We start from the raw sequence: 56023 nt of genomic DNA, 5'->3' as shown, positions 1-56023 counted from the left end.
GAATGCGGCGATCGCCCGCGCCGCGTCGGGATGGTCCACCAGCAGCTTGAGGTCGCAACCGGCCCGGCGTAATGCCAGCGCTCTAGGTAGCTTCGATGGAGCAATGCCGACCGCGTACAGGATGTCGGTGAAGCCGGCGGCGAAGAATTGCTCGGCTTCCTTGAGCGTCGACACGGTGATGCCGCGCGCACCCGCTTCGCGTTGCGCCCGGGCGACCTCGATGCATTTCGCTGTCTTCACGTGCGGCCGAAAGCGCACGCCGAGCGCATCCATACGCTGCTGCATGCGTGCGATATTGCGCAGCATGCGCGAGCGATCGATCAGCGCGGCCGGTGTGTCCAGGGTATCGAGGGAGTCGGTGGTCATAAGGCGTGTGGTACTTGTGAGGAAGTCGAGGTCGAAGCCGCGCCAAAGTTGCGCAGCCATGGAATAAGCGCATCGAGGTCCGGCGCTTCGATTTCCGCTGCCGGCGCGCCGTCGACCGCTCGCAATCCCACACGGTTATGCCAATAGGTGCGCAAGCCGAGCGCGCCCGTGCCGAACATGTCGTAGCTCGAACCAGCAACGAAAGCCGCCTCACTCGCCTGCAGACCCAACTGCTCGAGCGCAAGACGATAAGGCTGCGGATCCGGCTTATAGAAGCCTGCGTCTTGCGCGGTGACAATCACGTCCCAGTCGATCTCGAGGCGCGCCGCGGCAGCACGTCCTAACCGGGTCGAACAGTTGGTGACAACCGCCAAACGACAATGCGGCGCCAGTTCGCGCAAGGCCTCGCGTGCCCCGCTCCACGGCTGCAGATCGAGCCAGTTCGCTTCAAGCGCAAGCGGCGCGGACTCGGACAAACCGACATTCAGCGCCGCGCGCCGCACCAGCGTCTCGTAGTCGACGTACTCGCCGCAACCGTAGGTGAGCCGCAGATATTCGGCGCGCCAGGAGCGTCCGGCCGCCTCGGAGCCCGCAGCGGCATTCCACAGCGACCATGAATCCAGCAGCGCGGTCAGCAGATCGAACAGCACCGCTTTCGGCCAGCCGCCGCGCGCATGAAAAGTTTGGGGTGAAGGGTTCTCGTTCATGCCGCTGACTATAGAGCCACATCGATCGATGAAGGTTAAATCTCACCACACCCATCGTTAAACGGAATTGAATGATCGATCTTGCAACGCTACAAGGGGGAATGAAAAGTCAGGCAGTGCGAATGCGCAGCGGCGCAAGCCATGAAAGCAACGAAAGCGCGCCACCAAGTAAAACGCTCCGTGGCAAGGGCATGCTGCACCTCGTCACGGAGCGTAATAGCTGTAAGAGCTTATGAAACCCATTGTGCTGCATGCGCGGCTACACTGGATTCACCTCATCCCCCGTGAGGTATGTTGTGTGAATCTCCTCAGCTTGGCCCGCCCCGACCGGCGGGCTTTTTTCTGGTGCCGCGCCAACGAGCCCCGACGCTTACACGACCACCAGTGTCTGTTTCTCGCGCGCATCCGCGCAGCGGCAATTCAGATCGCGGTGTATGGCCTGGCTATCGAGCAAGGCCGATACGTCCGACAACCCCTGGTCAAAACGCAACACGTATTCGATATCGGTGTAGTCGTGATACGCGCCGCTGTCCGCCAGCTTGCGTGCTTCGGCGATGGCGGCACGCAGCCGCTCGCTTTGGGTCAAATCTCTGATCGCCATGTTTGCCGCTCCCGAGGAACAGTGACTCCATCATAGCAACGCCGCATGCGTTGCAAGGTAGCGCGCGCGCAACACCTGGGACTTTCCACAAGGACACCGTCGAACGAGCATGCGCTTTCGGCGCGACGCTGCATTCGTCAGACCACTAGAACGTAAGCATCTGTAAATAGGGCGCGCTCGCCTTGTCGCGGCGCACACAGCGTAGCCGCCCCACCGGCGGGATTCACGGCATCCGGTCCGTAATGCGCCGTCACACGACAACCCGGCCAGGCCAGAACGAACGCCACGGCGCGGGGCTCCAATCTACAAATAATGGAGGGATCATCATGCTCAGGGTAATCGCACTTATGGCGCTCGCGGCCAGTCTCGGTGGTTGCGTGGTCGCCCCCGCACCGTACGGCTATGGTTACGGCTACGCTCCGGCATACGGCTACTATGCGCCGCCGGCGGTCAACGTTGGGATCGGCGTAGGCGGTGGGTGGGGCGGCGGCTGGCATCGGTAAGCACGCGCAGTGTCGCCCTGTGGCGATGCGCCATGCCGTTTGATGCACCCCGCTTGATGCACTCCCGGTAGAAGGTAAAAAGAATGCCCGCACGAAGCGGGCAAAGAAAGACCTTCCACCGATGCCTCCTTGGGAGAGGCAACTGCAGTGTAGAAGGATTTAAGCGTTGCCGTGTTGCAGCCATGTTTCGGTCGATTACACCGGTGCGATCCGATCCGCATGCAGCTTCGGAACAATTTGCATACGGCGTGTGAAGCGTCGCGCAGCAATACCCAGGTTTTCATTACCGCGCGTGATCGACGCGGCACGCGGCGCTGATTTCGCGGGCTCGAAGCTGACAAATATTTCCCGGCTATTACCCCGTAACGGGGCGAAAAAGGCCGGTAACGCCCGAACGAGGTTGCTCCTCTAGCATCGACAGACGCTGCTCCGCCAGCCCCCTCCACCTGTCGATGAATCTCTCACGTCCCTTTATCGAACGCCCCGTTGCGACCACGCTGCTTTCGTTGGGCGTAGCGCTCGCCGGTGTCTTCGCGTTTATCAAGCTCCCTGTCGCGCCGCTGCCGCAGGTCGACTTCCCGACTATTTCCGTGCAGGCGAGCCTGCCGGGCGCGAGTCCCGATACGGTGGCCAACAGCGTCGCGAGTCCGCTTGAACGGCACCTCGGACAGATTGCCGACGTGACGGAGATGACGTCGCAAAGCACGGTGGGTTCCGCGCGCGTAACGCTGCAGTTCGGTCTGGATCGCGACATCAACGGCGCGGCGCGCGACGTGCAGGCGGCCATCAATGCCGCGCGCGCCGATCTGCCATCCAGCCTGCGCAGCAATCCGACCTATCACAAGGTCAATCCCGCCGACGCGCCGATCCTGATTCTCGCGCTCACCTCGCACACGCTGCCGCGCGCGAAGCTCTACGATCTGGCCTCGACGATCCTCGCGCAATCGTTGTCGCAATTGCCGGGCATCGGCGAGGTCGACGTCAACGGTTCGGCCAATCCGGCGGTGCGCGTCGAGCTGAATCCGACAGCGCTCTATCACTACGGCATCGGCCTCGAAGACGTACGGGCCGCGCTCGCCTCGGCGAACGCCAACAGCCCCAAAGGCACCATCGAAAGTTACGGTCAGCGCTATCAGCTCTACGCCAACGATCAGGCGCGCATCGCGGACCAGTACAAGGATCTGATCGTCGCGTATCGTAACGGCGCGGGGGTCAAGCTCTCCGACGTCGGCGAGATCGTCGATTCGGTCGAGGACCTGCGCAACCTCGGCCTCGCGCGCAACAACCAGCCGGCCGTGCTGGTGATGCTGTACCGTCAGCCGGGCGCCAATATCATCAGCACCGTGGACAGCGTGCGCAAGCAGATCGAGCAACTGAAGCCCGCGCTGCCCGCCGACGTCGACGTGATCGAAGCATCCGACCGCTCCACGACGATCCGCGCCTCGCTGCGCGACACGGAGGCGACGCTGATTATCGCGGTGGGCCTCGTGATCCTCGTCGTGTTCGTCTTCCTCGGCAGCGCACGCGCGGCGCTGATTCCGAGCGCGGCCGTGCCGGTGTCGATCGTCGGCACCTTCGGTTTCATGTACCTGTTCGGCTATTCGATCGACAACCTCTCGCTGATGGCGTTGACCATCGCCACCGGCTTCGTGGTCGACGACGCGATCGTCGTGCTGGAAAACATCGCCCGCCACATGGAGGCCGGCATGCCGCGCATGCAGGCGGCGCTGCTCGGCGCACGCGAGGTGGGCTTTACGGTGCTGTCGATTTCGATCTCGCTCGTCGCGGTGTTCATCCCGATCCTGCTGATGAGCGGCATCATCGGACGCCTGTTCCGCGAATTCGCGGTGACGCTGTCGCTCGCCATCGCGGTGTCGCTGGTCGTCTCGCTGACCACCACGCCCGTGATGTGCTCGCGCCTTTTGCGGACCGCCGGACCGAAGACGTCCACCCGCCTCGGCCGCGTCTTCGCCGTGCCGTTGCAGCGTCTGAACGACGGCTATGCCCGCTCGCTCGAATGGTCGCTGCGCCATCCGTTTCTGCTGCTCATGACGCTGCTCGTCACGATGGCGCTGAACGTATTCCTGTACGTGACGATTCCCAAAGGGTTTTTCCCGCAGGAAGACACGGGGCGCCTGACCGGCGGCATCCAGGCCGACCAGAGCACCTCGTTCCAGGCGATGGAACCGAAGCTCAGACAGGTCATGAAAATCATCGGCGACGATCCGGCCGTGGAAAACGTGGTCGGCTTCACCGGCGGCAGGCAGACCAATACCGGTTCCGTTTACGTGGCGCTCAAGCCGCTGTCACAACGCAGCGAAACCGCCGACGAGGTGATCGCCCGGCTGCGCCCGAAGCTCAATGCCGTGCCGGGCGGCCGGCTGTTTTTGCAATCGGTGCAGGACATCCGGGTCGGCGGCCGGCAAAGCAACGCGCAGTATCAGTTCACGCTGCTCGGCGATTCGACCGCCGAGCTCTACACATGGGCACCGCGCCTCACGCAGGCGCTGCAAAACGTGCCCGAACTGGAGGACGTCAACTCGGATCAGCAGCAAGGCGGTCTGGAAGCGGATGTGGATATCGATCGCGGCACCGCCGCGCGTCTGGGCATCACGCCGGCGCAGATCGATAACACGCTCTACGACGCGTACGGCCAGCGGCTCGTGTCGACGATCTATAACCCGCTGAACCAGTACTACGTCGTGATGGAAGTCGCGCCGCGCTATTGGCAATATCCGCAGACGCTCGACGAGCTGTACGTCAGCACCTCGGGCGGCACGCCGAGCGGCACGCAGTCGACCAATGCCGTGGCGGGCACGGTCTCGACGCCGACGAGCCCGGCCAGTTCCAGCACCTCCAGCACCGCGAGCACGGCAACCACCGCGGCTGCGATCGCCACCGACTCGGCGCGCAATCTCGCGATCAATTCGCTGGCGGCCAGCGGCCATTCCAGCGCCTCGGCAGGCGCCTCGGTCAGCACCGCGCTGGAGACCATGATTCCGTTCAGCGCCTTCGCCCGCTGGAACCCGGGCCATACGCCGCTCGGCGTCAATCACCAGGGCAACTTCGTCGCCACCACGATCTCGTTCAATCTGCCGCCCAACGAACCGCTCTCCACGGCAGTCGCCGCGATCGATCGAACCATGGCCGAGATTCGCATGCCGGGTTCGATTCACGGCGGCTTTCAGGGCACGGCGCGCACCTTCCAGCAATCGCTATCGGACGAGCCGCTGCTGATTCTGGCGGCGCTCGCAGCCGTGTATATCGTGCTCGGCATCCTCTACGAAAGCTACGCCCACCCGCTGACGATTCTCTCGACGTTGCCCTCGGCAGGCGTCGGTGCACTGCTCGCGCTGATGGCGTTCCATGTCGAATTCACGGTGATGTCGCTGATCGGCGTGATCCTGCTGATCGGCATCGTCAAGAAGAACGCCATCATGATGGTGGACTTCGCCATCGACGCCGAGCGTGACGGCATGACGCCGCGCGATGCGATCTATCGCGCCAGCCTGATGCGCTTCCGGCCGATCATGATGACGACCTGCGCCGCGCTGCTCGGCGCGCTACCGCTCGCCTTCGGCCACGGCGAAGGTGCGGACCTGCGCAGGCCGCTGGGTATTTCGATTGTCGGCGGCCTGATTGTCAGCCAGTTGCTCACGCTCTACACGACGCCGGTGGTGTATCTGTACATCGACCGCCTGCAGTCCTGGATGCGCTCGCGGGGTCGGCACCGCGCGCCGGCCTGAAACCCCGGCCCCAATGACAACGCGGCTGCCGTTGGAAGCGGCAGCCGCGTGCGGGTCAAACACCTACGCCAAGCTCGATCCGGTCAATACGAGCCGGGCGGAGGCGGCGGCGGCGAACCCGGCGGCGGGGGCGGCGGCGCGGTCACGTAACCGCCACCATCCGAGGGCTGAATGGTGCGCATGCGGCCCTGCACCGGGATCCGGTCGCCGTTCGCATACATGCATTGCAGGTACGCATAGTCGTAGCGGCGCTGGACGTCGTAAGCCGACCCTTGCGCAGCGCCTGCGCCGAACAGGGTACCCGCCAGCAGGCCGGCACCGGCGCCAACCGCCGCGCCGCTACCGCCGTTGAAGGCAGCACCCGCTGCCGCACCGAGCGCCGTGCCGACCACCGCGCTACCCACTGCGCTGTTGGTCGCCGCCTGATTGGTCGTGGCCCCACCCACCTGCTGGAAGGCGAATTGCCGGCACGAGTTATCGTCCGCGCGGAACTGGTCGAAAGTCTTGCCGGTACCCGGCAGCGCCATGACGCTAGGGCCGGGAGGCATGACCGAACACGCCCCGAGAACACTCAGCGAGGCGATCAAAGCTAACCTTGAATATTTCATTTGCTTCTCTTTGCGGTAATGCGTTTTTAATTTGCAGGGCCCTGCGACTGCTGCGCAGGCACCGGACGCCAACCCGACGAGCAGGACTTCACATACGGGTAGTAAGTTTTAGAGTCGTCGCAGTAATACCAGGTGCCGCTCTGCTGCCCAGGCGCCGCCTGCGCCGGAGCCGCGCCATACTGGCCCTGCTCCACGTACTCCTGCGGTTCGGCCGGAACCGGCACCGGCACGGCGACCGCCGGCGGATACGGGTAGTAGGCCGGCCCCCAAGGGTAGTAATACCCGCCCCCGCCGATGTAGACCCCCACATGCGCTGCATGTGCCACGCCGCTCGCACAGACCATCACGGCGGCTGCCACTCCGAGCAAGATATTCAACCTTTTCACAACACTCTCCACGACAGAAACCGGCACCGAACTGGTGTCCCAAAGTACTACTGAACGCTATTCCACTCTGATCCGCAATACAATTACTTAAGACCTTGCGTATTTTTCAACTCATTACATCGCAAGGTGTTTGTCATCAAGAGGAAAGCAGGATTTGTTCCGCAACGCCCCATGGGCGGCCATCTTACGGGCAAGCCGGCACTGCGGGGATGGCAGACGTGCGATGCGGCGCCGAAGCGTCCCTATTGCAAGCGGCCGCCGTCCAGATGCAAGCGCTGCAACAACTCGCGGCCACGCCGGGTCAACTGCAGCGTCGAGCCGTCACGGTCCTGCGTGCGTACTTCGACCAGCTCATAGTGGCGCAACGCAAGCACATCAGGATCGAATTCTTCCATATGCCGTCCGGTATCCCGGAGCAACATGAGCGTCGCGAGTTCGTGATGGCTCAGCATCCGACACCTCCGTTGGTAAATGCATGGGCGATGTCGACATCCTAGTGAGCCAGAACGACACTTTGGCTACCGCGTTGTTTCGCGCGTTTACGCGGTTACATCTCCAAGGCGTACGCGCTCGCTGCGGCACGCCTAACCGGCGCGATCGAGCGTACGGCTGCCGGCGATCACCCACGCCCGTGCGATACGCTCCGCCTCCACCTCGTAGATCATCAGCATGTCGATCTGGCCGGGTCCTTCCGGGAAGGTGCGGGTCACCCGTTCGTGGTCCACGATCCGATTGCCCATTACCATGCGGTTAAGTAGCGCGGCGTGGAGATTGGGTTCCTGCAGACGCGCGGCCATGCGTTCGCGCACCGCGGCAGCGCCGCTGGCGAGCAGCGTCGCGGGATGCTCGAATAACTGGGCATCATCCGCGTAGGTGGCGATCAGCGCGTCGAGATCGCGCGCGTTGTAGGCGTCCAGTTGGCGCTGGACTACGGCTTCAGGGGAAAGCGGCATGGGAGGTTCGTGCGAAAGGCGAAAGGTGATGGTTGAAGACAACGCATAGCGGCGCGTGCGCTTTGCGTTACGGGAATGAGGCTGCGCGGCGGCCGTCTCGCCGGCATCCCGGCAAGAGGCGGCCTACTCGAACACCGGGCGGAAAAAACTCCGTTCGTAACTGACGATGCAGCGCGTTTGCTCGGCGTAAGCGAACGCGGCCTGACAGGCTGGATCGTCGAAGGACTTGTTGCGGTATTCCTCGTAGAGCGCCAGCGAAGGAAAGGTAAACATCGCCAGCGCCACGTTGCTGATGCCTTCCGACGGCAGGAAATAGCCGTGATGCCGGCCGCCGAATTTTTCGACGAGCGGAATCCACAGCTTGCCGTAATGCTCGAACTCCTTGAGCTTGTAGGGATCAATGATGTAGCGAAGGTAGCAGGTAATCATCGTTGAGGTTCCTGTGTGCTTATGAGTGGCTTTCCGGTGACGCAGGCCGTCGGGTACGCCGTGGTTTGCAGTACTGGACTGCAGCAGGCGATAGTAAGCCAGTTCGCGCGCTAGCACAGGGCCAATGCTGATTGAAACCTGGCGGGTTTTGACTACCATGAAGACACGTCCTGCTCTCGAGCTTCTCCTGCGATGCTCACCCGCACACGCCACCTCCGTCGCATGACATCGGCCCACGGCTCGTGGAGGTCGCGCGTACGCGGCACGACGCTCATGCTTGCTGTCGCGCTGGCGACGGCCGCCTGCACCTTTACGCCACCGGACCGGCCGCTGCTCATCACACCACCGGCCGCGGTGAACAGCGCAACGCTCGATCAATACCGCATCGCCGTTGCACGACGCATCCTCGACCGCAATCCGTCGTACGTGCTGCAAGGCACGCTGCAGCCGATGCTGCGTTCGCTGGTGGTGGTCTCCTTCACGGTCGACCGCGACGGCCAGGTCTTGCAATCCGCCGTGTATCGCACCAATGGCGACGACGAAGCCGAAAGCACCGCGCTCGCGACCCTGCGGCGCGCGTCGCCGCTACCGCAACCGCCCGCCAGGCTGCTCAACACGCACGGCCAGGTCGAGCTGTTCGAGGATTGGCTGTTCAACGACAACGGCAAGTTCCAGCTGCGCGAGTTCGCCTCGCCGCAAGCGCAGACCATCGACTGAAAGCAGGTCCCGCACGCGCACGCTATAATTTTCCGATCCCAAGCCGGAACCCTCCGGCACGGCTGTCGCCGCCCGCTCACCCGCCGGCGCCGCACAGCCCGCCCCTCGCGTCGCCGCGCCACCCGCGCGCCTTGCACCGCGCTGTCCGGCCGTCGAGCGCTGCGGCGCACACGAAAGCAGAAAGCAAACACAATACGATGCTGCACGAGTACGCCGCCCACCGGGCGCGTCACGCTGCATCACGAAACTGGAGACCTTGAATGTCCACTTCGCCGATTTCCGCGAGCCAGCCCGAGGCAGCCGGCCAAAACAGCAGTTCGCGGATCATCTTCGCAAGCTTCATCGGCACTGCGATCGAGTTCTACGATTTCTATGTCTATGCGACGGCCGCCGCGCTCGTCATCGGACCGGTATTCTTCCCGCATGGCTCCGCCACCGCACAGGCGCTCTCCGCATTCGTCACCTTCGGCATTGCGTTCGTCGCGCGCCCGATCGGCTCGTTCCTGTTCGGCCACTTCGGCGACCGCATCGGCCGCAAATCGACCCTCGTCGCCTCGCTGCTGGTAATGGGCGTCTCGACCACGCTGATCGGTTTCGTGCCGGGCTATAACGCGATCGGCAGCCTCGCGCCGATCCTGCTGTGCATCCTGCGCTTCGGCCAGGGGATCGGCCTGGGCGGCGAATGGGGCGGCGCGGCGCTGCTCGCCACCGAAAACGCCCCAGCCGGCAAGCGCGGCTGGTTCGGCATGTTCCCGCAACTCGGACCGTCGATCGGCTTTCTGGCCTCCAACGGCCTGTTCTTCGGCCTCGCGCTTTCGCTGTCCGACGAGCAGTTCCGTAGCTGGGGCTGGCGCGTGCCGTTCATCGTCAGCGCGGTGCTGGTCGCGCTCGGACTGTACGTGCGGCTGAAGATCGCCGAGACGCCGGCCTTCCGTGCCGCCATCGAACGCGAAGAGCGGGTGCGCGTGCCGATCGCGACGCTCTGCTCGCAATACTGGCGGCCCACGCTGCTCGGCGCACTCGCCATGGTGGTCTGCTACACGCTGTTCTACAACGCGACCACCTTCTCGCTCTCGTATGGCGTGTCGGTACTGCACATTCCGCGTCAGAGCTTCCTCGGCCTGCTGTGCGTCGCGGTGCTGTTCATGGCGCTCGCCACGCCGCTCGCCGCCTGGGCCAGCGACCGCTATGGCCGCAAGCCGGTGCTGATCGTCGGCATCCTCGCGGCGATCCTGTCGGGCTTCACCATGGCGCCGCTGCTCGGCAGCGGTTCCATGCCGCTCGTGCTGCTGTTCCTCGTGATCGAACTGTTCCTGATGGGCGTGACCTTCGCACCGATGGGCGCGCTGCTGCCGGAGCTGTTTCCCACTCACGTGCGCTATACCGGTGCAGGCGTGTCGTACAACCTGGGTGGGATTCTCGGCGCGTCGGTAGCGCCGTACATTGCCCAGGTGCTGGCCGCGCATGGCGGCCTGACGTGGGTCGGCGCCTACGTGTCGATCGCCGCGGCCGTCAGTCTGTTCGGTGTGCTGTGCATGCGCGAAACGCGCGACACCCGCTTGATGTAAACGCAAACCCGGTATGGGCTGCCCGCGGCGCAGATGCGTGGGCAGTCTCGCCTGCCCTCCTCACCTCGCCGACCTGCGCCCCCTGGTGCGTTTCCCCTCTTGCACGGCTTTTTGGCTTGCTTATACTCAAGTCACCTACCCCAATGAGCCAGGAGGTCACAGTGAGGCTATATCTCCAGAACTCAGACGTCGTGATGATCATTGCGCTGGCACTGCTGTGCTCGCTGCTACTGGCCATCCGTTTCCGCCCTTCCAGCTGGAAAGCCATCATGCTGGAAGCGCTCGCCGCCAACGCGGCGGCCATCGTCGCGGTGGTGGCGTTCGAATTGATGCTGAGCTAAGCCTCCTGCCGTCTTCGGACTGGCTCGAAGGCAAGCCCGTTGCTTGTGTGAGCTGCGCAGGCAAGCGTCGCACATCCGGCTCGCGCGGACTGTGCGACGGATTGCCTTCTGCCCCATCTGAAGCCCTTGCCTCCCGCGCTGCGCAAGGCTAGCGCATGCTACGACTCCCCGTGTTGATCAGTAGTAGTACCCATGATGGTAATAGCCCCCGCCGTAGTAACCCGGCGCCGGTGCGATCACACAACCACCCAGCGCGGCAGCCAGCAGCGCGCCTGCAATCAAAGTTAGCGTCAAGCGTTTCACGTTCTTCTCCAGTCGTTTCAGTGTTATTCGAGTGCACCTCGAATGATGTTGATTGGACACGAAGCGGCCCGGCGAGGACGTTGCATTTTGTAAGCGATGATAAGCACGGCGTTACAGGTTTCGCGGCTCGCGCAGGGCTGGGCAGGCGGTAAAGTCGTCGCAGCGGCAGCGCCATAAGCCGATGCCGTGTGTAAGCCGCGCGCGGGCCGCCAACCAAAAGCGACACTTTTAACAGCCGTGTAATGCGGCGATACCGCGCTACTACCCGCCGGCCCGCGCAAGCACTCACTGGACGCGGCATGACGACGGCGATTGAACTCGCCGTGCCGCACGCAGTCTCTATCGATGCAGTTCTGTTGTGTTCATTGCAGGATCCTCTCCGCCCGTCGTTCCCCGACGCGGGCGTTTTTAGAGGCGTGCCGCGGCGGCGCCCATTAGCCTGGGCGGACTGTGCGCCACGCCTTTTTTCTTTTGCTCAGAGGTGCGAGGCCGAATGCGTCGACGCAGGGGCGGCGAGCGGGTCGCTGTGGACGTAGTCGATGGCCTGCAAGGCTTCGCTCACCGGCGGCACGGAATGACCGTCGCCAATGGAGACCGAGCGATGCGGCGCTTCAATGCCGAAGTGAGAACGCGAGGTCGCGACAAAGATCATCACCGTGCGCTTTTGCAGCGCATGCGCGACGTGGACAAAACCGGTGTCCGTCCCGATGACGAGCGAGCACGCGTCGATCATGTGGGCGATCTCGGTCACGCTCATCTGCGGCAAAACGGTGGCGCCCGGTACCTGCGCCGCGATAGCCTCCGCTTCCTCGCGCTCGCGGGGCGAGCCCCACGGCAGCACGATGCGAAAGCCGCGCCGCACCAGTTCGTTGGCAACGGCGGCCCAATGCGCGACCGGCCATTTCTTGTCTTCTTTGGAGGTGGCGTGAAACAGCGCCGCTACGGGTGCATCACCCGCCTCGAAGGTCGCGGTGGGTAACGCGGGCAGCTTCAGATCGTAGACGGCCTGTCCTTCCGGCTCAAAGCCCAGCGCCTCGCCGACGCTGATACGCATGCCTTGCCACGCGTTGCCGGGCGGACGCGGGCCGACGCGGCTCGTGTAGGCAAACGCGGCGCCACGCTCGCCGAGATCCTTGTTGCGATAGCCGAAGCGGCGCGACGAGCGGGCCAGAAAGGCGATGATCGCGCTCTTGTAGACGCCCTGGATATCGATGATGGCGTCGTAGCGGTAGGCCCGCAATTCGCCGATGGAGGCCGCAATCGCCTTGAAGTCGGCCCAGCGGCGCGCCTTTTTGAAGCGGCGCAGCGGCGCGCACAATACGCGGTCCACGGCCTGGCTCCAGTGAACCACTTCGGCAAACGCCTCGTCTGCGGCCCAGTCGACCTGCACCCCCGGAAATGCCCGCTTGATGTCGGCAATGACCGGCAGGGCCTGCACAATATCGCCTAGTGAAGTCACCTTGACGATAAGAATTCGCTTCATTAATTAGCCCGTCACAGTATCGGTCGCAGCGCTATTTTAGCTGACCGTGCTTTGATCTTATACACGCGGCGGCGGATTTGCTGCAGCGCGGCCCGCCAGGGCGGACGGCGGATTATCGCTCAGTCGGGCTACCTGTCACATTTATTTCAATCTGCTTTCGCACGGTCGGCCGCCGCGATCGATCGCTATAATCGGGTCTTTGCCTGAGCCATCCCTCTCATGCGGGCATTCCCACCTCTGTCCTCCAGCGTCGCCCGACGCACGCGCCGCCTGTGGCGCCAATACGGTGTGTTCTGGCTCGGCGCGATCGCCGTCGGCCTTGTCGCGGTGCTTTACGCCCGGCTGATCGACTTCGGCTACAGCGAATTCCGCGCCATGCAGCACCGCCATATCTGGCTGCCGCTGTTCGTGACGCCGGCTGTCGCCGCGCTCTCGGTATGGCTCACACGGACCTTCTTTCGCGGCGCGGAAGGCAGCGGCATTCCGCAAGTGATCGCCACGCTGCACGCCAAACCCGGCGAATACGGTGCGCGCCTGCTGTCGTTCCGGATCCTGTTCGGCAAGATTCTTGTGTCCTTCCTCGCCATCCTCGGCGGCTTTACGATTGGCCGCGAAGGACCGACCGTACAGGTGGGCGCCGCACTGATGTTCAACCTGCGGCGCTTCTACCCGCGCTCGAACGCGCAGATCGAGCGGCAGCTCGTGCTGGCCGGTGCCTCGGCGGGTCTGTCGGCGGCGTTCAACACGCCGCTGGCGGGGATCGTGTTCGCCATCGAGGAGCTCACCCGCAGTTTCGAGGCCCGTGCGAGCGGCGTGCTGATTACCGCGATCATCATCGCGGGGGTGATCGCGCTTGGGCTGAACGGCAACTACACGTATTTCGGCACCATCGAGATCGGCACGCACTTCCCTGATCTGCTGGCGGTGGCCATTGTCCTCACGGCCATCGTCACCGGCATTGCCGGCGGCTTCTTTTGCTGGCTGCTGCTCAACACCGCGCGCTGGATCCCGGCGCCGCTGCGCAAGCTGCATAGCGAGCGGCCGGTTGCGTTTGCCGCCCTGTGCGGGCTGGCGATTGCGCTGGTCGGCCTGATTTCCGGCGGCGTCACTTTCGGCAGCGGCTACGCCGAAGCACGCGGCCTGCTCGACGGGCGCGAGCAGCTGTCGGTGTTCTATCCGTTCCTGAAGATGATCTCGATGGTCGGCTCGTACCTGCCGGGCATTCCGGGCGGCATTTTCGCGCCGTCGCTGTCGATCGGCGCGGGCTTCGGCAATCTGCTGCACATGGTGTTCGGCAGCATGCAATTGCAGATGCTGATCGCGCTCGCCATGGTGGGTTATCTGGCCGCGGTGACGCAGGCGCCGATTACGTCGTTCGTGATCGTGATGGAAATGATCAACGGCCACGCGCTCGTGATCTCGCTGATGGCGACCGCGCTGATCGCCAGCCGGGTCTCGCGTCTCTTTGCGCCGCCGCTGTACGAGGCGCTATCGCAGCGCTATATGGCGCCCTTGCCGCAACCGGCGCCCGCGCCGGTCCCGGAAGTGCCCGAAGCGCTGATCGACGATGAACCGCAAGCAGACGAGGCCAACGCAGCGGATGAAGCCAACGCGCCGCCCCGCTGATTGGCGAAGCCGCGCGCCGCGTCGTTCACGCGCTCCGTGCGCGCGACGCTCGCATCGTCAACCGTCCGCTCAATAGATCACGACAGGCGCCGGTCGGACGTACACCGGCCGTCCCGGCACCACGACGCAGCCGGCCAGCGTGATCGCCAGCAAAACGATCGCCAATAGATTCCGTTTCATTTCTACTCTCCGCGAGCGCGCAGACAGCCGGCACACCGATGGCGCGCGGCGTGACTGTGTACTCAGTGTCTGGATGGTGGGCGGGCCGTAGCGGGCCCGCTGCGCGGCGTTTGGACACACTCGACGGTGTGCCCTCACGCAGCGCTCAGATAGCGCTGGCGCGCTGCCGACGCAACGCGCCGCCGATGAGGCTTAGGCCCAGTGCCCTTCGACCCAGTGGTAATTCGGACCGTGTGCGACCCAGTGGCCGGGCACCCAGTGATAGCCGACGCGCTCGGGCTGCCAGTGACCCGGCACCCAGACGTAGCGGCCATGGTCCCAGCGCCAGTGACCGTGATCCCACACATAGCCCACGCGCGGTGCCGGCATGGCTTCGTAGCGCACCGGCGGCGGTGCCGACGGCGCAATCACGACGACTTCTTCAGCGGATGCCGAACCGACGACCGAGGCGCCCGCGGCGATCAACACAGCCTGAGCGAGCAGCAAGCGAAAGGTTTTATTCATATTCTCCTCTTGAGTAAAGGCGCCGGTGAAGGCGTTACCCATTTAATGCGCGAGACGCCGTTTTGGCTGACGTGGCACACGTAACGCGCGGCACGCAAGTGCAACGGAATATTTCGCGCGCGCGACGGCGCGGGTCGTTAGATGGGGAGGAGCAAAGCGGAGGGAAGGACATCACAATTCGCGCACCCATCGCCATCAGGCAACGGGTGCGCGACACAACTCATGCAGACCGCCCTTGCGGGACTCAGGCCTGCGGAATTTCGATCTTGACCTCGAGTACTTCAAGGTCGTCCTGGCGCTCGAGACTGACGCGAATATCCTCATCGGAAATCTTCACGTACTTGGAAATCACAGCGACGAGTTCGCGTTGCAACGCAGGCAGATAATCGGCGGGCGCATGGCCGCCGGCGCGCTCATGCGCGATGATCAACTGCAGGCGTTCCTTCGCTATTGACGCGGACTTCTTCTTCTCGCCCAGCAAAAACGAAAGAATCGACATTACGTGCGCTCCCCTTACTTGGTGCCGAAGAGGCGCTGCAGGAGGCCTGGCTTCTGGTAATCGGTAAAGCGAAGCGATTTCTGCTCGCCGAGGAAACGCGACACGACATCCTTGTAGGCTTCGGCGACATCCGTGCCGTCCAGGTGCACGGCCGGCAAGCCCTGGTTCGACGCATGCAGCACGGCTTCCGATTCCGGAATCACGCCGATCAGGTCGATACGCAGGATTTCCTGGATGTCGGTCAGCGACAGCATCTCGCCTTCGCTGACGCGCTTCGGGTTGTAGCGCGTGATCAGCAGGTGCTCCTTGATCGGCTCCTTGCCTTCGATCGCACGCTTGGTCTTCGACGACAGAATGCCCAGAATGCGGTCCGAGTCGCGCACCGACGACACTTCCGGATTCGTCACGATCAGCGCTTCGTCGGCGAAGTGCATGGCCAGCAACGCGCCCGATTCGATACCGGCCGGCGAATCGCAAACGATAAATTCGAAGTCCATCGCGATCAGGTCGTTGATGACCTTTTCGACGCCTTCCATCGTCAGCGCGTCTTTGTCACGCGTCTGCGAGGCCGGCAGGATGAACAGGTTCTCGCACTTCTTGTCCTTGATCAGCGCCTGGTTCAGGTTGGCTTCGCCCTGGATCACGTTGATCAGGTCGTACACCACACGACGCTCGCAGCCCATGATGAGGTCGAGGTTACGCAGGCCGACGTCGAAGTCGATCACGGCCGTCTTGCTGCCGCGCAACGCGAGGGCCGATGCAAAACTCGCGCTCGTGGTCGTCTTGCCCACGCCACCCTTGCCCGATGTCACCACAATGATTTTTGCCATTACCCTTACCCTGTGTTCGTCAAATTCGTTCAAATAAGTCCCGCGGCAGCCCGTATCGGGCACGCGCCGGGCACGGCGCGCGCAACGGATAGTCAGGTGAGCCGCAGCGGTTCAATCATCAGCTTTTCTTCATCGAGCCAGATCTGCACCGGCTTGCCGAGTACGTCAGGCGGCAGCGGTGTCTCGGTCGTACGGTAGATACCGGCGATCGAGATCAGTTCCGGCTCCAGACACGTGCAGAAAATGCGCGCGTCGTGGTTGCCTTGCACGCCGGCCAATGCCCGGCCGCGCAACGGCGCGTAAATATGGATGTTGCCTTCGGCGATCACTTCGGCACCGTAGCTCACAAGGCCGAGCACCACCAGGTCGCCCTTGGCGTAGATGCGCTGGCCGGAGCGCAGCGGCTTGTCCACCACCGTGGTCTGCGACGAGGTGACGAGCTTCGCGGCGTCGCCTGCGGCTCCCGCCTGGCCGCCCGAAGCCGGCCCCGCTGCCACCACCTCGACGGCGGATGCCGGCGCGTCCATCGGCAATTCGCCCTGCACCGGCGCGGCGCCTTCGGCGCTTCCGCTACTCTCCGCGGCCGGAGCGTCCTCTTCCGCCGCCGCTTTGGCGCTTGCGCCGCGCCGGTCGCGCGCTTCGAGCAACGGCAAGGCGGACTCGGCGGCCCAGCCTTGCTGCGGATTCGCCACCACGCCCACCGGGCGCATGCGCACGCTGTCGAGCAGCGCCGCGATCTCGGCGAGCGGCACGCGCTCGTCGTCGGCGAGGCGCCGCACGTCGATGGCGACGACGTCGTTAGCGAAAAATTCGGGGGTCGCCTCGAAGCGCCGGGTCAGTTCGGCACGCATGGCGTCGAGATCGATGGTCTTGACCACGAACAGGAGCGTGTCGACACTGCCACTGCGGAGTTCGAAATATGGCGATTTCTTGGGCGACATAGCGTTCGGCAAAAAATTTTGCGTATTTTACAGGCGTCCACGCGAGGAGCCAGTATTTTCGGCGATGGGAATGAACGCCGCGCCCCAACGAGAGGCGGCAGACGCTGCAGCAGCGCGGGAAGACAGGGAGCGGCGCCCGGCGGGACCGCTCGCCGGATCACTGGGAGGAGGCTTGCGAGGCGCGCTGCACGTGGCGCACCAGCAGGCTTTCCGACTGGTCGGGCCAGCGCGCCGTGCGGGCATGCTCGCCGGTCGGGCCAAAACCGAGGCGCTCGTAGAAACGCATGGCGTTGCGATTGGCGTCGGCCACCCACGCGTAGATTTCCTCGGCGCCCGCACCGGCCAACCACTCGCTGGCGGTATTGACGAGCAACTCGCCGCCACGCAGATGACGCACCGCCGGCGCCACCCACAGCTCGCCGACAAAGGCGCGGCGCGCCGCGCTGTCTTCGAAATGGGCTTCGATCAAGCCGGCGGGGTGCCCCTCGGTGTACAGGATGAACGACGTAGCCGCCTTCGAGACCGCGTGGTCCGCCGCGGTGACATCGAAGGTTGCGGCGTCGACCGAGAGGGCGTCCTCGAGCGTCTCACCGAAGGCATAGGGCGCCTCCCGCAGCGACGCAGTACGGAGTTCGCGTAAAACTGCGCCCTGATCAGCGGCGATGCGGCGAACGGTCAATGACGGACTCATGCAGACGAAAACCCCTTGTAACACTAAGGCGTAGCTTTAACCGAACCGGCGCGCGAGTCAAATCCTTATTTTGGCGATTTGTGCGCAGACGGCCTTGACGGCGGCCGCTTATGGCCGGCCCCTCATTGGCCGCTCAGGGCGCCTCGTAACGGCCCGTACCGTCCGGCCAGGGCGTCAGCAGCTCGAAACCGTCTTCCGTGACGGTGACCATATGCTCCCACTGGGCCGACAGGGAACGGTCCTTGGTGACCACCGTCCAGCCGTCGCGCAGGACGCTCGTACCGGCGCGGCCGGCGTTGATCATCGGCTCGATGGTGAACACCATGCCCGGCCTCAGACGCACGCCCTGCCCCGGCTGGCCGTAGTGCAGCACCTGCGGATCTTCGTGGTAGACCTTGCCGATGCCGTGCCCGCAGTAGTCGCGCACGATCGAGAAACCGTCGCGCTGCGCGACCTTCTGGATGGCATGGCCGACGTCGCCGAGCGTCGCGCCAGGCTTCACTTCGCGGATGCCGGCCAGCATCGCCTCGTAGGTCGTGTCGATCAGTTGCCGCGCCACCGTGCTCGGCTGGCCGACGCAATACATGCGGCTCGTATCGCCGAAGTAGCCGTTCTTGATCACGGCCACGTCGATATTGACGATGTCGCCGTCCTTGAGGATTTCGGCCCGGCTCGGGATGCCATGGCAGACCACCTGGTTGACCGAGGTACACACCGTCTTCGGAAAGCCCAGGTAGCCGACGTTTGCCGGAATCGCTTTCTGCGTATTGACGATGTAGTCGTTGCACAGCGCGTCGAGGTCGTCCGTCGAGACGCCGGCCTGCACGTGTTCGCCGATCATCGCGAGCACGTCGGCGGCGAGCCGTCCGGCAATGCGCAGCGCGGCGATGTCCTCGGGAGTCTTGTAGGTAATGGCCATGAAATCAAGGGCGGTTCGTGAGCGCGTGGCGGGCAGGCCGCGACTTGCGCTCGTGTGCGGAAAGGCAAACTGGCTGAAATACAAGGCGGCGCAGAGCGCTCGCGCAAGCCTCCAAACCGGTCGTCGATCAGGGAATTGTACAGAGGATGGCGGCAGGACCCACACCAGGCCGGCCAACGCCCTCTTCGAGCGCGTGTGACGACGGCATCGCAAGCGCTCGCGAAACAGCGTGACGCGACGCCTCGGCACGCGGTGAATTCGCCCGTTCGCGCCTGAATTGCTGCAGGTGCACGCAAATATCTTTTGTGCGCGCTGCATCCATGCGCGGATTCGGATCGTAAAGTGCGTTGAGGACTCGCCTCTTCTGCGTTGCGACCAGATTCTTCATTGAGGAGCGATGCGTCTTCGTGTCCGCGATTTGCGCCAGTGCATCGCGTCAGTTGTCCTGTTGTGTACGCGTTTGCGTCGCGAATGGCGTGGCTTTCCTGTGATCTATCTGAGGAGCACGGTCATGTCCGAACAGTCAGAAAAGTCTCAACGTAATTCAGCAGAACTAATCGATACATTTGACCGCCGCGTCGAACGGCGCAAGCAACGTCGGCAATTTTTTCGCAACGCCGGCGGCCTCAGCCTGGGACTCGTGGGCGGCACGCTGATCAGCGCGTGCGGCGGCGGCTCCGGCGGCTCGTCGATGGCCCAGACGGCCGCGCCCACTGACGAAGAGATTCTCAACTTCGCCCTCAACCTCGAGTACCTCGAAGCCCAGTTCTATACCTATGCGACGACGGGCAGCGGCCTACCGGCCAGCATGCTGAGCGGCGTCGGCACGCAGGGCACCGTGATGGCCGGCGCTCAGGTGCCGTTCCAGGACCCGGCGGTGCAGGCCTACGCCAATGAGATCGCGAACGACGAACGCGAGCACGTGGCCTTCCTGCGCAGCGCGCTCGGGTCGGCGGCGGTCGCCATGCCGTCCATCGACGTGAGCGGCACCAATCCGAACGGCGCCTTCTCGGTAGCGGCGCGCGCCGCGGGCCTGGTCGCAGCGGGCGTGGCCTTCGACCCGTATGCGAGCGACAACAACTTTCTGCTCGGCGCGTTCATCTTCGAGGACGTCGGCGTCACCGCCTACAAGGGCGCCGCACCGCTGCTCGCGAGCAAGACCTTCCTCACCGCTGCCGCCGGCATTCTCGCGGCCGAGGCGTATCACGCCGGCATCGTGCGCACGACGCTGTATGCGAAAGGGCTCGACACGGCGAGCCTGATCACCGCGGCCAATGCGATCTCCGCGGCACGCGACAGCCTCGATCAGGTCGGCAACGACGACCAGGGCATCAGCGGCGCCACAGCGGGTACGTCGAACATCGTGCCGCTCGACAGCAACGGCCTCGCCTTCGGACGCAGCTATTCGGACGTGCTCAACATCGTGTACCTGACCAGTACGGCAGCGGTGAAGGGCGGCTTCTTCCCGAACGGCGTGAACGGCGTGCTCAACATGAGCGCGTGATGCCGGCCTGAACGCGGTATCGGGAATCCCGGCGACGGATGATCGCGACGGCGCTCGCGGTCCCGCTGGCCGGCCCTCCTCCACACCAACGCCTGACCTCGGTTGACGACACGCCGGAGATGCCATGAACGAAGCCCTGAGTCAGGCGGTCACGCCGCTGACATTGACCGAGCAGACCTGTTTCCATGCGCGCGAAGCGCTCGCCGGCCGCCGCAGCGGACCGCGTGTGATGCTGTCGTTTGCCGGGCCGGCGGTGGTCGCTTCGATCGCTTATATGGACCCCGGCAACTTCGCGACCAACATCCAGGCAGGCGCTGGTTACGGCTATACATTGCTGTGGGTGGTGGCGGTCGCGAATCTCGTCGCCATGCTGTTCCAGTCGTTGTCGGCGAAGCTCGGATTGGTCACCGGGCGCAATCTCGCCGAACTGTGCCGCGAATCGCTGCCGCACCGCTACGTGTACGCCATGTGTGGCATGAGCGAGATCGCTGCGATGGCGACGGATCTGGCCGAATTCGTCGGCGGGGCGATCGGCGTCTCGTTGCTGCTGCATCTGCCCATGATGGCGAGCATGCTGGTCACCGGCGCCGTCACCTACGGGCTGCTGCAGTTCGAGAGAAAGGGCTTCCGTCCGCTCGAACTGGTGATCGCCGCGCTCGTGGGCGTGATCGGCCTGTCGTATCTCGCGGAGTTGCTGATCGCACCGGTACACTGGCCTGCGGTGTTTCTGCATACCGTCAAGCCGAGCATTCCCGACAGCAATGCGCTGACCATTTCCGTGGGCATCATCGGTGCAACCGTGATGCCGCATGTGCTGTTCTTGCACTCGGGCCTGACGCAAAATCGTGTCACGCCGCGCAACGAACGCGAACGCACCAAGCTGCTGAAGTTTTCCAACATTGAGGTTGTCGTGGCGCTCGGTGTCGCCGGCCTGATCAACATGGCAATGGTGATCATGGCGTCCAGCGCGTTTCATCACGGCCACGCGGATATCGCCAGCATCGAGACCGCGTGGCATACCCTCACGCCCCTGCTCGGCAGCGCCGCGGCGTGTCTGTTTCTGGCTGCGCTGATTGCTTCCGGCATCTCGAGCTCGGTGGTGGGCACCATGGCCGGCCAGATGATCATGCAGGGCTTCGTCGGCTTTCGCATTCCGGTCGGCGTGCGCCGCCTCGTCACCATGGCGCCGGCCTTCGCGGTAGTGGCCTGGGGCGTCGATGCAACCCGGGCGCTGGTGTTAAGCCAGGTCGTGCTGAGCATCGCCTTGCCGGTGCCGATGATCGCGCTGGTATGGTTCACCTCGCGCCGCGATCTGATGGGGACGTACAGGAACCGCCGCCTGACGAACGCCGGCGCGGTGGCCGGCACCTTTGCCGTGCTGGCGTTGAATGTCGTGCTGTTGCTGCAGACCGCCGGGCTTTCCTTCTAACCCCGCGCCGGATCGTCGAACTCGCCGGTCTCACGCTCGCCCGAATAAAAACGCACACCCTTGCCCGGCAGAAACACCGCGCTCAGTTGATCGCTGCGCTCGACGTCGCCAAAGGCGCGCATCGTCATCGCACTCAGTCAGCCCGCGCGAGGACGAACTGCATCACGTCGGTACGGCCTTCGTCGAAGCCCGCCTCGCAATACGCGAGGTACAGACGCCAGGTGCGCACGAAGGTTTCGTCGAAGCCCTGTGCGCGGATCGCTTCGAGCTGCGTCTCGAAGGCATGGCGCCAGCGGCGCAGCGTCTCCGCATAGTCGCGGCCGAACGCCAGCGTCACCTCGCCCGCGAGTTTCGCGCGCTTCGCTACCGCGATGAAGCGTTCCGGACTCGGCAGCATGCCACCCGGGAAAATATATTCGCGGATGAAGTCGCTGGTGGCGCGATAGGCGGCGAAGTGCGAATCGTCGATCGTGATGGTCTGCACCAGCGCCCGCGCGCCGGGCGCGAGCCGCTCGCGCAGGATGCGAAAGTACGTCGGCCAGAAACGCTCGCCGACAGCTTCGAACATCTCGATCGAGACGATGCCGTCATACTGGCCGGTCAGCGTGCGGTAGTCGCGCAGTTCGAGCTTGATGCGATCGCCGAGGCGTTGCTCCTGCACGCGCTGCTGGGCGAATTCGAGCTGCGACAGCGAAATGGTCACGCCATGCACGTGAATGCCCTGACGCGCCGCATGCAGCGCGAAGCCGCCCCAACCGCAGCCGATCTCGAGGATGCGCATGCCGGCGCGCAGGCCGAGCGTATCGATGATGCGCTGGTATTTCGCGTGCTGCGCCTCTTCGAGTGAGGCCTCAAAGCGCCCATCGAACACGGCGCTCGAGTAGGTGAAACCTGGGTCCAGCCAGCGCGCGTAGAACGCGTTGCCGATGTCGTAGTGCGCGTGGATGTTGCGACGGCTGCCGGAGCGCGTATTGCGGCGCAGGCGGTGACGCAAGCCGTACCAGACTTGCGCGAGCCAGCCGCCATAGACGGTGCGTTGCAGGGCGCGTTCGTTGCGGATCGCCACGCGCAGGAGCGCGGCGAGATCCGGCGTGTCGACCCAGAAGGCGCGCCAGGCGTCGGCAAAACCGATATCGCCCTTACGCAGGATCGCACCGCACGCGCGCCAGTCGTGCAACTCCAGCCGCGCGCCCGGCGACGCGTGCGGATCGCCGAACACGCGTGGCTGGCCATCGGGCGTGATGAGTACCAGGTGCCCGACGCGAATCCGCTCGAGCAACGACAAAAACAACCGGCCCGACGCAGGGGCGGATCGAGGTCCGCTCAGGGTCCTGGAAAGCGTCATGGCTGAATCTCCTCAGTCGGCGAAGGATGACGTGTGGAACCAGGCGGACAACCCGCTCCACGATGACGGATGAGGGCCTCGGCAAGGCGGCCCGGCGCAGGATGTTTGCCGTAGAAAGGGACTTTCTTCAGGAACAGCCGCAGCGCTTGCCAGTGAATGCGGACGACCACGCCGAGCGTCAGCAACGGTTGGCGCGCCAACGCACCGAGCGCCGCCGCGCGCGTCAACGGACGCAAGCGGCCGCCGAGCACAGTGCGGATCAGCAGACCGTCGGCATCGTGATAGTCAATCGCCACGGATGACATGCTGTGCGTCTCGCGCACGCGGAAGCGATAGCCGCCTTCGACCTGGCAGAACGGCGACACCTGCAGTACCTTGCGGCAGGTCAGTTCGGTAGACGCGTCGATCGGCGCGCCGTTGGGAGCGCTCAACAGATAGCTGTGGCGTGCGCCGAACGTGTTGCGCACCTCGGCCAGCAGCGCGCGCAACGCGCCGTCGCGATCGTGGCAAAACCAGAAGCTGGCCGGATTGAAGGCGTAGCCGAACACACGAGGAAAGGCCTGCAACCAGATCTCGCCGTCAGCGGGCAAACCTGCCGCGGTTAGTTGCGTGCGCATCCATGTGTCGAGATCGCTGCCGTCGCATGGACCGTGGTCGCGCGCGAACAGACTGAGCGGTCTCCAGCGATTGATGCCGAACCATCCGCTATCGAGCGTAGCAAGGCGCGCGAGATTGCAGCGCACGTAGAACACCGGATAGGCGAAGCGGTGATGCCGTGGCCGCAGCCGCTCGTGCATCACCTGGCCGATCATCAGCCATGCGGCGCTATCGCGCGGCTCCGTCGGCGCGCGGTTCATAGCCTGGCCCACGCCGGCAGCGCGTCGAAATCGGCGGCGACGCGCAGCGCCGATTTCAGGCCGTCCTCATGGAAACCGTAGCCGGTCCAGGCCCCCGCAAACCACGTATGACGGCGCCCCTGCAGCGGCGGCAGGCGGCGCTGGGCATCGATGGCGGCCAGATCGAACAGCGGATGGTCGTAGACGAAGCGGCGCAACTCGGTGCCCGGCGACGGCTCGGCAACCGGATTCAGCGTGACGACCACCGGCGTGTCGAACGGCAGCGGCTGCAACTGGTTGACCAGATAGCTGACGCAGACCGGGCGCGCGCCGTCGCGATGACGGCCACCCAGGTAATTCCAGGCCGACCAGACCCGGCGGCGGCGCGGCAACAGAGTCGTGTCCGTATGCAGCACCGCGACGTTCGGCTGGTAGCGCACGGCGCGCAGCACGCTGCGCTCGGCATCGTCCGCGTCGTCGAGCAGAGCCAGCGTGTCGGGCGCGTGGGTGGCCAGCACCAGCGCGTCGAAGCGCTGCGGACCGCGATCGGTCAAGACGTCGACGCCATCCGCGTCGCGCCGCACGCCGCGTACCGGCGTCTCGATGCGCACGTCGTCGAGCTTGCGAACGATCTGCCGCACGTACTCGCGCCCGCCCCCCACCACCGTCTTCCATTGCGGACGGCGATTGACCTGCAGCAGCGCGTGGTTCTGGCAGAAGCGCAGAAACGTGGTGGCGGGAAAGCTCAGAACGTCGGCGGTGGCGCTCGACCAGATCGCGGCGGCCATCGGCAGCAGGTAGTGCTGCTGGAACGCGCCGCCGTAGCCGCCTGCCGTCAGCAGCTCGCCCATCGACGCGCCGCTTTGCACCGCCGCGTCCAGATTGCGCTCGGCGCTGCCGTTAAAACGCAGGATGTCGCGCAGCATGCCAATGAAGCTCGGCGAGAACATGTTGCTGCGTTGGGCGAAGACCGTGTTGAGATTCGTGCCCGCCCATTCGAGGCGGCCTTCGTCGAGCGAGACTGAGAACGTCATCTCGCTCGGGTGAGATTGCACGCCCAGTTCGGCGAACAGCGCGATCAGGTTCGGATAGGTGCGATCGTTGAAGACGAGGAAGCCGGTATCGACCGGATGCGTGTGACCTTCGAGCGTCACGTCGACCGTGTTGGTGTGGCCGCCTGGGTAAGAACCGGCCTCGAAGAGCGTCACCTGATTGTGCTTCGACAGCAGGTAGGCGCTCGCCAGTCCCGAGATGCCGGCGCCGACGACAGCGATCCGTTGACCGCGTGGCTGGGAGTTCGAAGCGGACTGACTCATGGCTAGGTCTCCGGCATGAAACGGGCGCTTATGGGAGTAGGAAACGACTGGGTGTGTGCGCCCATGATCGAAATACGCAGCAGGTGCGGGATCGGATGCAGGCGGTGTGACGATTGAGGTGGGATGGTGGCCAGGCTGGCGCCGGGGCGACACGAAGTCTGGAAGATGCAAGCAGGCCAGGCGGCTGGGCATAATTGCCCGCTGGGAGACGAAACAACGAGGCGGAGAACGTGCGCAAGCTGTGTGAAAGGAAGCAGTCCCGATGGGTAGCAGCGGGCGGGTGGACGGCGCTCAGGTTGCTGGCTGCCGCGGTGCTTGTCGTAAGTGGGGTTGGACACGCGTTCGCCGCGCCGATCGCCCCCGGCGATGCGCAACAGATAGCCTCCGTGGACGGAGTCGAGTTGCCGGTGTTTACCTACCGGCCGAGCGGCTGCGAGCCGCGGCTGTTGCTACTGGTGTTTCATGGCGTCGGACGCGACGGCGGCCCCTACCGCGATCACGCCCGGCCGCTCGCCGACCGCGTCTGCGCGATCGTGGTGGCGCCGCAGTTCGATCGCAAACGGTTTCCGCGCGACGAGTATCAGTACGGTGGCGTCACGTCTGCGGCGTCGGCTGCGGGTTCTTCGCTGGCGCGACGGACTGTGGATCTGATACCGGCGCTGGTGAGCTGGGCGCAGGATGCCGCAGGGCAAGCCGGCATGCCGTACGTCCTGCTCGGACATTCGGCCGGCGCGCAGTTTGTGGACCGCGTGGCGGCGTATGCGCCTGTGCCCGCTGTGCGTGTCGTGATTGCTAACCCGTCCACATGGGTGTTACCCGATACGGCGACGGCGGTACCGTTCGGATTCGGCGGACCTGGAACCGATGAGGTCGAACAGAAAGCGCTACGCGCTTATCTGGCGGAGCCGCTGACCGTGCTGCTCGGACAGGAGGACACCCGCAAGCGCTGGCTCGCGCAAGGACCGCAGGCGGAGGCTCAAGGGGATAACCGCTATGTCCGTGGGACAAGAGCGTTTCACGCGGCCGAGGAGCTCGCGAAACGCAACGGTTGGGTGTTCGGATGGAAGCTGATCGAGGTGCCCGGGGTTGGGCACGACGCCGCGGCGATGTTCGGGTCGCCGCAGGCGGTGGAGGCGTTGGGTCTGGGCGGTGGGCGCTAACTGGGCGCTAGTCCCACATGTTCCGGAATGCGACGGCCACGATCACCGGCACGCACAGGACCAGCGGAATGGCGAAATACGGCACTTCGAGATCGACGTAGTAGCTGTAGACCAGCCAGCCGACGCCCGCGCCAAGCGTTGCGATAGCGACCAGCCACGTCAGGATGGTCAGCGTGCGCTTTGACGGTTGCTTGCGCGGCCGCTGATCTGTAGGAGGGGTTTTCATCGCAGCACCAGAGTTTTTTGTGGTGGGTTACTGAAGCCCTAATTTTACTCCGGTGGTGGAGCGATGAGCAGATAGCGGCCGAGGGGGACGAAAAGGTGCCTGATGCGCGAATTTGACGACGTAATTAGTCATGCTTAGGGAAACTTCGGAAGTTAGGCCCGGGCAAATTCGAATTTTGTCGCCGCGGCCCGAACGCTCCCTTTTGATAGCCGGATCCTCAGTCGAAAAACAAAAAACCCCGCAGAACTTCTTCTGCGGGGTTTTTCAGAATCTTGGCGGAGAGGGTGGGATTCGAACCCACGGTACGGGGAAACCGTACGCCTGATTTCGAGTCAGGTACATTCGACCACTCTGCCACCTCTCCGGGATACTGCCTTGTCACTGCCTCTCCGGCATTGGTCGGCTACCGGAGAAGCGAAGATTATAGAACGTTTTTTGAATTTTACAAGCCCTCGTTCGAACAAATTTCGAGGCCCGGAAAACTCGCATGCCCTGGACCGGGGCGAGGCGCCGTTCAGGACGCCGCTTCGAGGCGAGCCACGCCACCCATGTAGGGACGCAGCGCTTCGGGCACCGTCACCGAGCCATCCGCATTCTGGAAATTCTCCAGCACGGCGACGAGCGTACGGCCCACGGCCAGCCCCGAACCATTCAGCGTATGCACGAGTTCAGGCTTGCCCTGCGCATTGCGATAACGGGCCTGCATCCGGCGCGCCTGGAACGTCTCGGTATTCGAGCAGCTCGAGATTTCGCGATAGGTGTTCTGCGCGGGCAACCAGACCTCGAGGTCGTACGTCTTCGTCGCGGAAAAGCCCATGTCGCCGGTGCACAGCGTGATCACGCGATACGGCAACCCGAGCTTCTGCAGAATCGCCTCGGCATGGCCGACCATCTGCTCGAGCACGTCATACGACGTTTCCGGCGCGACGATCTGCACCATCTCGACCTTGTCGAACTGATGCTGGCGAATCATCCCGCGCGTGTCGCGTCCATACGAACCCGCTTCCGAACGGAAGCACGGCGAGTGAGCGGTCAGCTTGATCGGCAGCGCGTCCCCTTCGACGATGCTCTCGCGCACCGTGTTGGTCAGCGAAATTTCCGACGTGGAGATCAGATACTGCGTCACCGTGTTCTCAGCGCCGCCCTTCTCCACGCGGAACATGTCGTCGGCGAACTTCGGCAACTGGCTCGTGCCGTACAGAATCTCCGGATTGACGATGTAGGGCGTATAGATTTCCGTGTAGCCGTGCTGCTGCGTATGCGTGTCGATCATGAACTGCGCCAGCGCGCGATGCAGCCGCGCAATCTGTCCGCGCAGCATCGTGAAGCGCGCGCCGGAGAGCTTCGCGCCGGTCTCGAAATCGAGGCCGAGCGGCGTGCCGACATCCACGTGATCCTTCACTTCGAAGTCGAACTGGCGCGGCGTGCCCCAGCGGCGCACTTCGACGTTATCTGCTTCGCTCTTGCCGGCCGGCACGCTTTCGTGCGGCAGGTTGGGCATGCCGAGCATCAGGTCGGACACACGGTTCTGGATATCTTCGAACTGCACCGCCGAGGCCTTCATCTCGTCGCCCAGACCGCCCACCTCGGCCATCACCGCCGAGGTATCTTCGCCACGCCCCTTCATTGCGCCGATCTGCTTCGACAGGCTGTTGCGGCGGGCCTGCAGCTCTTCGGTGCGGGTTTGAACGGCGCGGCGTTCCGCTTCGAGGGCGGTGAAAGCCGCCACGTCGAGGGTATAGCCGCGGTCGGCGAGGCGTTTCGCGACGCCGTCGAGGTCTTTGCGCAGCAACTGGATGTCGAGCATGGGATGGGGCGGGTATTCGTTGTATGAAGCTGGGATTTTAGCGCACCGGCGCGGGCCGCCGGTGCATCGGGGGCTTAGTTCTTTTTCGGCTTGTTCTCGCTGCGCCATTGCGCATCGAGTTCGGACAGACGCGCCAGCTTCTCGCCGATCTTGCCTTCAAGGCCGCGCGGCGTCGGTTCGTACCAGTGCGGCTCGCGCATGCCGTCGGGCAAATAGGTCTCGCCGGCCGCGTACGCGTCCGGTTCATCGTGCGCGTAGCGATACTCGTGGCCGTAGCCGAGCTCCTTCATCAGTTTGGTCGGCGCATTGCGCAGATGCACCGGCACCCCGCGCGACTGATCCTTGCTGACGAAGCGCCGCGCCTCGTTGTACGCCATGTAGCCGGCGTTCGATTTCGGTGCGACGGCCAGATAAATGATCGCCTGAGCCAGCGCGAGCTCGCCTTCGGGTGTGCCGAGCCGTTCGTAGGTTTCGGCTGCGTCGAGGGCAATGCGGGCGGCGCGCGGATCGGCGAGGCCAATGTCCTCCCACGCCATGCGCACGATGCGGCGCGCGAGATAGCGCGCGTCGGCGCCGCCGTCGAGCATCCGGCAGAACCAGTACAGGGCGCCGTCCGGATTGCTGCCGCGCACGGACTTGTGCAGCGCGCTGATCTGGTCGTAGAACGCGTCGCCGCCCTTGTCGAAGCGGCGCAGGTTTTCGGCGAGCGCACTGCCCAGCAGCGCGCCGTCGATCTCCGTGGTCTTCTGCTGCGCCGCGGCCCGCGCAACGATTTCGAGGTTATTGAGCAGCTTGCGGCCGTCGCCGTCGGCGGAGCCGATCAGCGCGTCGCGGGCTTCGTCGGTGAAAGTGAGGCCGCCGAGTTCCTGCTGCGCGCGTTCGAGCAATTCGCGCTGTTCGTCGTCGTCGAGACTCTTCAGCACGTACACCGCGGCTCGCGAGAGCAACGCGCTGTTCACCTCGAACGATGGATTCTCCGTCGTCGCACCCACAAACACGAACAGGCCCGACTCGACGTGAGGAAGGAACGCGTCCTGCTGGCTCTTGTTGAAGCGATGCACTTCGTCGACAAACACCAGCGTCTGATGGCCATGCGCGCGATGCACTTGCGCGGTCTCGACGGCTTCGCGGATATCCTTCACGCCCGAGAGCACCGCCGACAGCGCAATGAATTCGGCGTGGAAGGCGTCCGCCATCAGCCGCGCGAGCGTCGTCTTGCCGACGCCGGGCGGGCCCCAGAGGATCATCGAATGGGCCTCGCCCGATTCGAAAGCGACCCGCAACGGCTTGTTCGGACCCAGCAGATGCTTCTGGCCGATCACTTCGTCGATATTGCGGGGGCGCAGTCGCTCAGCGAGCGGGACATTGGCACGGGTTTCTTCAAACATGGTGTTTTGTGGATAATCTCGGCTTTCCGGGCATGGCTCGGCAACATGACGCGAACCGGCACGATGCGCGCCCGGCCAGCGAAAGAGCCGGCGCGCAGTCTGCGGCCCGGTCCTGCATTATGACAGTGAGCGCGCCGGGACGAGCCGGGCGCGTGTGCGGACGACAAAACAGGGACAACACCAGATGGCACAAGATCCACTCGCCGGCGACGCCGGTTCCACCTACGCGCCGCTCACGCCGGTGCCCGACGCGCGCCGCGCGTTTCGCACCGGCGACGCCTTCGCGCTGTGGTTCTCGCTCGGCATCGGCCTGCTGGTCGCCCAGGCGGGCGCGCTGCTGGTGCCGGGCCTGTCGCTGCCGCATGCGCTGGCGGCCATCGGCATCGGCAGCGTGATCGGCGTCGTGCTGCTCGCGCTGGCCGGCGTGATCGGCACGGATACGGGGCTCGCGGCCATGTCGTCGTTGCGCCCCACGCTCGGTGTACGCGGCGCCTCCGTGCCGGCGGTGCTCAATGCCGTGCAACTGGTCGGCTGGGGCTCGTTCGAAGTGATCGTGATGCGCGATTCCGCCGACGCGCTCGCCAAGCAGGCGTTCGGCCTGTCGATTCCGCTCGTCTGGACGATCGTCTTCGGCCTGCTGGCGACGCTGCTCGCGATCAGCGGCCCGCTGTCGTTCGTGCGCCGCTTCCTGCGGAGCTGGGGCATCTGGCTGCTGCTGGCAGGCGCAGCGTGGCTGTCGTGGAACCTGCTGGCGCGGCACGATCTGGCCGCGTTGATGCGCAAACCCGGCACCGGCGACATGTCGTTCGGCGGCGCGATCGATCTGGTGGTCGCGATGCCGTTGTCGTGGCTGCCGCTGATTGCCGACTACACGCGCTTCGGCCGCCGCGCCGGCGAGTCGTTCCGCGGCACGCTGCTCGGCTATGGCATCGCCAATATCTGGTTCTACGCGCTCGGCGCGATCTACGGGCTCGCCGCCGGCGGTGGCGATGCGCTCCTGACCGGCGCGCTTGCGCAAGCGGGCGGCGGCTTCGCGCTGCTGCTGATCCTGATCGACGAGGTCGACAACGCCTTCGCCGATATCCATTCCGCAGCGGTCTCGACCGGCACGTTCTGGACGCGGGCAACGGTGCCGATGCTGTCGGCGGCATTCGGTGCGCTGTGCACGGCGATCGCCCTGCTCGTGCCGATGGCGAAGTATCAAAACTTCCTGCTCCTGATCGGCTCCGTGTTCGCACCGCTGTTCGGCGTCGTGCTGGTGGATCACTTCATCCTGCGCAAGCGCCGCATCGAAGCGGCCGCGCTCGCCGACCTGCAAGGCCGTTATGGCTTTTCGGGCGGCTGGCATCTGAGCGCCTTCGTCTCATGGGCAATCGGGATCGTCGCCTATCAGGCCATCAATCAATGGCTGCCGAACCTCGGCGCGACGCTTCCCGCGCTGGCAATCGGCGCCCTCTGCTATTTCGTCATGGTGTCGGCGCGCAAGACCGCCTACGCCTGAACAAACACGCCCGGGCGGCCCGTGCAACGCGGGCCGTTTGGCCGATTCTTCCGCGCCGTATTCGCCTCATCGCGCGCCTGCATCCCTGATATTCCATTCGTCCTATGACTTCCGGTGAGGGTGCGCAACGGCTCCCAGCGTGATGTAGTTGCTATCTGGCACGCCCGTTTGCGAGATAGATTCCCTCCCATTCTCCGACTTCCAAAACCGAATCTCTGACGCATTTCGAGCGTGCCTCCATCGCATCAGGTTGTCACTTGACAACCACGATTCACCCACTTAAGATGAGGCTATTGATGACTCGAGGGACGCACTCAAAGAAGGAAGTAGAAAACGCACTGGCCTACGCCGAAGCACTCGGCTGGCGCGTCAAGAGCGGCGGCAAAGGGCACGCCTGGGGAAAAATGTACTGTCCGTACAACGACTCGGAATGCCGGTGCGGAGAGTTCTGCATCACTAGTGTCTGGAGCACGCCCAGGAATCCAGGAAATCACGCTCGGCTGCTCAGAAGGGTGGTCGACAATTGCACGACACATCGGCAAAAGCGCGCGCCTCAAGGCGCAAGCCAACATGTCGAAACGCAGGAGTAACACATGGAATACGACTTCACGCTGAAATACCAGCTTGCAGCAGAAGACTGCGACCACGACGCGATCGTGGAACGCCTGGCTGAAGCAGGATGCGACGACGCCACCATCGGCATCGGGCAACCGGGGCGCATCGCGCTCGTCTTCACCCGCGAGGGCGCCACGGCGCTTGCGGCCCTGATGAGCGCCCTCGCGGACGTGAAACGCGCCATGCCGTCAGCACGCCTCGTCGAAGCCGCGCCGGACTTCGTCGGCCTCACGGACGTGGCCGACGTCGCGGGAGTGTCGCGCCAGAACATGCGCAAGCTCATGCTCAGCCATGCTGCCGATTTCCCGATTCCGGTCCATGAGGGCAACCCATCGGTCTGGCATCTGTGGGATGTCCTTGCATGGTTGAAGACGCGCGGCGGCTATGACATCAAGCCCGACGTCCTCGATGTGGCGAAATCGGCCAAGCAGGTCAACCAGGCGAAAGAAGCGCGTGAGCTCGAACCGCAGGTCAATCGCCAGCTCGAAGACCTCATTGCATAAACCTTTGGCGCGTCTCAGGACTTCTCCTGAGCACGTCTCACCCCCTGGCAGGCCGATATTCCACGCCCGGCAGAACACACAGCAGTTCGAACGCCAGGTTCGCGCCCAGCAGAGCAGTCGTACCGAAGGGATCGTAGGGTGGTGCAACCTCCACCAGATCGCAGCCAACGATATTCAGTCCGCGTGAGCCGCGAATAATCTCCAGCGCTTGCGGCACCGTCAGCCCGGCAATCTCGGGTGTGCCGGTGCCGGGCGCAAAGGCCGGATCGATGCCGTCGATATCGAACGTGATGTACACCGGGCCATCGCCCATCCGTTCGCGCACGCGTTGCATCAGTGGCGCAAGCGACTGGTTCCAGCACGCCTCGGCCTGCACCACATCGAAGCCCTGGTCACGGCACCAGTCGAAGTCTTCGGCCTCGTAGCCCGTGCCGCGCAAACCGATCTGCACCACGCGCTCGCAATCCAGCAAGCCCTCATCCACCGCGCGGCGGAACGGCGTGCCGTGGGCGATCTTCTCGCCCATCATGGTGTCGTTGACGTCCGCGTGCGCATCGACGTGGATGAGGCCAACCTTGCCGTACTTGCGGTGAATCGCACGCAGAATCGGCAAGGCAATGGTGTGATCGCCGCCGAGCGTAATCGGCTTGGCGCCGTGCTGCAGGATCTCGTCGTAAGCGGTTTCAATGCGCGCGATCGAATCGAGCAGGTTGTACGGATTGATCGCCACATCGCCGATATCCGCCACACGCAGCGAGTCGAACGGCGCAGCACGCGTGGCCATGTTGTAGGGGCGCAGCAGCACCGATTCGCTGCGAATTTGCCGCGGCCCGAAGCGCGCGCCGGTTCGGTTCGACGTGCCGAGATCGAACGGCACACCCACGAAACAGGCGTCGAGCCCTTCGGCCGAGCCGGCATTGGGCAACCGCATCATGGTCGCAATGCCGCCGCAGCGTGGCATCACATTGCCTGATAGAGGCTGGGGACGGTCGGTGAGGTCGGGAGAAATGAAGGAGGAGGAATTCATCGTGGCTCAGCAATGAAATGGAAAGGCGGGAAAACCGGGCAGCAACTCGCCGGCTCGCAGGATTTATCCTCATTTTTGAGCACTTCGTATCAATATAAAATGCCGGCAGAATAAACTTCACATCGACTCCAAGCGATGTATCTACCGTCATGTTCTCGCAACTCACCGATCTCGACCTGCGCCTGATCCGCGTTTTCCTCGCGATCGTCGACGCCGGTGGCGTCTCACCCGCTCAGGCGACGCTGAATGTCGGGCAGTCCACCATCAGCACGCAGCTCGCCACGCTGGAGACGCGACTCGGCTACCGGCTGTGCGAACGCGGCCGCAGCGGCTTTAGCCTGACGGCACGCGGCGAGCAGTTCATCGAAGCGGCCCGCGCGCTGCTGGCTGCTGTGGATACCTTCGGCATGCAGGCGCGCAACGTCGGCCGCAAGCTGGTCGGCACGCTCGATATCGGCATGATCGGCCACACGCCGGTGTCGGCGAGCGCGCGTATCAGCAGCGCGATCGGGCGCTTTCGCACGCGCGACCAGTCGGTGCGCTTTTCGATCCTCGTGCGCTCGCCGGGCGAGCTGGAGGAGTTGCTGCTGAACGGGCGCATTCAGGTCGGCATTGGCTACTTCTGGCACCGGGTGCCGTCGCTGGAATACACGGAGGTGTTCGCGGAGGAGCAGTTCGCGTACTGCGCGAAGGGCCACCCCTTGTTCGAGCAGGCCGGCGAGGTCGCCCCTGCCGAGGCCGCGCAACACGAATGGGCGTGGCGCAGCTATCCGCTCCCCGAAGCCGAGAGCTCGACCACGCCGCAGAACGTCACCGCGGTGGCCGACAACATGGAAGCCGTCGCGATGCTGGTTTTGTCGGGCCATCATCTTGGCTACCTGCCCGGGCACTTCGCCGCGCCGTACGTCAAGGACGGTTTGCTGGCGGCGCTGAATCCCGCGCAGATGAAGTACCGCGTGGCGTTCCATATGGTCACGCGAGGGCGGCAGCATCGCAGCGATATCGTCGAAGCGTTTATCGACGACATGAAGGCAGCACATCCTCCGCCTGGCGCCGACGAAGCGGACGAATAGCGCGCAACACGGCGAAGCGGCAATAAAAAAGCCACGCAGAACCTGCGTGGCTTTTCGCACCAACCGCCGCGCGGTACGCGCTTAGCCGTTGATCACATCCGCGCCCTTCGGCACGGTGAACTTGAACGCATCCGCCGGCAGCGGCGGATTCTTCTGGATGTTCGAGAACGTCAGCAAGGTCACATTGCCGAACACGTCGTGCAATTCCATGGCCTGCAGATTGCCGTCCTTGAAGCCAATGCCCACGCTCTGGAACTGCGTGTCTTTCGCTTTCGGGATCAGTTCGAGCCAGTCGATACCGCCTTTCACACCCGCATCGTGCAGCGTGAAGTTCTTGTCCAGATCGTTGCTGCCGAACAGGATCGCCGCGGGGCTTGCGCCTAGTGCGCCGCCGAGCGCCCGCACGGTCACCTGGTTCAGGTCTTTGTCGAACACGTAGAGCTTGTCGCCGTCCGCTTGCAGGATCTGTTCATACGGCTTCTCGTACGACCAGATGAACTTGCCCGGACGTGCGAACACAAACGTACCGCTCGAGGTAGTGTTTTTCGGCATGACCTGCGCGGCGTCGCTTGCGGCTTGTGCCTTGCTGGGCGCCCGCACTTCCTGCTGCACGAAATCGCCACGCGCCGAGTGCACCTGTGCGACAAACGCCTTGAGTTGCTCGGTGCCGCTCGCAAACGCCTGTTGCGCGACCAGCAACGACGCACCGATCGCGACGCTGCCGATTCCGCGCGCCAGCGTTCGAACCAGATGACCGAGGCGGCCAGGATGGGCACTGTGCCCGGCGTATTGCTGCATATCATTCTCCGTGGATTGAATCGGACCAGGGACGGAGGCGGTTGAACCCAGGATGAGCGTCACCGCCTGTCGAGGCAAGGGGTGTGCCGCGCCTAATCGGTTTCGCGCGCGGGCGTGAGAATCTCGCGATTGCCGTTCGACGACATCGCCGATACGAGCCCGGATTGCTCCATTTGCTCGAGCAGGCGCGCGGCGCGGTTGTAGCCGATCCGCAAATGCCGCTGCACCAGCGAAATCGACGCGCGGCGATTCTTGATGACGACCTCCACCGCCTGATCGTATAGAGGGTCCGACTCGCCGCCGGCCGCTCCAGTTCCCTCGGCGCCGGCGGAACCTTCGTCGCCGTCGCCGGTGACGCCGCCCTCAAGGATGCCCTCGATATAGTTCGGCTCGCCCTGCTCCCTGAGTTTTTCGACGACGCGGTGCACTTCCTCATCGGACACGAAGGCGCCGTGCACCCGCACCGGCAAGCCGCTGCCGGGCGGCAGATAGAGCATGTCGCCCATGCCGAGCAGCGATTCCGCGCCCTGCTGGTCGAGAATCGTGCGCGAGTCGATCTTCGACGACACCTGGAAGGCCATCCGCGTCGGCACGTTGGCCTTGATCAGGCCGGTGATGACGTCGACGGAAGGCCGCTGCGTTGCCAGAATCAGGTGGATGCCGGCCGCACGGGCTTTCTGCGCGATCCGCGCAATCAGCTCTTCGACCTTCTTGCCGACCACCATCATCAGGTCGGCCAGTTCGTCGATCACCACCACGATGTTCGGCAGGCGCGACAGCGGTTCCGGATCGTCCGGCGTCAGGCTGAACGGATTCGGCAGCTTTTCTTCGCGCTTGGTGGCTTCGTCGATCTTGTTGTTGTAGCCGGCGAGGTTACGCACGCCGAGCTTGCTCATCAGCTTGTAGCGGCGCTCCATTTCGGCGACCGCCCAGTTCAGCGCGTGACCGGCCTGGCGCATGTCCGTGACCACCGGGCAAAGCAGATGCGGAATGCCTTCGTAGACGCTCATTTCGAGCATCTTCGGGTCGATCAGGATCATCCGGACCTGCTCGGCGCTCGCCTTGTAGAGCAGCGACAGGATCATCGCGTTGATCCCCACCGACTTGCCCGAGCCGGTGGTACCGGCCACCAGCAGGTGCGGCATCTTGGCGAGGTCGGCACACACCGGCTTGCCGCCGATGTCCTTGCCCAGACCCATGGTGAGCGGCGAAGCGGCGTCGGCATAGACGGCCGAGCCGAGAATCTCGGAGAGGCTCACCGTCTGACGACGCTGGTTCGGCAACTCCAGCGCCATGAAATTCTTGCCGGGGATGGTTTCAACCACGCGAATCGATACCAGCGACAGCGAACGCGCCAGATCCTTCGCCAGCCCGACAATCTGGCTGCCCTTCACACCCGTGGCGGGCTCGATTTCGTAACGCGTGACGACCGGGCCCGGATAGGCGGCAACCACGCTCACTTCGACGCCGAAATCCTTCAGCTTCTTCTCGATCAGGCGCGAGGTGAATTCGAGCGTATCGGGAGAAATGGTTTCCTGCGCGGCGGGCGCGGCATCGAGCAGCGAAATGGGCGGCAGTGTGGAATCGCCCGGCAGGTCGGTAAACAGCGGCACCTGGCGCTCTTTCTCGACGCGCTCGGATTTAGCCGGCGTGACCACAGGCGGCACGATCATGACCGGCTCGTGCTCTTCGATGCGCACGCGGCCCTGCTCCACCTTGCCTTCGCGCTTGACGGCGGCGGCCTCGCCCAGTTTGCGGTCGCGACCGGCTTCACGGCGCAGACGGGCAAAGGTGACGGCGGAAATGATCGATTCGCCGACCCGTTCGGCCACGGAAAGCCAGGAAAAGCGGAAATACAGCGACAAACCGATGGCGAGCGCCACCAGCAATGCCAAAGTGCCGCCCGTGAAGCCGAGCGCGTGCGACACGCCGCGCGCCACGGCCTCGCCAATCACGCCGCCCGGCGCGCGCGGCAGTTGAACCTTGAGCGACCACATGCGCAGCGCCTCGATGCCGTCGCTGGCGAGCAACACCAGCACGAAGGCGAAAATCTCGGCGAGCCAGGTCACATCACGCGGCTTGTCTTCGGGCAGCGCCTCGTGACGGGTGATGCGACGGTAATTGGCCGAGATGCTGCGGCCGAGCAGCACCACCCACCAGTAAGCGGACAGGCCGAACAGGAGCAGCAGGATGTCGGACGTCCACGCGCCGACGCGGCCGGCCCAGTTGGCGATGCGGTCGACCTGGGCGGCGTGCGTCCAGCTCGGGTCGTGCCGGCTGTAGCTGACGAGCGCCATCAGCAGGAAAACGCCGAGCGCAACCTGCAGGATCCAGCGGATTTCGGTGAAGAGGCGCGACATACGGTGCGGCAATGCCTGCGCGCTCGCGGAATAAGGAGCTTTTGCCATTGATCCTGTTGCGGGTGCGGCCAAAATGCGCGCCCCCAGGCCGTGCTGGGTGCCCGGTCGTGGCCGCCGGGTCGTTTGATCCGGGCTATTGTAAACGCAGTGTCGTGCGCAAGGCTGTAAATGACGGTAACTGGGGCCAGCCGGCGTGGTTTTCGGGCCAAACGGCGGCGTCAGGCTATCGGGACGATCAAGAAGCATCATGAAGCGGGCCGGCTTGGCGACCTTTATAATGCCGGTCTGATACCCATCTACAGTTTCAACTAACGTTCAACTGTAGCCGCGCGGGCTCGCATGGGCGAGCCGGGCGCTTTTTACGGATTTCGATCATGCCCGCAACCACCACGAAACACGCCAAAGTCCTGATTCTCGGTTCCGGCCCCGCAGGCTATACCGCTGCCGTCTACGCGGCGCGCGCCAACCTGAATCCGGTGCTCGTCACGGGTCTGGCCCAGGGCGGCCAGCTGATGACCACGACGGACGTCGAAAACTGGCCGGCCGACGCGAACGGCGTGCAAGGCCCGGAACTGATGGCGCGTTTCCTCGAGCACGCCGAGCGCTTCAACACCGAGATCATCTTCGACCACATCCATACGGCGAAGCTCGACGAAAAGCCGATCCGTCTGATTGGCGACTCGGGCGAATACACCTGCGACTCGCTGATCATCGCGACCGGCGCGTCGGCGCAGTACCTCGGCCTGCCGTCGGAAGAGGCGTTCATGGGCAAGGGCGTGTCCGCCTGCGCGACCTGCGACGGTTTCTTCTACAAGCAGCAGCACGTAGCGGTGATCGGCGGCGGCAACACCGCAGTCGAGGAAGCCCTCTACCTCGCCGGCATCGCGAAGAAAGTGACGGTGATCCACCGCCGCGACAAGTTCCGCGCCGAGCCGATCCTGATCGACCGCCTGCTGGCCAAGCAGAAGGAAGGCCTCGTGGACATCAAGTGGAACCATGTGCTGGACGAAGTGACCGGCGATCAATCGGGCGTGACGGGCTTGCGCATCAAGGATACGAAGAGCGGCGAAAAGACGGATATCGCGCTGCAGGGCCTGTTTGTCGCGATCGGACACAAGCCGAATACGGATATCTTCGAAGGCCAGCTGGAGATGAAGAACGGCTACATCATCACCAACGGCGGCCTGTCGGGCAACGCAACGGGTACCAGCGTGCCGGGCGTGTTTGCCGCGGGCGACGTGCAGGATCACGTGTATCGTCAGGCGATTACCAGCGCCGGCACGGGCTGTATGGCCGCACTGGATGCGCAGCGCTACCTCGAAACCATCGACGAGATGGCCGGCGAGCACGCGATGAGCGCGGAAGCCGAGCGTTAATCGGGGCATCGGGCAAGCCGGGCAAGCGGGCCTGCTTCATGACGCGGAGAAGGTAAAATAGCGCCCGGGCTTCGGCCTGAGCGCTTACCGTACACCGCACGCATCACACCCTATGAAGGGCCGCGGCTGGCAAGCTGGCGGCCCTTTTTGCATCGCGTTGTGTCTTGTTGCAGCTGCAGGTCCGTTTTGACCTGCGGATGCATGGCGAGGCCCGCGGCAGTTTCACACGACGCTCTACTTTCCACCGTGTCACCGTCATGGCAAAGAATCGGCCTCATCCTGGCGAACCCAAACGTCCCCGCGCGGCGGCTGTGCAGCCGACGCCGGTGCCGGTTGCGCCGTCTAAACCGCAGATCGAGCCGGCAGCCGGGCTCGCCGGTCTGGGTGCTCTGCGTGCCGCGCTAAAAGGCGATGCCGAGCGACGTGAGCGCGACCGCGCCGCGGCGGCTGTGGCACAGCGTGAAGCGTCGGCGGATGCCGATCTGTTCCGGCGGGAGATTGGCGCGGTTGCGCCCCTGGTGGTGCCGCCCAGGGTGCCGCCGGCGCGCACGCCGCCCTCGCCTGTGCCCACGCAAACCAAGCTCGATGAAGAGGCTGTCCTGCATGAGGCGATTTCGGATGAGTTCGATCCGGAGGTGTTGCTTGAGACCGATGAGACGCTTTCGTATTGCCGGCCTGGAGTGAGTCAGGAGGTGGTGCGCAAGCTGCGGCGCGGCGCGTGGATTGTGCAGGCCCAGTTGGATCTGCATGGGATGCGGCGTGAAGAGGCGCGTGAGGCGCTGGCGGAATTCATTCGCGAGTCGGTCAAGCGCGGGCTGCGTTGCCTGCGCGTGATTCATGGCAAGGGGCTTGGGTCGGTCGGCAAGGAGCCTGTGCTGAAGGGCAAGGTTCGGGCCTGGCTCGTGCAGAAGGAAGAGGTCATTGCGTTCTGCCAGGCAAGAGCGCATGACGGCGGCGCCGGCGCTGTGCTCGTGCTGTTGCAGCCGGGGGCGCAGGTCGCTCATCCCAAACCGTGACGGGGCTCCGTTAATGCATCCGAGGCTTACCCTCGCGCTCACCATCATGGAGGCGCTGGCGATCTTCGCCTACGCGATCTCCGGTTTTATTGAAGCGCGCACGCGGCAGCTCGATGCGGTCGGGACGTTTCTGGTGGCGATGGCGACGGCCTTCGGTGGTGGGACCGTGCGCGATGTGCTGCTGGAGCGCAGGCCGTTTTATTGGGTCGAGCATCAACCGTATGTAATCGCGATCTTTGTGATGTCGCTGTTCGCGCCGATGCTGTTGAAGATGACGTCGAAGCTGTTGTCCGAGCGGGTGTTGTTGGTGGCGGATGCGGTTGGGCTGGGGCTCTTTAGCATCTCGGGTACTTCGATGGCGCTCGACGCGCAGATGCCGTGGTTTACGTCGGTGATGATCGGGGTTCTGGCTGGGGTGTTCGGCGGCGTGATTCGCGATGTGCTTTGCAATGAAGTGCCGCTGATTTTGAAGGATTCGCGACCGTATGCGACCTGCGCGTTTGTTGGATGCTGGTTGTATCTACTGCTGGATTACTTCAATTTCGATAGCGTATATAGCGTGCTGATCGCCACTGCGTTCATCCTGCTGGCGCGACTTGCGACGTTCAAATTCAATGTCCGTTTGCCGCATTGAGCGGCGAGAGCCGTCTCGCGCGGCGTCTACAAACGGACATACGGCTGCGATAACGCTTTCGACGACCTGATGAGGTCTTCCAGCATCGTGGCGCGCTTTTCCGGATTCGTGTCGCGGCTCGTCATAAAGCAAAGCGCAGCGACGGGAAGACCAGTTCGATCGCGTATCGGCGCTGCCATGCAGTATCGAAAGGTGTGCGAAAGACCTTCGGTGCAACAGTAACCCTGTTCAGCGGCGCGTTCGACGTCGCGCAGAAAATCCTCAAATTCAACGCGCCTTCCGTTATCGAGGACAAAGTCTTCGTCCGGGATCAACGCGCGAATCTCGTCCGCGCGAAGATGTGCGAGCAACAGGCGGCCCGTCGCGGTCCACGGAATCGGCACCTTCACGCCAATGTCGGAACTGATGTTGAACGGCCGCGAACTGTTCTCGGACAAAACCACGGTGTACTTGTTGCCCTCCAGCATGCACAACTGCGCGGTCTCGTCGTGGTTTCTGACCAGCGCGAGGATGGCCTGGTGGGCGCGACTGATCAGATCGTTATGCACCGCGTAGTCGGCGCCGTAGTAATGCATTTCACGGCCGAAAAAGACACTACCGTCGACCGTTGTCTCCAGCCATCCTGCTTCCGTGAGAATGGTGACCAGTTCGTAGATGCTGGAGCGCGGCGCGCCGGTCGCTTCAATCAGTTCGCGCATCGTCATCGGACGACGCGCGATATGCAGTTGCCTGAAAATGCCGACGACGCGGTCAACGCCTCGCGCTCTTGATGACTCTGGTGCTGACATGCCTTCAACTCCGTCGGCGATAGGGTTCGCAGTTTAGCGCAAGGTCAATGGTCGAGCACGCGGTGCAGGAACTGCCGGGTACGTTCGTTCTGCGGGTTCACGAAGATATCCTCGGGCGCGCCCTGCTCCGCGATCACGCCTTTATCCATGAACACGACGCGATCGGCAGTCTTGCGCGCAAAACCCATTTCGTGGGTGACGACAACCATCGTCATGCCGTCGCGCGCCAATCCGCGCATGACCTCGGTCACTTCGCCGACCAGTTCCGGGTCGAGCGCGGAGGTGGCCTCGTCGAAGAACATGATGCCCGGCTCGACCGCCAATGCTCTGGCAATCGCCACGCGCTGCTGCTGGCCGCCTGAGAGCTGGCTAGGATAGTGATCGGCACGGTCGGCGAGACCCACGCGATCGAGCGCGTCCATCGCACGCTTGCGCGCGTCCGCCGGACTCATCTTGCGTGCCTTGATCAGCGCGAGCGTCACGTTGCCAAGTGCGGTCTTGTGCGGAAACAGGTTGAATTGCTGAAACACCATGCCCACGTGACCGCGAATCTCTTTGGCGCGGCGAGCGTCGTGCAGCGGCACCTCGTTGACCCAGACCTCACCTGTGTCGGCCGTTTCCAGACCGCTCATGATGCGCAGCACCGTGCTCTTTCCAGAACCGGATGCGCCGATCAGCACGAGCACTTCGCCCGGTCGCACATCGAGATTGATTTCCTTCAGAACCTGCGTAGCGCCGAAGGACTTGCTGACGCCGGCGAGGTTGATGATGGGCCTGGAAGTGGCGATAGAGGTAGTAGCGGTCATGACAACAGGCTCCTTCTACGATCATGGTGGCGCACCCACTGCGAAAGTGGAAAGCACACAACGAAATACAGCACGGCAACGAGGCCATATATCTCAACCGGTTTGCCGACCCGGTCGACGATAGCCTGACCCGCGTGCATCAATTCCGACATGCCGATCATGCTGACGATCGACGTATCCTTGATAAGCGACAAGTACTGGCCGACGAGAGGCGGTATGACGATCTTCCCGGTCTGTGGCAACGCCACCGAAAAGAAAGCCTGCGTCTTGCTGAGCCCGAGGATCTGCGACACCTCCCACTGTCCTTTAGGCACGGCTTCGATGCCCGAGCGGAATATCTCGGCAATGTAGGCGCCTTGATAGACGCTCAAACCCACCACACCGGCTGCAAAGACATCGATTGCATAGCCGAAGTACGACACGCCGAAATAGATGAACATCAGCGTGATCAGCACAGGTGTGCCGCGGAACAGTTCGGTATAGAGCCTGGCGATACGCGGCGTGCCCCATGGTCCGAATGACCTTAGGACGGCTGCCAGCAGCCCGATCAGCGTTCCACCGACGATCGACGCCGCGGACAGAAGCAGTGTCGCCACCAGACCCTGAATCAGGATCGCGAGGCTGGTCGTGAGCAATTCGCTTGACATGTTCGATCTCCGGTTGGGCGCTCAGGTGCGATCGGTCTGTCGCGCGAAGAAAAACGCGCGGCGCGGACGTTTCTTCAGTACGAGCGGTGGATGAAAGACACGGGCGCTCACCTGGCCCGCCGCCCACGACAGGACATTGCTGAGTACCAGATAGGCAATCAACGTGATCGTGAAGGTCTGGATGTAGAGCAGCGTACGTGCGTTGATCACCGTCGCCGTCCCGCTCAGTTCCGGTAGCGCGATCGCCGACAAAAGCGATGTGCCGAGCAGCAACTGGATCAGGTTGTTGACGATCGCCGGATAAACGGCACGCGCGGCCTGCGGCAGCACCACTTCGACGAAGATCTGCGAGCGCCCCAGGCCGAGGATCGACGCCGCCTCCAGTTGACCGCGCGGCACGGACTGGATGCCCGCACGGAACACCTCGGCCAGGTACGCACCGACATTCACCCCTAACGCAATGACACCAGCGGCATAGGCATTCAACGTGATGCCGAGCGATGGCAAGCCAAAGAACACGATGAAGATCTGCAGCAATACCGGCGTATTACGGATCGCTTCGATATAGGCACTCGCGATCGCGCGCAGCAGTCGGGCGCGCGATGCGCTGGCCAGCGCCGTCAGCAAACCGAGCAGCAGCGCAAGGATGAAGGCCAGCACCGTGATCTGAAGCGTCAGCCACGCCGCGCGAACGAAATCGTTCCAATACCCCGCAAGGGTCAGCCATTCATAGCTCATGGTTCCTCCGTCTTTCAACCGACGTTGAGCGCGCGCAGATTCAGTACTGCGGATTAAGCGGGAAGCGCGGATCTGTGCCGAACCACTTCTTGTAGAGCTGTGCGTTCAGCTTGGAAGCGTTGGTATTGAACAGGAACAGGTTCAGGTAATCGAGCCAGACCTGGTCCCCCTGCTTGACGCCGAACGCGTTGTATTCGAGCGGAACGAGCGCTTCGTTGGTCACAGTCAGGTCCGGATCGAGCGTTGCCTGATACGCGAGAAAGTTGTTGTCCTCGATCATCGCGTCGGCCTGGCCTTGTTTGACCGCAAGGATCGCAGCCTCCGAACTGTCGAATTCCTGAATCTTGACCTGCATGTTCAGCGAGCGCACTTCGTCACCGTTCGTCGAGCCCTTGACGGTTGCAATCGTGCGATTCGACATGTCGTTGATGGACTTGATGCCGCTGCTCTTTTTCACCAGCAGCGCTTCGCTCGCCACCACGTACGGGTTCGTAAAGGAGATTTCCTTCGCCCGCTCGAGGTTGCGGGTGAAGTTGCAGAACACCACGTCCACCTTGCTGGTTTGCAGGTTCGGAATGCGGTTAGCGCTCGTCGTATTCACGACTTCGAGCTTGACGCCCATTTGCCTGGCCAGTTCTTTCGCGAGGTCGACGTCGTAACCGTCGGGCTGGCCATCCTTGTTGTAGAAGCCGAACGGCGCGAAAGTCAAACAATCGCCCACGCGCAAGGTACCGCGCTGCAGGACCTGTTTGAGTGTCGAATCGGCGACGCCGCCCTGATCTGGCGTAGCGATCTTCGTGCAACCGGCAAACACCAATAGACCGGCCACAGCGAACAAACACGCGAATCTTGCGCTTTCCCTGATGATTCTCATTTTTCGATCCCGATCTGGAGTGAGAAGTCCACATGTGGACGGAAACGGCGATCAACCTGGCCTTCTCGGCATGCTCAGGGTGACGAGCTCGAGTTGATCGAACGTCAATATTCGTTTGTCTGGTATATCGGACTTCAATCCGACACAGCAGATGAAGAGCAGTGTTTCATGGGAAAAAAATCGTTGCAATGGGGTATACGCCAGCGTCGTTGGGCGTGACTCGGGGACACAACGCTACTTTCAGTGTGAAAGCCTTCGTGCGTTTGCCGAATCAGCCTGGACTCGAGCGGGCTCTTCAAGCTTTCGCCGCGTAGAATTGCTGGCTGAAACCCAGGCCGGGTTTCGCTCTTGCGGATCACCTTTTCGTTTGACGTTGCTAACCTAGAAGGATTTGCACGATGGCGAAGATCTCCCCAGGCGTGGGTCCGCGGTTTCCGCAAGTCGTCGTGCTCTTCGGCGCCACCGGCGATCTGGCGCGACGCAAGTTATTGCCCGGCTTATTCCATCTCTCGAATGCGGGCTTCATTCCAGGTTGCCGGATCATTGCGGTCGCGCTCGATGACATCGAAGCGGATCAGTTTCGCCGGACGGCCCGTGAAGCACTCGATGAGTTTTCTTCTCGCCCGATCGTCGAGACGGAATGGAACACCTTTGCGGCCCACCTCGACTATCTGTCGCTGGCTGCAGGTGCAGAGGCGCTTAAGGTTGCGGTTGAACGTGCCGAGCAGACCTTCGAAGGCGGGTGCCGGCGACTGCACTATCTGAGCGTACCGCCGAACGCGGCCTTATCCGCAGTCGGCATGCTCAAGGAAGCGGGCCTCGTCGAGCGCTCGCGGATCATCATGGAAAAACCCTTCGGCACCGATCTGGCAAGCTCGGTGTCATTGAATGCCAGGCTGCACGAAGTATTCGAGGAAGAGCAGATTTTCCGCATCGACCACTTCCTTGGCAAAGAGCCGGCGCAAAACATTCTGGCGTTCCGCTTTGCGAATGGGCTTTTCGAACCTATCTGGAATCGCAACTTTATCGATCACGTTCAGATCGACGTCCCCGAGACGCTAGGGCTCGGTAAGCGCGCGGGATTCTACGAGCAGACCGGGGCGTTTCGCGACATGGTGGTCACTCACCTGTTCCAGATTCTCGCGTTTATGGCGATGGAGCCTCCCACATCACTGGAGCCAGCGCCGATCAGCGAGGAGAAGAACAAGGTCTTTCGCAGCATGTTGCCAATTCAACCTTCTGATGTCGTGCGAGGGCAGTACACGGGTTATCGAGCTGAGGATGGGGTCAATCCGGAGTCGGAGACTGAGACCTTTATTGCGTTGAAGTGCTCCATCGATAACTGGCGTTGGGCTGGTGTGCCGTTCTATCTCCGGACCGGGAAGCGGCTGGCCGAAGGACAACGGATTATTTCTATTGCGTTTCGCGAGCCGCCCAAGAGTATGTTTCCGGCGGGGTCGGGCGTGGGCGCGCAGGGCCCGGATCATTTGACTTTTGATCTGGCGGATGCTTCGAAGATGTCGCTTTCGTTTTATGGCAAGCGGCCTGGGCCTGGGATGCGGCTGGATAAGCTCAGCTTGCAGTTCGCCATGCATGACACTGGCATGATCGGGGATGTGCTTGAGGCCTACGAGAGGTTGATTCTTGATGCGATGCGGGGCGATCGCACGTTGTTCACAACCGCGGAAGGGATTGAGCGGTTGTGGCAAGTTTCGACCGCGTTGATTGAATCGCCTCCGCCGGTTCGGTTTTATTCACCGGGATCGTGGGGGCCCAATGCGATTCATCAGCTTGTCGCGCCGCGGGCGTGGCGGTTGCCGTTTGAGCGGGCCTGGCGGGATCCGAATAAGTTGGGGAGTTGAGGGGTTGTGCGGAGGCCGAGGTTCGTGAGCACGGCAAAATGGCAAAAAGCCCCACACGTCTCCCAACGCATGGGGCCTTTCCTTATCTTCGCTCCAACTTACAGCGCTAAACCTTAAGCAATCCGCTCTTCATTAGCCGGATCAAACAACACCGCCTTCGACACATCAAACAACAGCGTCATATTCGAAAGCGGCTGCGGATTCGAAGCCGGGTGCACACGGCTCACCACACGCTTGCCATTAACCTGCGCAAACACCAACGTATCCGGCCCGGTAGGCTCGATCACATCAACCTTAACCTCGACCGGCTGCAACTGCGCGTCTTCAACGTTATGCGCACTACGAGCATCGGTAATCCGCTCGGGCCGCAGACCCAGGATCACTTCCTTGCCCACATGCGCCTTAACCTTGGCCGAGGTGAACGGCAAATTCAGCACGCTGCGCTTGATCCCGGTATCAATCTCAACCCCAACCCCCGAACCCTGCTCCACCAGCTTGCCCTGAATGAAGTTCATCGGCGGCGCGCCGATGAAGCCGGCCACGAACAGGTTTGAAGGCGAATCATAAATATCCTGCGGCGCGCCGAACTGCTGCACAACCCCATCCTTCATCACCGCGATCCGGTCACCCAGCGTCATAGCCTCGATCTGATCATGCGTCACATAAACGATCGTCGTGCCAAGGCGTTGATGCAGCAACTTGATCTCCGAGCGCATCTCAATCCGCAGCTTCGCGTCCAGATTCGACAAAGGCTCGTCGAACAGGAACATCACCGGATCGCGCGCCAGCGCCCGCCCCATTGCCACACGCTGCCGCTGACCACCGGAGAGTTGCCCCGGCTTGCGATCCAGCAAATGCTGAATCTGCAGCATGCTCGATACACGGTCGACAATCTGCGCCTGCTCCGGCTTCGGCACCTTGCGAATACCCAGGCCGAACGAAATATTCTCGCGCACCGTCATGGACGGATACAGCGCATACGACTGGAACACCATCGCGATATCGCGATCCTTCGGCGACAGGTTGTTCACCGTCTTGCCGTCGATCTGGATGTCGCCCTTCGTCACGGTCTCGAGACCGGCGATCATGTTGAGCAGCGTCGACTTACCGCAGCCCGAGCCGCCCACCAGAATCAGGAACTGGCCGTCTTCGATGTCGATGTTGACACCCTTCAGGACCGGCACCCCGTTCGGGTAGGTCTTGTACACGTCACGGATGGAAAGGCTTGCCATGCTGTGAATCCTCTTGTCTCTGGTACAGCTTCAGGTGCGTCGCACTCAGGCGGCGCAGGCCGGATGCCGGTTCGCACCGCAGCGGCCACGGGGCGCGCTGCGGCAATCGTTTAGGGTTAGCCCTTCACTGCGCCTGCCGTCAGGCCACGCACGAAGTATCGGCCGGCGATGATGTAGACGAGCAACGTAGGCAGCGCCGCGATAATCGCGCCTGCCATGTCGACGTTGTATTCCTTCACACCGGTCGACGTATTCACGAGGTTGTTCAGCGCCACCGTAATCGGCATCGAATCGACACCCGAGAACACGATACCGAACAGGAAGTCATTCCAGATCTGCGTGAATTGCCAGATCAGGCAGACCATGAAGATCGGCAACGACACCGGCAGCAGAATCTTCGAGAAAATCAGGAAGAAGCCTGCCCCGTCGATACGTGCCGCCTTCACCAGCTCCGCCGGAATGCTGACGTAGAAGTTGCGGAAGAACATCGTCGTGAACGCAATGCCGTACACCACGTGCACCAGCACCAGTCCGCTCACCGTGTTCGACAGGCCCATGAAGCCTTCAAAACGCGCCATCGGCAACAGGATGGCCTGGAACGGAATGAAGCAGCCCACCAGCAGCATCGTGAACAGAATGTCGGCGCCACGGAAGCGCCAGTGCGTCAGCACGTAACCGTTGAACGCGCCGATGATCGACGAGATGAGCACGGCCGGAATCACCATGCGCACCGAGTTCATGAAGAACGGCTCCATACCGTCGCAACGCACGCCCGTACACGCCTGGCTCCATGCCTTGATCCACGGCGCGAAGGTGGGGTGCGACGGCGGCGTCAGCAGGTTGCCGGTGCGCAGTTGATCGATGTCCTTGAACGACGTCGACAGCATCACGTACAACGGAAACAGGAAGTACAACGCAAACAGAATCAAGGCCGCATAAATGACGGCACGGCTGATCGTCATCTTAGGCTGCATTACGCGTGCTCCTCGATTCCATATACATCAGCGGCACGAGCACGGCCACGACGGTTGCGAGCATCATCATCGACGACGCTGCGCCGACGCCCAGTTGCCCGCGGTTAAACGAAAACGTGTACATGAACATCGCCGGCAGCGACGACGAGGTACCCGGGCCACCCGCCGTCAATGCAACGACGAGGTCAAAGGTCTTGATCGTGATGTGGCAGAGAATCAGCAGCACCGAGAAAAACACCGGACGCATGCTCGGAATCACGATCTTGCGGTAGATGGTGGGCAGCGTTGCGCCATCCACTTGTGCCGCCTTGAAAATTTCCGCATCCACACCGCGCAGGCCGGCGAGGAACAGCGCCATCACGAAGCCGGTGGACTGCCAGACGGCCGCGATCACGATACAGAAAATCGCGCGGTCCGGATTGTCGAGCCAGTCGAACTGGAAACTCGTCCAACCCCAGTCGTGCAGCACCTTTTGCATGCCGAGATTCGGGTTGAGAATCCATTGCCATGCCGTGCCGGTCACGATGAACGACAGCGCCATCGGATACAGGAACACCGCACGCAAAGCGCCTTCGTTGCGGATGCGCTGATCGAGCAGGATGGCGAGGAACAGGCCCAGCGCCACGCAGATTGCAATGAACGGAATGCCGAACCAGCCGAGGTTGGCGGCCGAGGTCCACCAGACGTCGTTATCGAACAGCTCGCGATAACGGTCGAGGCCGACGAAATCGTAGCGCGGCATCAGCCGCGAATTCGACAGCGACAGAAAACCCGTGATAAAGATGAAGCCGTAAACAAAAACAATGCTGATCACGATGCTGGGAGAAAGCACCAGCTTCGGAATCCAGCGGTCGGCGAGCGCCGCTATCGGCGACGTGCGGCGGGTCACGGTGGCCGTGGTTTTCCCGTTTCCGCTAAGAGAAGCAGTCACTACTCGACTCCTGAAACTGTGCCGCCGGTTTCGGCGCGCTGAGCGCGCGACACTGGACTGGCAAAGGCTGTGACTCTGGGTACATCTTCATGCCTGAAGCGAACGCCCGGTTACGCGTGGAGTCGCAACCGGGCGCCCTGCTACCGTGCTTACTTCGTCTTCGCAGCCTTCGCGAGCGCTTCAACTGCGCTCTTCGAATCCTGGTCCGAGTTCATGAACTTCGTCACGACGTCGGTAATCGCACCCGCCGTTGCATCCGGCTGAGCCATACCATGCGCGAGCGACGGAACATAACCGCCGGCCTTGATGGCCGTCTGTTCATCCGCGTACGACTGCTTGCCGCATGCGTCGAACTTGTCCATGTTCACGCCCAGACGAACCGGAATCGAACCCTTGTACAGGCTGAACTGCTCCTGGAAATCCGGGCTCATGATCGTCTTCGCCAGCGCCAGCTGACCTGCCGTTGCATCCTTCGCGCCCTTCTGCTGGAAGAACACGAACGAGTCGACGTTGAACGTGTAACCCTTCGAGGTGCCCGGGACCGGTGCGCAGATATAGTCCGTACCCGGCTGCTTGTTCGCGTTCGCGAACTCGCCCTTCGCCCAGTCGCCCATGAACTGCATGCCGGCCTTGCCGTTGATGACCATGGCGGTAGCCAGGTTCCAGTCACGGCCCGTACGGCCCGTGTCCATGTACGACTCGATCTTGCGGACCGTGTCGAACACACCGACCATCTGCTGCGACGTCAGGGTCTTCTGGTCGAGGTCGACGATCGCCTTCTTGTAGAAGTCAGCGCCTTGCGACAGCACGACGTCTTCCCACAGCGTCAGGTCTTGCCACGGTTGACCGCCGGCAGCGACCGGCTGGATGCCGGCAGCCTTCAGCTTGTCAGCGAGGGCGAAGAATTCCGGCCACGTGGTAGGCGGCTTCGCGCCAACCTTGTCGAGCGCTGCCTTGTTGATCCAGATCCAGTTGACGCGGTGCACCGAGAACGGCGCGGCGACGTAGTGACCGTCTGCGTGCATGATCTTGTCGATCTGCGGCGGCAGGTTCTTCTTCCAGTCACCCGCGACGGAGTCGATCGGCACCAGCACGCCCTGCTCCGCCCACTCCTGGATCAACGGACCCTTGATCTGCGCAGCGCTCGGCGCATTGCCCGAGATCACCTGCGTCTTCAGTGCCGTCATGGCCGCCGCACCTGCGCCGCCCGCAACCGCGAAGTCCTTCCAGGTGTAGCCCTGCTTCGTCATGTCATCTTTCAGCACGCCGACGGCTTTCGACTCGCCGCCTGACGTCCACCAGTGCAGCACTTCGATCGACTCGGCAGCTTGCACTGCGGATACGCCACACATCAGACCTGCGGCGCACAAAGCGCCCATGATCGCGCGGAATTTCATTGCTTATCTCCTCCAGACACCTGAACAAAAAACGAATGGCCCCTGATTCTCCAGGGTGCTGTGGTTGGTTCAAACAGGCAAAACACTGGGCGATCGAGCCTCGGGCAGACGCATGCGCATGCATGTGCCGGCGAGCCGACGTTCGGCCGCAGGAAGCTCAGAAGATGAGTGGTTCGGGATGCAACTTGACTGTCTCCTCTTTTGATTTTTGCCTGCCCGCGTCGCGCGCGGCAGACTCGAGGTTCCTCACAGGTTAACCCTGATATTGCAGCGCGGTTTGCCGCCCCAAAGCAGCCAACACGTGCAAAAACGCAATGTCCGTTAACATGCAGGGGACGCGGGCCGATTCGGGAAAACGCGCATCTTGCCTAAGCACGCACGCTTTTTTCATCGATTTATCGCTACCTCTTGATTTGGATTGTAGTTAAACTACAATTCAGTGTCAAAAAAAATTTTATCGGACTACGGTCGCCTGGAGCGGCCCCCTGGACATCGACGGAGACACATGTTTACCGATTCAAGTTTCACCTTCGTTCTCTTCGGCGGAACCGGCGACCTGTCGATGCGCAAGATTCTGCCGGCACTGTATGAAGCACACCGTGCAGGGATGCTGGCAGAAGGCGGCAAGATCGTTGGCGTGGCGCGTCATGCCGAGGACCGGGCTGGGTATATCGAGTGGGTCAACGCGCACGTCAAGCCGTACGTCTCGAAGAACGGTCTCGACGAGACGGCATGGGCGAGCTTCCTTGAACGCATCCAGTACGTGAAGCTCGACCTGGGCAAACCCGAAGACTTCGCGCTGCTTCGCGACGCGGTCAGCGAGTTGCCCGGCATCCGCGTGTTCTATCTCGCCACCGGCCCGTCGCTGTTCGTCCCGATCTGCCATGCGCTGGCCGCAGTGGGCCTGAATACGAATTCGCGCATCGTGCTGGAAAAGCCGCTCGGCTACGACCTGAAGTCGTCCAACGCGATCAACGACGCCGTGGGCGAAATCTTCGCTGAAGAGCAGATCTACCGGATCGACCACTACCTCGGTAAAGAGCCGGTGCAGAACCTGCTCGCGCTGCGCTTCGGCAATGCGCTGTTCGAACCGCTGTGGCGCCGCGAATGGGTCGAAAGTATTCAGATCACGATTGCGGAAGAGCTCGGCGTGGAAGCGCGCGGCGACTTCTACGACAATACCGGCGCGCTGCGCGACATGGTGCAGAACCACTTGCTGCAGTTGCTTTCGATCGTGGCAATGGAGCCGCCGCATTCGATGGATTCGGATTCGGTGCGCGACGAAAAGCTGCGTGTGCTGCGCGCGTTAAAGCCCATCGATCCGCGCGACATCGGCAAGGTCGCGGTACGCGGCCAGTATCATGCCGGCGGGATCCGCGGCACCTCGGTGCCGGCTTACGCCACGGAACCGGGTGTCAAGGCGAACACCAACACCGAGACCTTCGTGGCTCTGAAGGTGGAAATCGAAAACTGGCGCTGGGCCGGCGTGCCGTTCTTCCTGCGCACGGGCAAGCGTCTGGCGGACCGCGTCGCTGAGATCGTCGTGAACTTCCGTGCGGTGCCGCATTCGGCGCTCGGGCCAACCGCCTTGCGCCCCGGCGCAAACCGGCTGGTGATCCGGCTGCAGCCGAACGAAACGATTCGCCTGTACTGCCTCGCCAAGCAGCCTGGCGAGGGCATGAACCTGGCGAGCGTCCACCTCGACCTCGCGTTCGACCAGTTCTTCCGCGAAGGACAGATGGAGGCTTACCAGCGTCTGCTGCTCGACGTGATCAACGGCCGGCTCGCGCTGTTTGTGCGGCGTGACGAGCAGGAAGCGGCATGGCGCTGGGTCGAACCGATCCTGAACGAATGGGCGGCCGCCAACAAGCCGCCCAAGCCCTATGCAGCGGGCACGTGGGGGCCGGCGGCGTCGAGCGCGATGTTGGCGCAGCACGGCACCTGCTGGCTCGAAGAAGAAAACTGACAGGCGGCAACGCAGCGTGGCTCAACGAGTGCTGCGTCTGGCGCATGCAAGACCGCAGAAATTGACTGAACGGGGTGGCGCCGTAACGGCGGCGGCAATGGCAGCAACGGGCAGTGCCCTGCAAGCGGCCGTTGCCCTGCGTTAAGGCATATTCCGCAGACCCAACAAAAAAGCAGTACGGAGGAGAAGTGATCGAGCTTCACGCTTTCGACGACCAGCGCGCCCAATCGGACGCGCTGGCGAAAGCGGTGGGCGACGCTTTACAAGCGTCCCTCGCCGCTCAGGCAACCGCGACTGCTACCGGCGCGGCCCATACCACGCTTGCAGTGTCCGGCGGCAGCAGTCCGCGTCCGTTCCTGCAGACGTTGTCCACGCAACCGTTCGACTGGTCGCGCATTGCCGTGACGCTGGTCGACGACCGCTGGGTCCCCGAAACGGACAGCGCCAGCAATTCGCGTTTTGCGCATGAGGCACTGTTGCAGAATGCAGCGCAAGGCGCGGCGTTCTGGCCGCTGGTGGACACCACTCAATCGCTCGAGGCGCACGTTGCTGCGCTGAACGCCGACTCGCGCCGCACGCTGCCGGATGTCGCCGTACTGGGCATGGGCGAGGACGGCCATACGGCGTCCATCTTCGCGGATGCGCCGGAGTGGGACTTCGCCATCACGACGTCCGAACGTTTTGTCGCGGTGCATCCGGGCAGTGCGCCGCATGCACGCGTGAGCTGGTCCATGTCCGCGTTAAAGCAGATGGGCCGCCTGTTTCTGTTGATTGCAGGACCGCGCAAGCTGGACGTGCTGAATGCCGCCGCCGCTGCGCCACAAAAAAATGCCATCTCGCAGTTGGCAAACGACAAGGGAGTGAGACTCGATGTCTACTGGTGTGAAAAGTAACGCTGTCCCGGCTGCGGGTCAGCACGCCGACGGACCGCGGCTGTTGGCCGACATCGGCGGCACCAATGCGCGTTTTGCACTGGAGACAGGGCCGGGCGAGATTGGCCAGGTGCAGGTGTATCCGTGCGCCGACTACCCAGGCGTGGCCGAAGTCATCAAGAAGTACCTGAAGGATACGAAGATTGGCCGTGTGAACCACGCGGCGATTGCGATTGCGAACCCGGTCGACGGCGACCAGGTCAGCATGACCAACCACGACTGGACCTTCTCGATCGAAGCCACGCGCCGCGCGCTGGGCTTCGACACGCTGCTGGTCGTCAACGACTTTACCGCGCTGGCCATGGCGTTGCCGGGCCTGACGGATTCGCAACGCGTGCAGGTGGGCGGCGGTGCACGGCGGCCGAACAGCGTGATCGGCCTGCTGGGGCCGGGCACGGGCCTGGGCGTCTCCGGCCTGATTCCCGCCGACGACCGCTGGATTGCGCTGGGCAGCGAAGGTGGCCACGCCACTTTCGCACCGGCCGACGAGCGCGAGGATCTGGTGCTGCAGTACGCCCGCAAGAAGTGGTCGCACGTGTCGTTCGAACGTGTGTCGGCGGGTCCCGGCATCGAGGTGATTTACCGGGCGCTGGCGGCGCGCGACAAGAAGCGCGTCCCGTCGAACTTCGACACGTCCGACGTGGTCAAGCGCGCGCTCGAGGGCGAGCCGCTGGCGGCGGAATCGGTGGATGTGTTCTGCGGCATCCTCGGCACCTTCGCCGGCAATATTGCGGTGACGCTGGGGTCGCTGGGCGGCATCTACATTGGCGGCGGTGTGGTGCCGCGGCTGGGCGAGTTCTTCGAGCGTTCGTCGTTCCGCGAGCGCTTCGAGGCGAAGGGCCGTTTCGAGGCGTATCTGAAGAACGTGCCGACCTATGTGATCACGGCGGAGTATCCGGCGTTCCTGGGGGTCTCGGCGATTCTGGCGGAGCAGTTGTCGAATCGTACGGGCGGGAGTTCGTCGGCGGTGTTCGAACGGATTCGCCAGATGCGCGATGCGTTGACGCCGGCGGAGCGGCGCGTGGCGGATCTGGCGTTGAATCATCCGCGTTCGATCATTAACGATCCGATTGTGGACATTGCGCGCAAGGCTGACGTGAGCCAGCCGACGGTGATTCGTTTCTGCCGCTCGCTGGGATGCCAGGGCCTGTCCGATTTCAAGCTGAAGCTGGCGACGGGTTTGACCGGGACGATTCCGGTGAGTCATAGCCAGGTGCATCTGGGCGACACGGCGACGGACTTTGGCGCGAAGGTGCTGGACAACACGATCTCGGCGATTCTGCAGTTGCGCGAGCATTTGAACTTCGAGCACGTCGAGCGGGCGATCGATCTGTTGAACGGCGCGCGGCGCATCGAGTTCTATGGGCTGGGGAATTCGAACATCGTCGCGCAGGATGCGCACTACAAGTTCTTCCGCTTTGGCATTCCTACGATTGCTTATGGCGATCTGTACATGCAGGCGGCGTCGGCGGCGCTGCTGGGCAAGGGGGATGTGATTGTTGCGGTGTCGAAGTCAGGGCGTGCGCCGGAGTTGCTGCGCGTGCTGGATGTGGCGATGCAGGCTGGGGCGCAGGTGATTGCTATTACGTCTAGCAATACGCCGTTGGCTAAGCGGGCTACTGTGGCGCTTGAGACTGATCACATTGAGATTCGCGAGTCGCAGCTTTCCATGATTTCGCGGATTTTGCATCTGGTCATGATTGATATTCTTGCTGTTGGGGTCGCTATTCGGCGCGCTGTGCCTAGTGAGGATGTGGCTGAGACTGTCGCTAAGGCTCGTAGTGGGGCGGATGATGATGCCACCGCTGTGCTTGACTGGTTAAGTCATGGGGCTGCTTCTTCTGCTCGGGATTAGTGTGTGCTTTTTTTGCCTGCGGCGGTCTGGTTTTGTCGTTGTTCTTGGGGTGTTGGCCTTTCCTTGATTTCTTAGTGGTCTATTAGCTTCGCCCCTGTGCGGGGCGGCACCTACTTTCTTTGCCGCCGTGTACAGACTGGAGACATAGCTGACAGGTGTACGGGGACATGGTTGACACTTTCGGGCAATCGAACGCCCGGACCCAT

55 protein-coding genes and 1 tRNA gene (1 of these 56 cut by a window edge) are annotated in these 56023 nt (G+C 63.1%); 21 read left to right on the top strand and 35 right to left on the bottom strand.

Features of this window, described 5'->3' with window-relative positions; all coding sequences use genetic code 11:
- Both P3T42_RS33810 and P3T42_RS33805 read right to left on the bottom strand, forming a co-directional pair.
- Positions 1–366 carry the 5' end (the start) of a DSD1 family PLP-dependent enzyme gene (locus P3T42_RS33810; protein ID WP_429308442.1) on the bottom strand. It extends 813 nt beyond the left edge of the window, so 366 of the gene's 1179 nt are visible here — the first part of the coding sequence; its start codon is at positions 364–366; the stop codon falls past the left edge of the window.
- On the bottom strand, positions 363–1073 hold the full coding sequence (locus tag P3T42_RS33805) for an HAD-IA family hydrolase (RefSeq protein ID WP_429308441.1): 711 nt from the start codon (positions 1071–1073) through the stop codon (positions 363–365). The genes P3T42_RS33810 and P3T42_RS33805 overlap by 4 nt, the downstream gene beginning before the upstream one ends.
- A 71-nt stretch (positions 1074–1144) precedes the next feature.
- Between P3T42_RS33805 and P3T42_RS33800 the strand changes: the two genes are divergently transcribed.
- Positions 1145–1309: a hypothetical protein gene (locus P3T42_RS33800; protein WP_171991724.1), complete on the top strand. Its 165-nt coding sequence runs from the start codon at positions 1145–1147 to the stop codon at positions 1307–1309.
- A gap of 134 nt (positions 1310–1443) precedes the next feature.
- Here the strand turns inward: P3T42_RS33800 and P3T42_RS33795 are convergent, their stop codons facing one another.
- On the bottom strand, positions 1444–1674 hold the full coding sequence (locus P3T42_RS33795) for a hypothetical protein (RefSeq protein WP_429308440.1): 231 nt from the start codon (positions 1672–1674) through the stop codon (positions 1444–1446).
- A 326-nt stretch (positions 1675–2000) separates the two neighbouring features.
- On the opposite strand from P3T42_RS33795, the gene P3T42_RS33790 reads away from it, so the two are divergent.
- On the top strand, positions 2001–2177 hold the full coding sequence (locus P3T42_RS33790) for a hypothetical protein (RefSeq protein WP_171991725.1): 177 nt from the start codon (positions 2001–2003) through the stop codon (positions 2175–2177).
- A gap of 452 nt (positions 2178–2629) precedes the next feature.
- On the top strand, positions 2630–5923 hold the full coding sequence (locus P3T42_RS33785; protein WP_429308439.1) for an efflux RND transporter permease subunit: 3294 nt from the start codon (positions 2630–2632) through the stop codon (positions 5921–5923).
- Between the two features lie 83 nt (positions 5924–6006).
- On the opposite strand, the gene P3T42_RS33780 is transcribed toward P3T42_RS33785, so the two are convergent.
- From P3T42_RS33780 to P3T42_RS33760, 5 genes are all read right to left on the bottom strand, one after another.
- Positions 6007–6531: a hypothetical protein gene (locus tag P3T42_RS33780; protein WP_074300460.1), complete on the bottom strand. Its 525-nt coding sequence runs from the start codon at positions 6529–6531 to the stop codon at positions 6007–6009.
- A gap of 26 nt (positions 6532–6557) precedes the next feature.
- The gene (locus tag P3T42_RS33775; protein ID WP_074300461.1) at positions 6558–6917 is read right to left on the bottom strand and encodes a hypothetical protein; all 360 of its coding nucleotides are present in this window, start codon (positions 6915–6917) and stop codon (positions 6558–6560) included.
- A gap of 242 nt (positions 6918–7159) precedes the next feature.
- Positions 7160–7369, bottom strand: a complete 210-nt coding sequence (locus P3T42_RS33770; RefSeq protein WP_074300462.1) for a hypothetical protein — start codon at positions 7367–7369, stop codon at positions 7160–7162.
- 132 nt (positions 7370–7501) lie between these two features.
- A complete protein-coding gene (locus P3T42_RS33765) occupies positions 7502–7870 on the bottom strand; it encodes a nuclear transport factor 2 family protein (protein ID WP_074300463.1) in 369 nt (122 codons plus the stop codon).
- 123 nt (positions 7871–7993) lie between these two features.
- On the bottom strand, positions 7994–8299 hold the full coding sequence (locus tag P3T42_RS33760) for an NIPSNAP family protein (RefSeq protein ID WP_074300464.1): 306 nt from the start codon (positions 8297–8299) through the stop codon (positions 7994–7996).
- 192 nt (positions 8300–8491) lie between these two features.
- Here P3T42_RS33760 and P3T42_RS33755 point away from each other — a divergent pair, with 192 nt between their 5' ends.
- From P3T42_RS33755 to P3T42_RS33745, 3 genes are all read left to right on the top strand, one after another.
- Positions 8492–9016, top strand: coding sequence for an energy transducer TonB family protein (locus P3T42_RS33755; RefSeq protein ID WP_429308438.1), 525 nt, complete (start codon positions 8492–8494; stop codon positions 9014–9016).
- Positions 9017–9276: 260 nt separating this feature from the next.
- Positions 9277–10584 carry an MFS transporter gene (locus P3T42_RS33750; RefSeq protein ID WP_074300465.1) on the top strand — a complete coding sequence of 436 codons (1308 nt, stop codon included), beginning with the start codon at positions 9277–9279 and terminating at the stop codon, positions 10582–10584.
- Between the two features lie 143 nt (positions 10585–10727).
- Complete coding sequence (locus P3T42_RS33745) at positions 10728–10925, top strand: hypothetical protein (RefSeq protein WP_429308437.1); 198 nt, start codon at positions 10728–10730, stop codon at positions 10923–10925.
- Positions 10926–11703: 778 nt separating this feature from the next.
- Here the strand turns inward: P3T42_RS33745 and waaC are convergent.
- Entirely contained in the window at positions 11704–12711 is a 1008-nt protein-coding gene (gene waaC / locus P3T42_RS33740) for a lipopolysaccharide heptosyltransferase I (protein ID WP_074300467.1), read from the bottom strand.
- A gap of 219 nt (positions 12712–12930) precedes the next feature.
- Here waaC and P3T42_RS33735 point away from each other — a divergent pair, with 219 nt between their 5' ends.
- Positions 12931–14337 carry a chloride channel protein gene (locus tag P3T42_RS33735; RefSeq protein WP_074300468.1) on the top strand — a complete coding sequence of 469 codons (1407 nt, stop codon included), beginning with the start codon at positions 12931–12933 and terminating at the stop codon, positions 14335–14337.
- 372 nt (positions 14338–14709) lie between these two features.
- Here the strand turns inward: P3T42_RS33735 and P3T42_RS33730 are convergent, their stop codons facing one another.
- From P3T42_RS33730 to map, 6 genes are all read right to left on the bottom strand, one after another.
- Positions 14710–15021 (bottom strand): YXWGXW repeat-containing protein, encoded by a 312-nt coding sequence (locus P3T42_RS33730; protein ID WP_074301732.1) that lies wholly within the window; start codon positions 15019–15021, stop codon positions 14710–14712.
- A gap of 244 nt (positions 15022–15265) precedes the next feature.
- Complete coding sequence (gene minE, locus P3T42_RS33725; protein ID WP_074263652.1) at positions 15266–15520, bottom strand: cell division topological specificity factor MinE; 255 nt, start codon at positions 15518–15520, stop codon at positions 15266–15268.
- A 14-nt stretch (positions 15521–15534) separates the two neighbouring features.
- The gene (gene minD, locus P3T42_RS33720; RefSeq protein ID WP_006048490.1) at positions 15535–16350 is read right to left on the bottom strand and encodes a septum site-determining protein MinD; all 816 of its coding nucleotides are present in this window, start codon (positions 16348–16350) and stop codon (positions 15535–15537) included.
- Positions 16351–16442: 92 nt separating this feature from the next.
- Positions 16443–17291, bottom strand: a complete 849-nt coding sequence (gene minC, locus P3T42_RS33715; protein ID WP_074300469.1) for a septum site-determining protein MinC — start codon at positions 17289–17291, stop codon at positions 16443–16445.
- A gap of 157 nt (positions 17292–17448) precedes the next feature.
- Positions 17449–17982, bottom strand: coding sequence for a GNAT family N-acetyltransferase (locus P3T42_RS33710; protein WP_074300470.1), 534 nt, complete (start codon positions 17980–17982; stop codon positions 17449–17451).
- A 133-nt stretch (positions 17983–18115) separates the two neighbouring features.
- Positions 18116–18901 carry a type I methionyl aminopeptidase gene (map, locus tag P3T42_RS33705; protein WP_074300471.1) on the bottom strand — a complete coding sequence of 262 codons (786 nt, stop codon included), beginning with the start codon at positions 18899–18901 and terminating at the stop codon, positions 18116–18118.
- 511 nt (positions 18902–19412) lie between these two features.
- On the opposite strand from map, the gene P3T42_RS33700 reads away from it, so the two are divergent.
- Both P3T42_RS33700 and P3T42_RS33695 read left to right on the top strand, forming a co-directional pair.
- Complete coding sequence (locus P3T42_RS33700) at positions 19413–20405, top strand: ferritin-like domain-containing protein (RefSeq protein ID WP_074301733.1); 993 nt, start codon at positions 19413–19415, stop codon at positions 20403–20405.
- A 124-nt stretch (positions 20406–20529) separates the two neighbouring features.
- The gene (locus P3T42_RS33695; protein WP_074300472.1) at positions 20530–21834 is read left to right on the top strand and encodes an Nramp family divalent metal transporter; all 1305 of its coding nucleotides are present in this window, start codon (positions 20530–20532) and stop codon (positions 21832–21834) included.
- Here P3T42_RS33695 and P3T42_RS33690 read toward each other — a convergent pair.
- Genes P3T42_RS33690 through P3T42_RS33675 form a run of 4 tightly spaced genes read right to left on the bottom strand, consistent with a single transcriptional unit; the run spans position 21831 to position 25331 of the window.
- Positions 21831–21962, bottom strand: coding sequence for a hypothetical protein (locus P3T42_RS33690; protein WP_290439580.1), 132 nt, complete (start codon positions 21960–21962; stop codon positions 21831–21833). The genes P3T42_RS33695 and P3T42_RS33690 overlap by 4 nt on opposite strands.
- Positions 21963–21967: 5 nt before the next feature.
- On the bottom strand, positions 21968–23179 hold the full coding sequence (locus P3T42_RS33685) for an SAM-dependent methyltransferase (RefSeq protein ID WP_074300473.1): 1212 nt from the start codon (positions 23177–23179) through the stop codon (positions 21968–21970).
- Complete coding sequence (locus P3T42_RS33680) at positions 23176–24036, bottom strand: DUF1365 domain-containing protein (RefSeq protein ID WP_429308436.1); 861 nt, start codon at positions 24034–24036, stop codon at positions 23176–23178. Before P3T42_RS33680 ends, P3T42_RS33685 begins: the two co-directional genes overlap by 4 nt.
- Positions 24033–25331: an NAD(P)/FAD-dependent oxidoreductase gene (locus tag P3T42_RS33675; RefSeq protein WP_429308435.1), complete on the bottom strand. Its 1299-nt coding sequence runs from the start codon at positions 25329–25331 to the stop codon at positions 24033–24035. Before P3T42_RS33675 ends, P3T42_RS33680 begins: the two co-directional genes overlap by 4 nt.
- A 230-nt stretch (positions 25332–25561) precedes the next feature.
- Between P3T42_RS33675 and P3T42_RS33670 the strand changes: the two genes are divergently transcribed.
- Positions 25562–26491, top strand: a complete 930-nt coding sequence (locus P3T42_RS33670) for an alpha/beta hydrolase (RefSeq protein ID WP_429308434.1) — start codon at positions 25562–25564, stop codon at positions 26489–26491.
- 7 nt (positions 26492–26498) lie between these two features.
- Here the strand turns inward: P3T42_RS33670 and P3T42_RS33665 are convergent, their stop codons facing one another.
- The 4 genes from P3T42_RS33665 to P3T42_RS33650 form a co-directional block, all read right to left on the bottom strand.
- A complete protein-coding gene (locus tag P3T42_RS33665; RefSeq protein WP_074300475.1) occupies positions 26499–26717 on the bottom strand; it encodes a hypothetical protein in 219 nt (72 codons plus the stop codon).
- Between the two features lie 273 nt (positions 26718–26990).
- Positions 26991–27081, bottom strand: a tRNA-Ser gene (locus P3T42_RS33660).
- A gap of 150 nt (positions 27082–27231) precedes the next feature.
- Positions 27232–28524 (bottom strand): serine--tRNA ligase, encoded by a 1293-nt coding sequence (serS, locus tag P3T42_RS33655; RefSeq protein WP_074300476.1) that lies wholly within the window; start codon positions 28522–28524, stop codon positions 27232–27234.
- Between the two features lie 74 nt (positions 28525–28598).
- Positions 28599–29912, bottom strand: coding sequence for a replication-associated recombination protein A (locus P3T42_RS33650; RefSeq protein ID WP_074300477.1), 1314 nt, complete (start codon positions 29910–29912; stop codon positions 28599–28601).
- A gap of 184 nt (positions 29913–30096) precedes the next feature.
- Here P3T42_RS33650 and cytX point away from each other — a divergent pair, with 184 nt between their 5' ends.
- The 3 genes from cytX to P3T42_RS33635 all read left to right on the top strand — a co-directional run bounded on the left by cytX (position 30097) and on the right by P3T42_RS33635 (position 32531).
- Positions 30097–31413, top strand: coding sequence for a putative hydroxymethylpyrimidine transporter CytX (gene cytX / locus P3T42_RS33645; protein WP_074300478.1), 1317 nt, complete (start codon positions 30097–30099; stop codon positions 31411–31413).
- Between the two features lie 296 nt (positions 31414–31709).
- Positions 31710–32003, top strand: a complete 294-nt coding sequence (locus P3T42_RS33640; protein WP_074300479.1) for a hypothetical protein — start codon at positions 31710–31712, stop codon at positions 32001–32003.
- A gap of 3 nt (positions 32004–32006) precedes the next feature.
- Positions 32007–32531, top strand: a complete 525-nt coding sequence (locus P3T42_RS33635) for a helix-turn-helix transcriptional regulator (protein WP_074300480.1) — start codon at positions 32007–32009, stop codon at positions 32529–32531.
- 37 nt (positions 32532–32568) lie between these two features.
- On the opposite strand, the gene speB is transcribed toward P3T42_RS33635, so the two are convergent.
- The gene (gene speB, locus P3T42_RS33630; RefSeq protein ID WP_429308433.1) at positions 32569–33558 is read right to left on the bottom strand and encodes an agmatinase; all 990 of its coding nucleotides are present in this window, start codon (positions 33556–33558) and stop codon (positions 32569–32571) included.
- A 149-nt stretch (positions 33559–33707) separates the two neighbouring features.
- Between speB and P3T42_RS33625 the strand changes: the two genes are divergently transcribed.
- Positions 33708–34631, top strand: a complete 924-nt coding sequence (locus P3T42_RS33625; RefSeq protein ID WP_429308432.1) for a LysR family transcriptional regulator — start codon at positions 33708–33710, stop codon at positions 34629–34631.
- An 81-nt stretch (positions 34632–34712) separates the two neighbouring features.
- Here the strand turns inward: P3T42_RS33625 and lolA are convergent, their stop codons facing one another.
- Both lolA and P3T42_RS33615 read right to left on the bottom strand, forming a co-directional pair.
- Positions 34713–35429, bottom strand: a complete 717-nt coding sequence (gene lolA / locus P3T42_RS33620) for an outer membrane lipoprotein chaperone LolA (RefSeq protein WP_074300483.1) — start codon at positions 35427–35429, stop codon at positions 34713–34715.
- A gap of 92 nt (positions 35430–35521) precedes the next feature.
- A complete protein-coding gene (locus tag P3T42_RS33615) occupies positions 35522–37837 on the bottom strand; it encodes a DNA translocase FtsK (protein WP_074300484.1) in 2316 nt (771 codons plus the stop codon).
- Positions 37838–38163: 326 nt separating this feature from the next.
- Between P3T42_RS33615 and trxB the strand changes: the two genes are divergently transcribed.
- From trxB to P3T42_RS33600, 3 genes are all read left to right on the top strand, one after another.
- Positions 38164–39165, top strand: a complete 1002-nt coding sequence (gene trxB / locus P3T42_RS33610) for a thioredoxin-disulfide reductase (protein WP_074300485.1) — start codon at positions 38164–38166, stop codon at positions 39163–39165.
- Between the two features lie 257 nt (positions 39166–39422).
- A complete protein-coding gene (locus P3T42_RS33605) occupies positions 39423–40181 on the top strand; it encodes a Smr/MutS family protein (RefSeq protein ID WP_074301735.1) in 759 nt (252 codons plus the stop codon).
- Positions 40182–40194: 13 nt separating this feature from the next.
- Entirely contained in the window at positions 40195–40815 is a 621-nt protein-coding gene (locus tag P3T42_RS33600) for a trimeric intracellular cation channel family protein (RefSeq protein ID WP_074300486.1), read from the top strand.
- Positions 40816–40841: 26 nt separating this feature from the next.
- Here the strand turns inward: P3T42_RS33600 and P3T42_RS33595 are convergent, their stop codons facing one another.
- From P3T42_RS33595 to P3T42_RS33575, 5 genes are read right to left on the bottom strand one after another with little or no spacing between them, the layout of a single operon-like run.
- Positions 40842–41603 carry an IclR family transcriptional regulator gene (locus P3T42_RS33595; RefSeq protein ID WP_074300487.1) on the bottom strand — a complete coding sequence of 254 codons (762 nt, stop codon included), beginning with the start codon at positions 41601–41603 and terminating at the stop codon, positions 40842–40844.
- Between the two features lie 44 nt (positions 41604–41647).
- The gene (locus P3T42_RS33590; RefSeq protein ID WP_074300488.1) at positions 41648–42409 is read right to left on the bottom strand and encodes an amino acid ABC transporter ATP-binding protein; all 762 of its coding nucleotides are present in this window, start codon (positions 42407–42409) and stop codon (positions 41648–41650) included.
- Positions 42406–43056, bottom strand: coding sequence for an amino acid ABC transporter permease (locus P3T42_RS33585; protein WP_074300489.1), 651 nt, complete (start codon positions 43054–43056; stop codon positions 42406–42408). Before P3T42_RS33585 ends, P3T42_RS33590 begins: the two co-directional genes overlap by 4 nt.
- A gap of 21 nt (positions 43057–43077) precedes the next feature.
- Entirely contained in the window at positions 43078–43794 is a 717-nt protein-coding gene (locus P3T42_RS33580) for an amino acid ABC transporter permease (protein WP_429308431.1), read from the bottom strand.
- Positions 43795–43834: 40 nt separating this feature from the next.
- Positions 43835–44668, bottom strand: coding sequence for a transporter substrate-binding domain-containing protein (locus P3T42_RS33575; RefSeq protein ID WP_074300491.1), 834 nt, complete (start codon positions 44666–44668; stop codon positions 43835–43837).
- Between the two features lie 398 nt (positions 44669–45066).
- On the opposite strand from P3T42_RS33575, the gene zwf (P3T42_RS33570) reads away from it, so the two are divergent.
- On the top strand, positions 45067–46530 hold the full coding sequence (zwf, locus tag P3T42_RS33570) for a glucose-6-phosphate dehydrogenase (RefSeq protein WP_429308430.1): 1464 nt from the start codon (positions 45067–45069) through the stop codon (positions 46528–46530).
- 113 nt (positions 46531–46643) lie between these two features.
- On the opposite strand, the gene P3T42_RS33565 is transcribed toward zwf (P3T42_RS33570), so the two are convergent.
- The 4 genes from P3T42_RS33565 to P3T42_RS33550 form a co-directional block, all read right to left on the bottom strand.
- Complete coding sequence (locus P3T42_RS33565) at positions 46644–47762, bottom strand: ABC transporter ATP-binding protein (RefSeq protein ID WP_074300493.1); 1119 nt, start codon at positions 47760–47762, stop codon at positions 46644–46646.
- Positions 47763–47878: 116 nt separating this feature from the next.
- Positions 47879–48736, bottom strand: coding sequence for a carbohydrate ABC transporter permease (locus P3T42_RS33560; protein WP_143788472.1), 858 nt, complete (start codon positions 48734–48736; stop codon positions 47879–47881).
- Positions 48726–49667: a carbohydrate ABC transporter permease gene (locus P3T42_RS33555; RefSeq protein WP_074300495.1), complete on the bottom strand. Its 942-nt coding sequence runs from the start codon at positions 49665–49667 to the stop codon at positions 48726–48728. Before P3T42_RS33555 ends, P3T42_RS33560 begins: the two co-directional genes overlap by 11 nt.
- Positions 49668–49816: 149 nt before the next feature.
- Positions 49817–51064: an ABC transporter substrate-binding protein gene (locus tag P3T42_RS33550; protein ID WP_074300496.1), complete on the bottom strand. Its 1248-nt coding sequence runs from the start codon at positions 51062–51064 to the stop codon at positions 49817–49819.
- A 505-nt stretch (positions 51065–51569) separates the two neighbouring features.
- Between P3T42_RS33550 and zwf (P3T42_RS33545) the strand changes: the two genes are divergently transcribed.
- The 3 genes from zwf (P3T42_RS33545) (at position 51570) to P3T42_RS33535 (ending at position 55817) form a co-directional block, all read left to right on the top strand.
- Positions 51570–53030, top strand: coding sequence for a glucose-6-phosphate dehydrogenase (zwf, locus tag P3T42_RS33545; RefSeq protein ID WP_074300497.1), 1461 nt, complete (start codon positions 51570–51572; stop codon positions 53028–53030).
- 188 nt (positions 53031–53218) lie between these two features.
- Complete coding sequence (gene pgl, locus P3T42_RS33540) at positions 53219–53923, top strand: 6-phosphogluconolactonase (RefSeq protein WP_429308429.1); 705 nt, start codon at positions 53219–53221, stop codon at positions 53921–53923.
- Entirely contained in the window at positions 53901–55817 is a 1917-nt protein-coding gene (locus P3T42_RS33535) for a bifunctional transcriptional regulator/glucokinase (RefSeq protein WP_074300498.1), read from the top strand. Before pgl ends, P3T42_RS33535 begins: the two co-directional genes overlap by 23 nt.
- The last annotated feature ends 206 nt before the right edge of the window (positions 55818–56023 follow it).

Source organism: Paraburkholderia sp. GAS38, from assembly GCF_050434965.1.
GTDB lineage: Bacteria > Pseudomonadota > Gammaproteobacteria > Burkholderiales > Burkholderiaceae > Paraburkholderia > Paraburkholderia phenazinium_A.
Note: the sequence above shows the minus strand (reverse complement) of the source record. Positions and strands in the feature narration are given on the sequence as shown.

Coding starts and splice junctions, on each gene's coding strand:
- P3T42_RS33805 (WP_429308441.1), bottom strand. CDS start 1,073: ATGAACGAGAACCCTTCACCCCAAACTTTTCATGCGCGCGGCGGCTGG.
- P3T42_RS33800 (WP_171991724.1), top strand. CDS start 1,145: ATGATCGATCTTGCAACGCTACAAGGGGGAATGAAAAGTCAGGCAGTG.
- P3T42_RS33795 (WP_429308440.1), bottom strand. CDS start 1,674: ATGGCGATCAGAGATTTGACCCAAAGCGAGCGGCTGCGTGCCGCCATC.
- P3T42_RS33790 (WP_171991725.1), top strand. CDS start 2,001: ATGCTCAGGGTAATCGCACTTATGGCGCTCGCGGCCAGTCTCGGTGGT.
- P3T42_RS33785 (WP_429308439.1), top strand. CDS start 2,630: ATGAATCTCTCACGTCCCTTTATCGAACGCCCCGTTGCGACCACGCTG.
- P3T42_RS33780 (WP_074300460.1), bottom strand. CDS start 6,531: ATGAAATATTCAAGGTTAGCTTTGATCGCCTCGCTGAGTGTTCTCGGG.
- P3T42_RS33770 (WP_074300462.1), bottom strand. CDS start 7,369: ATGCTGAGCCATCACGAACTCGCGACGCTCATGTTGCTCCGGGATACC.
- P3T42_RS33765 (WP_074300463.1), bottom strand. CDS start 7,870: ATGCCGCTTTCCCCTGAAGCCGTAGTCCAGCGCCAACTGGACGCCTAC.
- P3T42_RS33760 (WP_074300464.1), bottom strand. CDS start 8,299: ATGATTACCTGCTACCTTCGCTACATCATTGATCCCTACAAGCTCAAG.
- P3T42_RS33755 (WP_429308438.1), top strand. CDS start 8,492: ATGCTCACCCGCACACGCCACCTCCGTCGCATGACATCGGCCCACGGC.
- P3T42_RS33750 (WP_074300465.1), top strand. CDS start 9,277: ATGTCCACTTCGCCGATTTCCGCGAGCCAGCCCGAGGCAGCCGGCCAA.
- P3T42_RS33745 (WP_429308437.1), top strand. CDS start 10,728: ATGAGCCAGGAGGTCACAGTGAGGCTATATCTCCAGAACTCAGACGTC.
- waaC (WP_074300467.1), bottom strand. CDS start 12,711: ATGAAGCGAATTCTTATCGTCAAGGTGACTTCACTAGGCGATATTGTG.
- P3T42_RS33735 (WP_074300468.1), top strand. CDS start 12,931: ATGCGGGCATTCCCACCTCTGTCCTCCAGCGTCGCCCGACGCACGCGC.
- P3T42_RS33730 (WP_074301732.1), bottom strand. CDS start 15,021: ATGAATAAAACCTTTCGCTTGCTGCTCGCTCAGGCTGTGTTGATCGCC.
- minE (WP_074263652.1), bottom strand. CDS start 15,520: ATGTCGATTCTTTCGTTTTTGCTGGGCGAGAAGAAGAAGTCCGCGTCA.
- minD (WP_006048490.1), bottom strand. CDS start 16,350: ATGGCAAAAATCATTGTGGTGACATCGGGCAAGGGTGGCGTGGGCAAG.
- minC (WP_074300469.1), bottom strand. CDS start 17,291: ATGTCGCCCAAGAAATCGCCATATTTCGAACTCCGCAGTGGCAGTGTC.
- P3T42_RS33710 (WP_074300470.1), bottom strand. CDS start 17,982: ATGAGTCCGTCATTGACCGTTCGCCGCATCGCCGCTGATCAGGGCGCA.
- map (WP_074300471.1), bottom strand. CDS start 18,901: ATGGCCATTACCTACAAGACTCCCGAGGACATCGCCGCGCTGCGCATT.
- P3T42_RS33700 (WP_074301733.1), top strand. CDS start 19,413: ATGTCCGAACAGTCAGAAAAGTCTCAACGTAATTCAGCAGAACTAATC.
- P3T42_RS33695 (WP_074300472.1), top strand. CDS start 20,530: ATGAACGAAGCCCTGAGTCAGGCGGTCACGCCGCTGACATTGACCGAG.
- P3T42_RS33690 (WP_290439580.1), bottom strand. CDS start 21,962: ATGACGATGCGCGCCTTTGGCGACGTCGAGCGCAGCGATCAACTGAGC.
- P3T42_RS33685 (WP_074300473.1), bottom strand. CDS start 23,179: ATGACGCTTTCCAGGACCCTGAGCGGACCTCGATCCGCCCCTGCGTCG.
- P3T42_RS33680 (WP_429308436.1), bottom strand. CDS start 24,036: ATGAACCGCGCGCCGACGGAGCCGCGCGATAGCGCCGCATGGCTGATG.
- P3T42_RS33675 (WP_429308435.1), bottom strand. CDS start 25,331: ATGAGTCAGTCCGCTTCGAACTCCCAGCCACGCGGTCAACGGATCGCT.
- P3T42_RS33665 (WP_074300475.1), bottom strand. CDS start 26,717: ATGAAAACCCCTCCTACAGATCAGCGGCCGCGCAAGCAACCGTCAAAG.
- serS (WP_074300476.1), bottom strand. CDS start 28,524: ATGCTCGACATCCAGTTGCTGCGCAAAGACCTCGACGGCGTCGCGAAA.
- P3T42_RS33650 (WP_074300477.1), bottom strand. CDS start 29,912: ATGTTTGAAGAAACCCGTGCCAATGTCCCGCTCGCTGAGCGACTGCGC.
- cytX (WP_074300478.1), top strand. CDS start 30,097: ATGGCACAAGATCCACTCGCCGGCGACGCCGGTTCCACCTACGCGCCG.
- P3T42_RS33640 (WP_074300479.1), top strand. CDS start 31,710: ATGACTCGAGGGACGCACTCAAAGAAGGAAGTAGAAAACGCACTGGCC.
- P3T42_RS33635 (WP_074300480.1), top strand. CDS start 32,007: ATGGAATACGACTTCACGCTGAAATACCAGCTTGCAGCAGAAGACTGC.
- speB (WP_429308433.1), bottom strand. CDS start 33,558: ATGAATTCCTCCTCCTTCATTTCTCCCGACCTCACCGACCGTCCCCAG.
- P3T42_RS33625 (WP_429308432.1), top strand. CDS start 33,708: ATGTTCTCGCAACTCACCGATCTCGACCTGCGCCTGATCCGCGTTTTC.
- lolA (WP_074300483.1), bottom strand. CDS start 35,429: ATGCAGCAATACGCCGGGCACAGTGCCCATCCTGGCCGCCTCGGTCAT.
- P3T42_RS33615 (WP_074300484.1), bottom strand. CDS start 37,837: ATGGCAAAAGCTCCTTATTCCGCGAGCGCGCAGGCATTGCCGCACCGT.
- trxB (WP_074300485.1), top strand. CDS start 38,164: ATGCCCGCAACCACCACGAAACACGCCAAAGTCCTGATTCTCGGTTCC.
- P3T42_RS33605 (WP_074301735.1), top strand. CDS start 39,423: ATGGCAAAGAATCGGCCTCATCCTGGCGAACCCAAACGTCCCCGCGCG.
- P3T42_RS33600 (WP_074300486.1), top strand. CDS start 40,195: ATGCATCCGAGGCTTACCCTCGCGCTCACCATCATGGAGGCGCTGGCG.
- P3T42_RS33595 (WP_074300487.1), bottom strand. CDS start 41,603: ATGTCAGCACCAGAGTCATCAAGAGCGCGAGGCGTTGACCGCGTCGTC.
- P3T42_RS33590 (WP_074300488.1), bottom strand. CDS start 42,409: ATGACCGCTACTACCTCTATCGCCACTTCCAGGCCCATCATCAACCTC.
- P3T42_RS33585 (WP_074300489.1), bottom strand. CDS start 43,056: ATGTCAAGCGAATTGCTCACGACCAGCCTCGCGATCCTGATTCAGGGT.
- P3T42_RS33580 (WP_429308431.1), bottom strand. CDS start 43,794: ATGAGCTATGAATGGCTGACCCTTGCGGGGTATTGGAACGATTTCGTT.
- P3T42_RS33575 (WP_074300491.1), bottom strand. CDS start 44,668: ATGAGAATCATCAGGGAAAGCGCAAGATTCGCGTGTTTGTTCGCTGTG.
- zwf (WP_429308430.1), top strand. CDS start 45,067: ATGGCGAAGATCTCCCCAGGCGTGGGTCCGCGGTTTCCGCAAGTCGTC.
- P3T42_RS33565 (WP_074300493.1), bottom strand. CDS start 47,762: ATGGCAAGCCTTTCCATCCGTGACGTGTACAAGACCTACCCGAACGGG.
- P3T42_RS33560 (WP_143788472.1), bottom strand. CDS start 48,736: ATGCAGCCTAAGATGACGATCAGCCGTGCCGTCATTTATGCGGCCTTG.
- P3T42_RS33550 (WP_074300496.1), bottom strand. CDS start 51,064: ATGAAATTCCGCGCGATCATGGGCGCTTTGTGCGCCGCAGGTCTGATG.
- zwf (WP_074300497.1), top strand. CDS start 51,570: ATGTTTACCGATTCAAGTTTCACCTTCGTTCTCTTCGGCGGAACCGGC.
- P3T42_RS33535 (WP_074300498.1), top strand. CDS start 53,901: ATGTCTACTGGTGTGAAAAGTAACGCTGTCCCGGCTGCGGGTCAGCAC.